Origin of the sequence: Streptomyces sp. NBC_01241 (assembly GCF_041435435.1) — a bacterium.
Taxonomy (GTDB): Bacteria; Actinomycetota; Actinomycetes; order Streptomycetales; family Streptomycetaceae; genus Streptomyces.
On record NZ_CP108494.1, the window covers coordinates 3,443,464 to 3,499,589 of the forward strand.

Annotated in this window: 54 protein-coding genes, 1 tRNA gene and 6 pseudogenes (2 of these 61 only partly in view); 28 read left to right on the plus strand and 33 right to left on the minus strand. The window is 70.2% G+C overall.

Features of this window, described 5'->3' with window-relative positions; translation table 11 throughout:
* From OG306_RS15065 to OG306_RS15080, 4 genes and pseudogenes are all read left to right on the plus strand, one after another.
* Positions 1–891 (plus strand): IS3 family transposase gene (locus OG306_RS15065; RefSeq protein WP_266746690.1); it begins 347 nt to the left of the window's first position. Within the gene, positions 1–891 belong to an annotated coding region that runs on past the window's edge; the region does not span the whole gene.
* 38 nt (positions 892–929) lie between these two features.
* Positions 930–1,124: pseudogene (locus OG306_RS15070) on the plus strand (site-specific integrase); the annotation flags it as partial.
* Positions 1,125–1,326: 202 nt separating this feature from the next.
* On the plus strand, positions 1,327–1,896 hold the full coding sequence (locus OG306_RS15075) for a hypothetical protein (RefSeq protein WP_266746692.1): 570 nt from the start codon (positions 1,327–1,329) through the stop codon (positions 1,894–1,896).
* 436 nt (positions 1,897–2,332) lie between these two features.
* Entirely contained in the window at positions 2,333–2,860 is a 528-nt protein-coding gene (locus OG306_RS15080) for an STM3941 family protein (RefSeq protein WP_266746693.1), read from the plus strand.
* A gap of 39 nt (positions 2,861–2,899) precedes the next feature.
* Here OG306_RS15080 and OG306_RS15085 read toward each other — a convergent pair.
* Positions 2,900–3,028: pseudogene (locus OG306_RS15085) on the minus strand (IS5/IS1182 family transposase); the annotation flags it as partial.
* On the opposite strand from OG306_RS15085, the pseudogene OG306_RS15090 reads away from it, so the two are divergent.
* Positions 3,017–3,211: pseudogene (locus OG306_RS15090) on the plus strand (site-specific integrase); the annotation flags it as partial. The pseudogenes OG306_RS15085 and OG306_RS15090 sit on opposite strands and share 12 nt — an antisense overlap.
* Before the next feature lie 435 nt (positions 3,212–3,646).
* On the opposite strand, the gene OG306_RS15095 reads toward OG306_RS15090, so the two are convergent.
* Positions 3,647–4,000 carry a beta/gamma crystallin domain-containing protein gene (locus OG306_RS15095; protein WP_266746694.1) on the minus strand — a complete coding sequence of 118 codons (354 nt, stop codon included), beginning with the start codon at positions 3,998–4,000 and terminating at the stop codon, positions 3,647–3,649.
* A gap of 270 nt (positions 4,001–4,270) precedes the next feature.
* On the opposite strand from OG306_RS15095, the pseudogene OG306_RS15100 reads away from it, so the two are divergent.
* Positions 4,271–4,369, plus strand: a pseudogene (locus OG306_RS15100) (IS5/IS1182 family transposase); the annotation flags it as partial.
* A pseudogene (locus tag OG306_RS15105) lies at positions 4,330–4,434 on the plus strand (IS5/IS1182 family transposase); the annotation flags it as partial. The pseudogenes OG306_RS15100 and OG306_RS15105, both read left to right, overlap by 40 nt.
* Positions 4,435–4,440: 6 nt before the next feature.
* Here OG306_RS15105 and OG306_RS15110 read toward each other — a convergent pair.
* On the minus strand, positions 4,441–4,599 hold the full coding sequence (locus tag OG306_RS15110) for a hypothetical protein (RefSeq protein WP_266746695.1): 159 nt from the start codon (positions 4,597–4,599) through the stop codon (positions 4,441–4,443).
* 349 nt (positions 4,600–4,948) lie between these two features.
* Between OG306_RS15110 and OG306_RS15115 the strand changes: the two genes are divergently transcribed.
* From OG306_RS15115 to OG306_RS15130, 4 genes are all read left to right on the plus strand, one after another.
* The gene (locus OG306_RS15115; RefSeq protein WP_266906380.1) at positions 4,949–6,592 is read left to right on the plus strand and encodes a penicillin-binding transpeptidase domain-containing protein; all 1,644 of its coding nucleotides are present in this window, start codon (positions 4,949–4,951) and stop codon (positions 6,590–6,592) included.
* Between the two features lie 96 nt (positions 6,593–6,688).
* Positions 6,689–7,186 (plus strand): YbaK/EbsC family protein, encoded by a 498-nt coding sequence (locus OG306_RS15120; RefSeq protein WP_266746697.1) that lies wholly within the window; start codon positions 6,689–6,691, stop codon positions 7,184–7,186.
* The gene (locus OG306_RS15125; RefSeq protein WP_266746698.1) at positions 7,183–8,034 is read left to right on the plus strand and encodes a DMT family transporter; all 852 of its coding nucleotides are present in this window, start codon (positions 7,183–7,185) and stop codon (positions 8,032–8,034) included. The genes OG306_RS15120 and OG306_RS15125 overlap by 4 nt, the downstream gene beginning before the upstream one ends.
* Positions 8,035–8,219: 185 nt before the next feature.
* Complete coding sequence (locus OG306_RS15130; RefSeq protein WP_266746699.1) at positions 8,220–8,570, plus strand: hypothetical protein; 351 nt, start codon at positions 8,220–8,222, stop codon at positions 8,568–8,570.
* Between the two features lie 67 nt (positions 8,571–8,637).
* Here the strand turns inward: OG306_RS15130 and OG306_RS15135 are convergent, their stop codons facing one another.
* The 5 genes from OG306_RS15135 to OG306_RS15155 form a co-directional block, all read right to left on the minus strand.
* Positions 8,638–9,438 (minus strand): SDR family NAD(P)-dependent oxidoreductase, encoded by an 801-nt coding sequence (locus tag OG306_RS15135; protein ID WP_266906378.1) that lies wholly within the window; start codon positions 9,436–9,438, stop codon positions 8,638–8,640.
* On the minus strand, positions 9,435–10,598 hold the full coding sequence (locus OG306_RS15140; protein WP_266752212.1) for a serine hydrolase domain-containing protein: 1,164 nt from the start codon (positions 10,596–10,598) through the stop codon (positions 9,435–9,437). Before OG306_RS15140 ends, OG306_RS15135 begins: the two co-directional genes overlap by 4 nt.
* A 66-nt stretch (positions 10,599–10,664) precedes the next feature.
* Positions 10,665–11,435 (minus strand): energy-coupling factor ABC transporter ATP-binding protein, encoded by a 771-nt coding sequence (locus OG306_RS15145; protein ID WP_371665375.1) that lies wholly within the window; start codon positions 11,433–11,435, stop codon positions 10,665–10,667.
* The gene (gene cbiQ, locus OG306_RS15150; RefSeq protein ID WP_266746702.1) at positions 11,432–12,193 is read right to left on the minus strand and encodes a cobalt ECF transporter T component CbiQ; all 762 of its coding nucleotides are present in this window, start codon (positions 12,191–12,193) and stop codon (positions 11,432–11,434) included. The genes OG306_RS15145 and cbiQ overlap by 4 nt, the downstream gene beginning before the upstream one ends.
* A 1-nt stretch (position 12,194) precedes the next feature.
* Positions 12,195–13,289 carry an energy-coupling factor ABC transporter permease gene (locus OG306_RS15155; protein ID WP_266746703.1) on the minus strand — a complete coding sequence of 365 codons (1,095 nt, stop codon included), beginning with the start codon at positions 13,287–13,289 and terminating at the stop codon, positions 12,195–12,197.
* Between the two features lie 205 nt (positions 13,290–13,494).
* Here OG306_RS15155 and OG306_RS15160 point away from each other — a divergent pair, with 205 nt between their 5' ends.
* Complete coding sequence (locus tag OG306_RS15160; protein ID WP_266746704.1) at positions 13,495–13,860, plus strand: SsgA family sporulation/cell division regulator; 366 nt, start codon at positions 13,495–13,497, stop codon at positions 13,858–13,860.
* A gap of 172 nt (positions 13,861–14,032) precedes the next feature.
* Here the strand turns inward: OG306_RS15160 and OG306_RS15165 are convergent, their stop codons facing one another.
* Together OG306_RS15165 and OG306_RS15170 are read right to left on the minus strand one after the other, a co-directional pair.
* Positions 14,033–16,270, minus strand: a complete 2,238-nt coding sequence (locus OG306_RS15165) for an MMPL family transporter (protein WP_266746705.1) — start codon at positions 16,268–16,270, stop codon at positions 14,033–14,035.
* A 146-nt stretch (positions 16,271–16,416) separates the two neighbouring features.
* On the minus strand, positions 16,417–16,989 hold the full coding sequence (locus OG306_RS15170; RefSeq protein WP_266746706.1) for a TetR/AcrR family transcriptional regulator: 573 nt from the start codon (positions 16,987–16,989) through the stop codon (positions 16,417–16,419).
* Between the two features lie 165 nt (positions 16,990–17,154).
* Here OG306_RS15170 and OG306_RS15175 point away from each other — a divergent pair, with 165 nt between their 5' ends.
* Complete coding sequence (locus OG306_RS15175; protein ID WP_266746707.1) at positions 17,155–20,442, plus strand: S41 family peptidase; 3,288 nt, start codon at positions 17,155–17,157, stop codon at positions 20,440–20,442.
* A gap of 33 nt (positions 20,443–20,475) precedes the next feature.
* Here the strand turns inward: OG306_RS15175 and OG306_RS15180 are convergent, their stop codons facing one another.
* Positions 20,476–21,255 carry a TetR/AcrR family transcriptional regulator gene (locus OG306_RS15180; RefSeq protein WP_266746708.1) on the minus strand — a complete coding sequence of 260 codons (780 nt, stop codon included), beginning with the start codon at positions 21,253–21,255 and terminating at the stop codon, positions 20,476–20,478.
* 132 nt (positions 21,256–21,387) lie between these two features.
* Between OG306_RS15180 and OG306_RS15185 the strand changes: the two genes are divergently transcribed.
* Both OG306_RS15185 and OG306_RS15190 read left to right on the plus strand, forming a co-directional pair.
* On the plus strand, positions 21,388–22,617 hold the full coding sequence (locus tag OG306_RS15185) for a saccharopine dehydrogenase family protein (RefSeq protein WP_266746709.1): 1,230 nt from the start codon (positions 21,388–21,390) through the stop codon (positions 22,615–22,617).
* Between the two features lie 467 nt (positions 22,618–23,084).
* Positions 23,085–24,125, plus strand: a complete 1,041-nt coding sequence (locus OG306_RS15190) for a serine/threonine dehydratase (RefSeq protein WP_266746710.1) — start codon at positions 23,085–23,087, stop codon at positions 24,123–24,125.
* 135 nt (positions 24,126–24,260) lie between these two features.
* Here OG306_RS15190 and OG306_RS15195 read toward each other — a convergent pair whose 3' ends face one another.
* The 4 genes from OG306_RS15195 to OG306_RS15210 all read right to left on the minus strand — a co-directional run bounded on the left by OG306_RS15195 (position 24,261) and on the right by OG306_RS15210 (position 28,020).
* Positions 24,261–24,494, minus strand: coding sequence for a hypothetical protein (locus OG306_RS15195; RefSeq protein ID WP_266746711.1), 234 nt, complete (start codon positions 24,492–24,494; stop codon positions 24,261–24,263).
* Positions 24,495–24,578: 84 nt separating this feature from the next.
* Complete coding sequence (locus tag OG306_RS15200) at positions 24,579–25,472, minus strand: SDR family oxidoreductase (RefSeq protein WP_266746712.1); 894 nt, start codon at positions 25,470–25,472, stop codon at positions 24,579–24,581.
* Entirely contained in the window at positions 25,469–26,500 is a 1,032-nt protein-coding gene (locus tag OG306_RS15205; RefSeq protein WP_266746713.1) for an alpha/beta fold hydrolase, read from the minus strand. Before OG306_RS15205 ends, OG306_RS15200 begins: the two co-directional genes overlap by 4 nt.
* Complete coding sequence (locus OG306_RS15210) at positions 26,497–28,020, minus strand: flavin-containing monooxygenase (RefSeq protein ID WP_371665376.1); 1,524 nt, start codon at positions 28,018–28,020, stop codon at positions 26,497–26,499. The genes OG306_RS15205 and OG306_RS15210 overlap by 4 nt, the downstream gene beginning before the upstream one ends.
* Positions 28,021–28,188: 168 nt before the next feature.
* Here OG306_RS15210 and OG306_RS15215 point away from each other — a divergent pair, with 168 nt between their 5' ends.
* Complete coding sequence (locus tag OG306_RS15215) at positions 28,189–28,857, plus strand: MerR family transcriptional regulator (protein ID WP_266907689.1); 669 nt, start codon at positions 28,189–28,191, stop codon at positions 28,855–28,857.
* A gap of 154 nt (positions 28,858–29,011) precedes the next feature.
* On the opposite strand, the gene OG306_RS15220 is transcribed toward OG306_RS15215, so the two are convergent.
* Entirely contained in the window at positions 29,012–29,827 is an 816-nt protein-coding gene (locus OG306_RS15220) for an exodeoxyribonuclease III (protein ID WP_266746715.1), read from the minus strand.
* Positions 29,828–29,876: 49 nt separating this feature from the next.
* Between OG306_RS15220 and OG306_RS15225 the strand changes: the two genes are divergently transcribed.
* Positions 29,877–30,356, plus strand: coding sequence for a GNAT family N-acetyltransferase (locus OG306_RS15225; RefSeq protein ID WP_266906364.1), 480 nt, complete (start codon positions 29,877–29,879; stop codon positions 30,354–30,356).
* A gap of 68 nt (positions 30,357–30,424) precedes the next feature.
* Here the strand turns inward: OG306_RS15225 and OG306_RS15230 are convergent, their stop codons facing one another.
* On the minus strand, positions 30,425–31,204 hold the full coding sequence (locus tag OG306_RS15230; RefSeq protein ID WP_371666243.1) for an SAM-dependent methyltransferase: 780 nt from the start codon (positions 31,202–31,204) through the stop codon (positions 30,425–30,427).
* Between the two features lie 161 nt (positions 31,205–31,365).
* Between OG306_RS15230 and OG306_RS15235 the strand changes: the two genes are divergently transcribed.
* Positions 31,366–32,172 (plus strand): methyltransferase domain-containing protein, encoded by an 807-nt coding sequence (locus OG306_RS15235; protein ID WP_371666244.1) that lies wholly within the window; start codon positions 31,366–31,368, stop codon positions 32,170–32,172.
* A gap of 28 nt (positions 32,173–32,200) precedes the next feature.
* On the opposite strand, the gene OG306_RS15240 is transcribed toward OG306_RS15235, so the two are convergent.
* From OG306_RS15240 to galU, 11 genes are all read right to left on the minus strand, one after another.
* Positions 32,201–32,461, minus strand: coding sequence for a hypothetical protein (locus tag OG306_RS15240; RefSeq protein ID WP_266906362.1), 261 nt, complete (start codon positions 32,459–32,461; stop codon positions 32,201–32,203).
* 290 nt (positions 32,462–32,751) lie between these two features.
* A complete protein-coding gene (locus OG306_RS15245; RefSeq protein ID WP_266746720.1) occupies positions 32,752–33,807 on the minus strand; it encodes a MarR family transcriptional regulator in 1,056 nt (351 codons plus the stop codon).
* A gap of 815 nt (positions 33,808–34,622) precedes the next feature.
* On the minus strand, positions 34,623–35,450 hold the full coding sequence (locus OG306_RS15250; protein WP_266746721.1) for an inositol monophosphatase family protein: 828 nt from the start codon (positions 35,448–35,450) through the stop codon (positions 34,623–34,625).
* A 7-nt stretch (positions 35,451–35,457) separates the two neighbouring features.
* Positions 35,458–35,691, minus strand: coding sequence for a hypothetical protein (locus OG306_RS15255; RefSeq protein WP_266746722.1), 234 nt, complete (start codon positions 35,689–35,691; stop codon positions 35,458–35,460).
* 174 nt (positions 35,692–35,865) lie between these two features.
* Positions 35,866–35,939 (minus strand) — tRNA-Ala (locus tag OG306_RS15260).
* Positions 35,940–36,036: 97 nt separating this feature from the next.
* Positions 36,037–37,155 carry a divisome protein SepX/GlpR gene (gene sepX / locus OG306_RS15265; protein ID WP_371665377.1) on the minus strand — a complete coding sequence of 373 codons (1,119 nt, stop codon included), beginning with the start codon at positions 37,153–37,155 and terminating at the stop codon, positions 36,037–36,039.
* A gap of 163 nt (positions 37,156–37,318) precedes the next feature.
* On the minus strand, positions 37,319–37,924 hold the full coding sequence (locus OG306_RS15270; RefSeq protein WP_266746724.1) for a GNAT family N-acetyltransferase: 606 nt from the start codon (positions 37,922–37,924) through the stop codon (positions 37,319–37,321).
* A gap of 17 nt (positions 37,925–37,941) precedes the next feature.
* Positions 37,942–38,442 carry a MogA/MoaB family molybdenum cofactor biosynthesis protein gene (locus OG306_RS15275; RefSeq protein ID WP_266752214.1) on the minus strand — a complete coding sequence of 167 codons (501 nt, stop codon included), beginning with the start codon at positions 38,440–38,442 and terminating at the stop codon, positions 37,942–37,944.
* A gap of 104 nt (positions 38,443–38,546) precedes the next feature.
* Positions 38,547–39,047 carry a cyclic pyranopterin monophosphate synthase MoaC gene (moaC, locus tag OG306_RS15280; RefSeq protein WP_371665378.1) on the minus strand — a complete coding sequence of 167 codons (501 nt, stop codon included), beginning with the start codon at positions 39,045–39,047 and terminating at the stop codon, positions 38,547–38,549.
* 125 nt (positions 39,048–39,172) lie between these two features.
* Positions 39,173–40,483, minus strand: a complete 1,311-nt coding sequence (gene glp / locus OG306_RS15285) for a molybdotransferase-like divisome protein Glp (protein WP_327349729.1) — start codon at positions 40,481–40,483, stop codon at positions 39,173–39,175.
* Positions 40,484–40,487: 4 nt separating this feature from the next.
* Positions 40,488–41,390: a UTP--glucose-1-phosphate uridylyltransferase GalU gene (gene galU, locus OG306_RS15290; protein WP_266746727.1), complete on the minus strand. Its 903-nt coding sequence runs from the start codon at positions 41,388–41,390 to the stop codon at positions 40,488–40,490.
* A gap of 104 nt (positions 41,391–41,494) precedes the next feature.
* Here galU and OG306_RS15295 point away from each other — a divergent pair, with 104 nt between their 5' ends.
* On the plus strand, positions 41,495–42,082 hold the full coding sequence (locus tag OG306_RS15295) for a 5-formyltetrahydrofolate cyclo-ligase (protein WP_266746728.1): 588 nt from the start codon (positions 41,495–41,497) through the stop codon (positions 42,080–42,082).
* Here the strand turns inward: OG306_RS15295 and OG306_RS15300 are convergent.
* Entirely contained in the window at positions 42,072–44,822 is a 2,751-nt protein-coding gene (locus OG306_RS15300) for a penicillin acylase family protein (RefSeq protein ID WP_266906360.1), read from the minus strand. The two genes, OG306_RS15295 and OG306_RS15300, sit on opposite strands and share 11 nt — an antisense overlap.
* Positions 44,823–45,110: 288 nt before the next feature.
* On the opposite strand from OG306_RS15300, the gene OG306_RS15305 reads away from it, so the two are divergent.
* From OG306_RS15305 to OG306_RS15325, 5 genes are all read left to right on the plus strand, one after another.
* Positions 45,111–46,649 (plus strand): potassium/proton antiporter, encoded by a 1,539-nt coding sequence (locus tag OG306_RS15305; protein WP_266752215.1) that lies wholly within the window; start codon positions 45,111–45,113, stop codon positions 46,647–46,649.
* 509 nt (positions 46,650–47,158) lie between these two features.
* On the plus strand, positions 47,159–48,445 hold the full coding sequence (locus OG306_RS15310; protein WP_266906358.1) for an MFS transporter: 1,287 nt from the start codon (positions 47,159–47,161) through the stop codon (positions 48,443–48,445).
* A gap of 290 nt (positions 48,446–48,735) precedes the next feature.
* Entirely contained in the window at positions 48,736–49,113 is a 378-nt protein-coding gene (locus OG306_RS15315) for an FmdB family zinc ribbon protein (RefSeq protein WP_266746731.1), read from the plus strand.
* 81 nt (positions 49,114–49,194) lie between these two features.
* On the plus strand, positions 49,195–50,028 hold the full coding sequence (locus tag OG306_RS15320; RefSeq protein WP_266746732.1) for an S-methyl-5'-thioadenosine phosphorylase: 834 nt from the start codon (positions 49,195–49,197) through the stop codon (positions 50,026–50,028).
* A 429-nt stretch (positions 50,029–50,457) separates the two neighbouring features.
* Positions 50,458–50,874, plus strand: coding sequence for a hypothetical protein (locus OG306_RS15325; RefSeq protein WP_266746733.1), 417 nt, complete (start codon positions 50,458–50,460; stop codon positions 50,872–50,874).
* A gap of 94 nt (positions 50,875–50,968) precedes the next feature.
* Here OG306_RS15325 and OG306_RS15330 read toward each other — a convergent pair whose 3' ends face one another.
* The 3 genes and pseudogenes from OG306_RS15330 to OG306_RS15340 all read right to left on the minus strand — a co-directional run bounded on the left by OG306_RS15330 (position 50,969) and on the right by OG306_RS15340 (position 51,637).
* The gene (locus OG306_RS15330) at positions 50,969–51,178 is read right to left on the minus strand and encodes a hypothetical protein (protein ID WP_266906356.1); all 210 of its coding nucleotides are present in this window, start codon (positions 51,176–51,178) and stop codon (positions 50,969–50,971) included.
* Between the two features lie 103 nt (positions 51,179–51,281).
* Positions 51,282–51,476, minus strand: a pseudogene (locus OG306_RS15335) (hypothetical protein); the annotation flags it as partial.
* On the minus strand, positions 51,449–51,637 hold the full coding sequence (locus tag OG306_RS15340; protein ID WP_371665379.1) for a hypothetical protein: 189 nt from the start codon (positions 51,635–51,637) through the stop codon (positions 51,449–51,451). The pseudogene OG306_RS15335 and the gene OG306_RS15340, both read right to left, overlap by 28 nt.
* Positions 51,638–51,747: 110 nt before the next feature.
* Here OG306_RS15340 and OG306_RS15345 point away from each other — a divergent pair, with 110 nt between their 5' ends.
* From OG306_RS15345 to OG306_RS15355, 3 genes are all read left to right on the plus strand, one after another.
* Complete coding sequence (locus tag OG306_RS15345) at positions 51,748–51,969, plus strand: hypothetical protein (protein WP_371665380.1); 222 nt, start codon at positions 51,748–51,750, stop codon at positions 51,967–51,969.
* 77 nt (positions 51,970–52,046) lie between these two features.
* Complete coding sequence (locus OG306_RS15350) at positions 52,047–53,207, plus strand: P1 family peptidase (protein ID WP_266906354.1); 1,161 nt, start codon at positions 52,047–52,049, stop codon at positions 53,205–53,207.
* Between the two features lie 134 nt (positions 53,208–53,341).
* On the plus strand, positions 53,342–54,112 hold the full coding sequence (locus OG306_RS15355; RefSeq protein WP_266746736.1) for a DUF6227 family protein: 771 nt from the start codon (positions 53,342–53,344) through the stop codon (positions 54,110–54,112).
* A 152-nt stretch (positions 54,113–54,264) separates the two neighbouring features.
* On the opposite strand, the gene OG306_RS15360 is transcribed toward OG306_RS15355, so the two are convergent.
* The gene (locus OG306_RS15360) at positions 54,265–55,884 is read right to left on the minus strand and encodes an MFS transporter (RefSeq protein ID WP_266746737.1); all 1,620 of its coding nucleotides are present in this window, start codon (positions 55,882–55,884) and stop codon (positions 54,265–54,267) included.
* 108 nt (positions 55,885–55,992) lie between these two features.
* On the opposite strand from OG306_RS15360, the gene OG306_RS15365 reads away from it, so the two are divergent.
* Positions 55,993–56,126: the 5' portion of a helix-turn-helix transcriptional regulator gene (locus OG306_RS15365; protein WP_266746738.1), read on the plus strand. Its footprint extends 829 nt past the window's final position; the window shows 134 of its 963 coding nt (coding positions 1–134); its start codon is at positions 55,993–55,995; its stop codon lies beyond the right edge, outside the window.

Here is a 56,126-nt window from a genome sequence, read left to right on the forward strand (position 1 = left end):
AGCCGCTTCCAGTTCGTTGACGACCATCGGAACACCTACGAGGTGAAGCGGCTCTGCCAAGTCCTGGACGTGAACCGGTCCAGCTACTACAAGTGGCTCGCCGGAGCCGAGGCCCGGGCCACCCGGCAGCGGGAGGACCGGATCCTGGCCGAGGAGATCCGCGAGGTCCACGGCGAGTCCGGCGGCGCTTACGGATCCCCGCGAGTGACAGCCGAGCTCCGCGAGAAAGGGCGGCAGGTCAATGAGAAGCGGATCGCCCGGATCATGCGGACGTTCTCCATCACCGGCATCCGCCTGCGCAGACGCGTGCGCACCACCGTCCCGGACCCGGCAGCCTCACCGGTCCCGGACCTGTTCCAGCGGGACTTCACCGCTACCGAGCCGGGGCGCAAATACATGGGCGACATCACGTATCTCCCGCTCGCAGGCGGGGAGTTCCTCTATCTCGCGACCGTGCTGGACTGCTTCAGCCGCAAGGTCGTCGGCTGGTCCATCGCCGACCACATGCGCACCGGCCTGGTCGCCGACGCACTGCGGATGGCAGCCTCGACCCGTGGCCGCCTGGACGGCGCCGTGTTCCACTCCGACCACGGAGCGCAATACGGATCCCGGGCCTTCGCCGGCCTCTGCGACCAACTCGGGGTCACACGGTCGATGGGCGCGGTCGGCACCAGCGCCGACAACGCGGCCTGCGAAAGCTTCCACGCCTCCCTGAAACGCGAGACCCTCCAAGGCGCCCACGACTACGGCGACTCCGATACCTGCCGCAGGACCGTCTTCGCCTGGCTGACCCGCTACAACACCCGCCGCCGGCACTCCGCCAACGGCCACCTCAGCCCCAACGAATACGAACACCGACACCACACCGCTAAACTCACGCTCGCCGCGTGATCAATAACCGCGAGCCCACCTTCACGGGGGAAGGCCCCTATGCCTCCGTGCTCCTGGACGCGGGCGAGAACATCCGGGCCCTGAGCCAGTACCTCGGTCATGCCGACCCTGGCTTCACTCTGCGCACGTACACGCACCTGATGCCGAGCAGTGAAGGACGTACCCGGAAGGCCGTGGAAGCCCTCTACAGGGCATCCCTGAACCATGATCACGGCCCACACGCGGCCCAGTAGGCCCCCGACGGCCCCGCCCGGCAAGGAAACTGCTGGTCGGGGCCCATATCTCCGCATCCCGCGAGACTTCATTTTCTGGCCGATCTACACGGGGACTCCGATCCCCGACGGTTCCTGGCGGGACCGGATGTGGCTAGATGATCTATTCCAAGGGGTTCCGGGTCAGTTGGGTTCTGTAGGGTCGTTTGAGATCATCTCGGCCATGGATGATGGACGCCGGGCCTATGAAGTCCGTTACGGCTGGAACGCCCCGACGGTGAAAGGGGCACTACTGTGCCTGCTCCTCCTCGGGCTTGCCTTCGCCCCAGGTTCTCCGGGCTGGGCCGCCGCCGTGCTCGGCATCATGGGGGCCATATCCTTCTTGGCGATCGCCCTGCTGGCTTGCTCACGCCGGGTGGCTCTCCGCGTCGGTCCGGAAGGTGTGACGTTGGGTGGCACACCGTTCGGCATCAAGACTGAGCGAATGGGCTGGCCAGAGGTCGTTTCCATCGACCTGTGGACGGAGCAGTCACATCGCATGGTGAAGACGTCGCATATCGGTGTGCGCCACAAGAAAGGATCTGCACCTCCGCTGGGGCTCTCGAGCTTGCCCGGGCTCCGACAGATCGACGAATACCTGGCTGCGCAGGTTCCCGCCGAGTTCGTGGAGGCATTCCGTGGAACCGTTCTGTCGAGCCGCGGAATGGCTTTGTGGCGTGTGGACCGTACCCGGTTGAAGGCGACGGTCCGGGCGTTCGCCCCCGAGGTTTACCTCTTTGACCGTCTGGACTAGACACCTGGATCTAGAGCGTGTCTCTTTGATGTGCTCATCAGGTGATCGGATGTGCCTGTCCGATAGGCAAGCCCGCAGGCCAGCCAAGCGAGACGCAGCATCGCCGAACCACAGACGCTCCGCGCCTACCCGCCCGTGCCCGGGATGCCTCCGGCGGGGAACTACGGCACCGGGATGGCCAAGACGGTGTACTTGTGTCCGGTAGATCGTGGTTGAGGTGGGATCTGCCGTCGCGCCCGCCGACGTCCAAGGCGAAGCCGAGCAGACCCGCCCCCTGGCGCCCAGGTCGTACGTCCAACTGGGCGCTCCACCTGGACGTCAGGGAATGGGCCCACTGCACTACCGTGTGGGACGACGGCAGACGGGACGGCCACGGCACCAGACGGTCTGCGAAAAGGCTTCCGCTGACGAGGGCTCTGGTCCTATCGTCTCAGCCATGATCAGAAACGGCGGTCCACTGCCCCCGACGGTCTACCCGCTCGCCAAGGGACGTGTGTGGGCCATGCTGGCCGGCTCTCTGGTCTTCGTCGCTCTGGGCATTGTTTTCCTGGTCGCCCACAGCACCGTGATGATGACTGTGGCGGGGGCGCTGGCCGTGCCCTTCTTCGGGCTCTGCTCGGTGAGCATCATCCAGCGTCTGCTCCGCGACCGACCGGAGTTGGTGCTGGACGACGCGGGAGTGGACCACGTGAGGCTGGGCCGGTTCGGCTGGGACGAAATAGCCGCCGTGCGGATACGCGGGCAGCAGGTACGTAACACCTCGCAGCGGTTCATTGAGCTGGTGCTGCACGATCCGGACGCCTATCTGGCTCGAGCCCCCAAGCTCGTCCGCAGCACCGCGTCCATGAACGCACGACTCGGCTTTGGTCCGGCCAACATGGCCACAAGCACCTTGCCGGTGCCGCCTGAGGCGGTCCTGGACGCGATGCGGCGTCACTGCCCCGGACTCGCAGTACAGCACTGAGCGCGCCCGTTGGCCGACCGGCTGGTTCTGTCTCTTTGGTCAGCGTCGGGTCCAGATGAGGACGCCGGCAATGTGGAGTGCGGCCTGGTAGGCGATGGCGAGTTTGTCGGTTCGCGTGGCCCGGCCGCGCCACTGCTTGAGGCGGTTGATGCACCGTTCGACTCCGTGCTCTTGGACGCAGGCGAGAACATCCGGGCCCTGAGCCAGTACCTCGGTCACGCCGATCCGGGTTTCACTCTGCGCACGTACACGCACCTGATGCCGAGCAGTGAAGGACGTGCCAGGAAGGCCGTGGAAGCCCCCTACAGAGCGTCTCGGAACCATGATCACGGCCCAGAGACGGCCCAGTAGGCTCCAAACGGCCCCGCCTGGCAAGGAAATTGCTGGTCGGGGCCCATGTCTCCCCATCTCGCGAGGCTTCATTTATTTCTGGCCGATCTACACGGGAACGCCGATCCCCGACGGTTCCTGGCGGGACCGGATGTGGCTGGACACCTGGATCTAGCTGGGCAAGAGCACCAAGGGGGCGCAGCCGTCGGCTGCGCCCCCTTGGCGGTTGTTGGCCTGCTGCCGGTCCGGAGAAGCGGGCGGCACTCACCCTCGCGCGTCGTCACCAGGAAGGTGGATTCACCAGTCGGCCCGCGGCCTCACCCGGTCATTCCGCTCAGCTCTCCCTGCACCTCTTACTGGAGAGATGAAAGAAAACAGTGTCCGCAGCGTCCGCAAGATCCACTCCCTCTCAGGGCGTGACCTGCCAGTCATTCCCCGCAACCGGATGTCGACTCGTCACAGGATCTGGATGGCGACGACCCTCGGCGGATGGTTCGGGAAGGTGATGTCGTGCCAGCGCTCGATCTTCACCGAATCACCGTTGGCGTCGTAGTAGATCAGGTCGTTGTTGCCCGTGGAGATCCGGTCGACCCACCACCCGCCGAAGTCGGTCTTCCCGCCGTTCGCGTAGCAGTCGACGCTCTCACGGCCGTCGAGGTGCGACCAGAGCTTCAAGAAGTTCTCCCCGCCGACACATTGGACGTGGTCGATGGCGAAGGCGTTACCGCTCGGCATGCTGACGGTGAGCGCGGCAGTTGTGGCGAGTGCCACGGCCACGGAACGTGCGGCCCTCTTGCTTTTCGAGATCACAGATTCCCCTTCACGCGGAGGCCGGCGCATGGGCCGACCCTGGCGGCGATGTTGTGTCATGACGGAACGGTGCTTCGTCGAGCCGACAACCGGATACGACCCGTCAGGCAGCCATGAGGCCCCATCGGGCAGCTCGAACGATGCTGCCTCCACGCTACAAACGGAATGAGGCCATACCGGCCGCAGCCAGGGAAAACACATCAAAAAGGTGATAACCCGGGGTAAGGCCGTGGCGTACGGTCGAGCAGGCAACAGCCCGTACCCCCCGCCGAAGACGGATGCCGGCCGATGGCCCTCCTGGTCACGCCAGGCCAGTGGGGCGACGCACCGCGGACAAGAATTCCCGGGCCGTCACCACCCGCTACGAGAAAAGGGCCTACGTGTTCCACGGCACCGTCACGACCGCAGCGATCCGGTTCCGGCTTCGGCCCTGAGCGAGCTCAATCCTTCGGTACTGACGCCCTGGAGAAGAGCAACATCGCGACAAACAAAGAAACCGGATAAATGCCGGCAGACCATGGCTGCGGCACGATCTTCTGGGCGCCGGCAACCAAACCGGCGAGCAGGAGCCAGCTCACAAGGAGCCACGGATGCTTCATCAGAGTCCTGGCCACGGTGGCCCATCGGCTCCCGGAATTTCCCGCCGCCGGTCCCATGGCCAGACCATAGCCTCCGCCCACGGCACAGGACTACGGCGAGGCAAAGCCCTCCCCATTCATTTCCGACCCATCCACACGGGAACGCCCATTCCCGATGTGTCCTGGCGGGACCAGATGTGGCTGGATACCTGGATTTAGGAGGGTGCACCATGATTCGACCGCTGTATTCATGCCACACGCATCCCGTTCCGATAACAACCATCTCGACTGTCACCGCAGTCCCGTAGGGTGCCCAGCAGCATCCCCTTGAACACGTTCAAGGGGAACTCCTGGGGAGGGGGACTGACGGATGCGCAGTGGAGTGAAGGTCGCGATAGTCGGCGGCGTGTTCGCGGTCGTGGTCGGCGGGGTGGGCTACGGCGCGTACAACGTCCTGGACGGGCTGAACGGCGGTGGGGGTGGCGGCGACGGTACGGACGGCAAGTCCGCCTCCGCCGAGGTGAAGACGGGGCCGGTCACCGCCGCGGAGATCGATGACACGGTGAAGCGGTTCCTCAAGGCCTGGGCGAGCGGGGACGCGGCCGTCGCATCCCAGCTCACCAACAACGCGACCGAGGCCGAACCGGCCCTGAGCGGCTACCGCGAGAGCGCCCATGTCACCGACGCGGTGATCACTCCGGGCCCGGCGGTGGGTACGAAGGTGCCCTACACGGTGAAGGCGACCGTGTCGTTCGAGGGGAAGTCCAAGCCCTGGTCGTACTCCTCCGAACTGACCGTGGTACGCGGCCTGACCACCGGCCGGCCGCTGGTCGACTGGGCGCCCACCGTGATCCACCCGCAGCTGACGGCCGGTGCGTCGCTGAAGACGGGTGAGGCGTCGGCGCCGTCGATCGAGGCCGTCGACCACAACGGCAGGGCGCTCACCAAGGAGAAGTACCCCTCCCTGGGCCCGATCCTGGACGCACTGCGCGACAAGTACGGGGAGAAGGCCGGCGGCACGGCCGGTATCGAGACCTGGATCGAGAGCGAGAACGCGGACGGGCCGGACAAGACCCTGCTGGTCCTCACCAAGGGCAGGCCGGGCAAGCTGCAGACCACCCTGGACGCGAACGCCCAGGCGGCGGCCGAGACGGCCGTGAAGAAGTTCAGCCAGGCGTCGGTGGTCGCTGTCCGGCCGTCCACGGGCGCGATCCGCGCGGTCGCCAACAATCCGGCCACCGGCTTCAACACGGCGATGCAGGGCAAGCAGGCACCCGGGTCGACGATGAAGATCGTGACGGCGGCGATGCTGATCGAGAAGGGCCTCGCCTCGGCGAACCAGAAGATCGAGTGCCCGCCCACCGCGATGTACATGGGCCGTACCTTCAAGAACCTGGACGACTTCTCGATCCCCGACGGCACCCTGACGACCAGCTTCGCCCGCTCCTGCAACACGGCCTTCATCAAACTGATCGACGACACGAAGGACGACGCGGCGCTCGCCAAGGAGGCCCGCGACGTCTTCGGCATCGGCCTGAACTGGCAGACCGGTGTGGTGACCTTCGACGGCAGCGTGCCCGAGACCACCGGTGGCGAGGCGGCCGCCCAGTACATCGGGCAGGGTACGGTCCAGATGAACGCCCTCAACATGGCGTCCATCACCGCCACCGCGAAGAACGGCACCTTCCGCCAGCCGATCCTCGTCGACCGCGACCTCGACGGCCGGCCGATCGCCACCGCCTCCCGGTCGCTTTCCCCGTCCGCGTCCCAGCAGGTCACCAACATGATGCGCCAGACCGCGAGTTGGGGCACCGGAAAGGCCGCGATGGCCTCGGTCGGCGGCGACAAGGGCGCCAAGACGGGCTCGGCGGAGGTCGACGGCCAGGCCACGTCCAACAGCTGGTTCACCGGCTTCAGCAACGACCTGGCCGCCGCGGCGGTCGTCCAGTCCGGCGGCCACGGCGGCGACGCGGCAGGCCCGGTGGTGGCGGCAGTGCTGCAAGCGGGGTCGTGAGGCACCGCCCCGCAGGGCTTCACGTGTGACGGACGGTTCGGGGCACGCGCGGAACCCCGTCGCGCGCCCCGTAGCCCGTTCGCTAGCGTGCGGGGCATGAGCACTCCCGACACCAACGCCGCCGAAGCCCACCCCCGATTCGCCGAAGCCCTGCGGGAGCTGGGCCTCGATGTCGAGGTCCGCCGGTTCCCGGAAGCCACCCGTACCGCGGCAGAGGCCGCTGCCGCGATCGGCTGCGAGCTCAGCGAGATCGTCAAGTCCCTGATCTTCGAGGCCGACGGCGTCCCGGTGCTGGTCCTGATGGACGGCTCCTCGCGCGTCGACGTCGAGCTCGTCCGCGCAGAGCTGGGTGCCGCGAAGGTCAAGCGGGCCGGGGCCGATCTGGTCCGGGAGACGACCGGGTACGCGATCGGGGGCGTACCGCCCTTCGGGCACCGTACGACGACCCGAGTGCTGGCCGACCGCGGACTGCTGGACCACGACGTGGTGTGGGCGGCCGCGGGCACCCCGCACACCGTCTTCCCGCTCGACCCCAAGACCCTGATCGGGCACGCCGGTGGAACCGTGGTGGATGTGCGCGAGCAGTCCGCGTGACACCCCTGGTCGCCTTCGCCGTCCTGATCGCCGCTGTCACGCACGCCACTTGGAACGCGATCGCACACGCGATCAAGGATCAGCTCCTCTCCTTCACTCTGATCTCCGGGGGCGGACTGCTGATCGGCGCCGCTGCGGCCGGCTTCGTCCCGTTCCCGGCCGCCGGGGCCTGGCCGTACCTGCTGGTCTCGGCGGCGCTGCACGTGGCGTACATGCTGCTGCTGATGCGTTCGTTCACCCTGGGCGACTTCGGCCAGATGTACCCGATCGCCCGGGGCACGGCACCGCTGGTGGTGACCGTCCTCGCCGCTGTCTTCGTCGGTGAGCATCCCGACGGCTGGGCCACGGCGGGAGTCGCGGTGGCCTCGGCGGGGCTCGTGGGGCTCGCGCTCTGGGGCATCCGCGGCTCCGGCAGGCGCCCGGACTGGCCGGCGCTGCTGGCCGCCCTCGCGACCGGCCTGGCCATCGCCGGGTACACGACGGTGGACGGGGTCGGGGTGCGTGCCTCCGGCTCCTCGCTCGGATACATCGCCTGGCTGATGATCCTGGAGGGGATCGCCATCCCGGCGTACGCCCTCTACCGGCGCCGGTCCGCGCTCCTTCCCGCACTCAAGCCGTACGCCGTACGCGGGCTGCTGGGCGCGGCCCTGTCGGTGACCGCGTACGGCCTCGTGCTGTGGGCCCAGACCCGGGCCGCGCTGGCCCCGGTCGCGGCGCTCCGGGAATCGTCCATCATCGTCGGCGCGGCGATAGGGACAGTGTTCTTCAAGGAACGGTTCGGCGCGCCGCGCATCGCCGCGGCGGGGCTGATGGCGGTCGGCATCGGGCTGATGCTGCACACGAGTTGAGCGGGGGACGTGCCCGGTTTCCGGGCCTGCGACCGGCACGTCGGGGCGGTGCGGGCAGTGAGGGATCCGGTGGGGCGAAAAGGGGCCACTACGCCCGAGCGTGACCGTTTCGTCATGACTTCGGACTGCTTGGATGCGCAGGTCTCGCTCTCGCGGACGTCCACGCACCGAAAGGGACACTCCCCATGCCCAAGCGCAATCACCCTGTACTGGCTCTCACCGCGGCCGTGCCGACCGCGACCGCCGTCGCCGCGGCCGGCGGAGCGCCGGCCTCCGCCGAGCTCGCTCCGAAACGGAACCTGATCAACAAGATGGACGGGAGCCGCCTGGCGCTGCTCAACAACAGCACCGCCGAAGGCGCCACCGGCATCACCCTGCGGGACCCCGCGTGGAAGTACAGCACCGAGCAGTGGGAGTTCGACTTTTCGGCCTGGCAGGCGGATGGACGTTCAACGACACCCCCACGGCCAACGGCCAGTCCGGGCGGGGTGGGCGATGCGCCCGGGCTCGCCGCCCACCCCTTCGTGGGAACGTGACACCCGAACCCCGATGTGTCAAGTTTTTTGCATCCCTTGTGCCCCGGCGGTGCATACGCGGACTCCGTCACTCCGCCGAAGACGCCTGCCGGAAGGCGGAGTTCACCGCGGTCAGCCCGCCGTCCACCCGTAGTGTCGTGCCGGTGATCCAGGCCGCGTCGCGCGAGGCGAGGAAGGCGACGGCGGACGCGATGTCGTCGGGTTCGCCGACCCGGCCGAGCGGGTAGAGGCGGCTCACCCGGGACAGTTCCGCGTCCCGGCCCGCCCAGGCGTCCGTGCGGACCGTGCCGGGTGCGACCAGGTTGACGCGTACACCGCGCGGTCCCGCATGGCCCGCGAGGGTGCGGGTGAGGCTGCCCAGGCCGGCCTTGGCGGCGCTGTAGGCGTGGTTGCCGAAGTCCTGTTCGCCGTTGACCGAGCCGATGTTGACGATCGCGCCCCGGCCGGAGGCCACCAGGTGCGGGAGGGCGGCGCGGGCGCACCGGTACGGGCCGGTGAGGGTGATGTCGAGGTCGCGCTGCCAGACCTCGTCGGGCTCGTCCTCGAAGAGCGGGGCATCGGACGTGCAGGCGTACGCGTTGTTCACCAGCACGTCGAGGGAGGCGAAGGCGGCGACGGCGTGGGCGACCGCGGCCTCGACCGCCGCCCGGTCGGACACGTCGCAGGGCAGCGACTCGGCGGTCCCGCCCGTCTCGCGTATCGCCGCGGCAGTGCTCTCGGCTCGGTCGCCGTCCAGGTCGGTGACCAGGACGCGGGCGCCCTCCGAGGCCAGCCGGCGGGCCGTGGCCGCCCCGATGCCCCGGCCCGCCCCGGTGATGAGCACGCCGTATCCGTCGAACCGTGAACCAGCAGAGGAAGGAGGAGTCATAGCGCCGACCGTACTGCCCTGACCAGGGCCTGGGCACGGGGATCGGCGGTGACTCCCTTCTGCAGACCGTTCGTCACATAGCCCAGCGCGATACCGGATTCGGGATCGGCGAAGCCGAGCGAACCGCCCCGGCCGGGATGGCCGAAGGAGCCGGGGGCGAGCAGCGGGGCCGCCGGGCCGTGCAGCATGTAGCCGAGGCCGAAACGGGTGTTGACGACCAGGACCCGGTCCGGGCCCGCCGACTCCTCGGTGCGGGCGAGGGTGAGGGTGGCCGGGGCGAACAGGCGGTGGCCGTCGACCGGGCCGATCATCGCGGCGTAGCAGCGGGCCAGCGCGCGGGCGGTGGCGATGCCGTTGGAGGCGGGGAGTTCGGCCGCCCGGTAGTCGGGGGCGTTCTCGTCGGGGAAGGGGTCGATGGCCCCGAAGGCGCGGCGGGTGAGGGACTCCGGATCGCGGTACGCGTCGGTGACGGACCGCTTGGGGCGCATCCGCAGGGTGCCGCCGTTGCCCGCGAGGGCCGGTGGTTCGACGGGGCCGACGCGGCCCACCCGGTGCGCCTCGTCGGCCGGGAGGCCGAACCAGAAGTCCAGGCCGAGCGGGCGGGCGATCTCCTCGGCGATCCAGCGGCCGACGGTGCGGCCGGTGACCCGGCGCACCAGTTCACCGATGAGCCAGCTGTAGGTCTGGGCGTGGTAGCCGTGGTCGGTGCCGGGCTCCCACTGGGGGCGCTGGGCCGCGACCGCCTGCGGACCGGAGATCCCGTCGGCCGCCTCGGAGGGGGTCAGCGGGCAGTCGAGCGCGGGTATGCCGGCCCGGTGGGCGAGGAGGTGGCGGACGAGCACCCGCTCCTTGCCGGCCGCCTTGAACTCCGGCCAGTACGTGCCGACCGGGGCGTCGAGATCGACCTGGCCGCGCTGGTGCAGCAGCAGCGGTACGGCGGCGGCGATGCCCTTGCCGGCCGAGCGGACGATCTGCACGGTGTCGACGGCCCACGGTTCGGCCCCGTCGACGTCTCTCGTACCGGCCCACAGATCGACGACTTTGCGCCCGTCCCGGTAGACCGTGACTGCGGCGCCGCGTTCGCCGCGCTGCTCGAAGTTACGGACGAAGGCATCCCGGACCGGTTCGAATCCGGCCGCCACCGTGCCCCGTACGTCCACACCTGTTCCTGCGTTCCCGCTCATCCCCCCATGGTGCATCCCGTCGCAGGTCGCGGGTGGGGCGGGTCAGCTCGAATCCACGGTCACGGAACGCGGGTCGAAGCCGAAGGGCAGCTCCAGGCGGTGGCCGCGCATCAGTTTCTCGTCACAGAGCAGATCCTGGGTGCGGTCGTCGGCGGCGATGACGCCTTCGCTCAGGACGACCGCGCGCGGGCAGAGCTCCAGGGCGTACGGCAGGTCGTGCGTGACCATGAGCACGGTGACGTCCAGGGACCGCAGGATGTCGGCGAGCTCGCGCCGGGAGGCCGGGTCCAGGTTGGAGGACGGTTCGTCCAGGACGAGGATCTCCGGCCGCATGGCGAGGACGGTGGCGACGGCGACGCGGCGGCGCTGGCCGAAGGAGAGGTGGTGCGGCGGCCGGTCCGCATACTCCTCCATGCCGACCTGCGTGAGCGCTTCGGTGACGCGTTCCTCCAGTGCGGCGCCGCGCAGCCCGGAGGCGGCGGGGCCGAAGGCGACGTCCTCCCGGACGGTGGGCATGAAGAGCTGGTCGTCGGGGTCCTGGAAGACGATGCCGACGCGGCGGCGGATCTCGGCGAGGTTGCGCTTCTCGACGGGGAGGCCGGCAACCCGGACGGTGCCCGCGCCGGCGTCGAGGATGCCGTTGAGGTGGAGGACGAGGGTGGTCTTGCCGGCTCCGTTGGGGCCGAGCAGGGCGACGCGTTCGCCCCGGTCGACCGTCAGGTTCACGCCGAAGAGCGCCTGGTGGCCGTCGGGGTAGGCGTAGGCGAGGCCGCTGACCTCCAGCGACGGCGCGGGGGCGGTGTGCACGCTCATAGGGTCCATCCCAGCAGACAGATCGTGAGGGCGAGGACGGGGAGGGCGGCAGCGTACGCCCACTGGGTCCGGGAGGCCGTCACCTCGTCGATGACGGGCATGGAACCGGCGTAGCCGCGGCTGAGCATCGCGAGGTGGACGCGTTCGCCACGCTCGTACGACCTGATGAAGAGCGCGCCCGCCGATTTGGCCAGGACGCCCCACTGCCGTATCCCGCGGGCCTCGAAGCCGCGGGAGCGGCGGGCGATCGACATCCGGCGCATCTCGTCGGTGATCACGTCGCCGTACCGGATCATGAAGGACGCGATCTGGACGAGCAGCGGCGGCAGCTTGAGCCGTTGGAGGCCGAGCAGCAGTGCGCGCAGTTCGGTGGTGGAGGCGAGGAGTACGGAGGCGGCGACGCCGAGGGTGCCCTTGGCCAGGACGTTCCAGGCGCCCCAGAGGCCGGGGACGCTGACGGAGAGTCCGAGGACGTGGGTCTGCTCGCCGGGCACCACGAACGGCATGAGCAGCGCGAACGCGACGAACGGCACCTCGATGAGCAGCCGCTTGAGCAGGAAGCCCGCGGGGATGCGGGCCAGCGCGGTGACGGCGCCGATCAGTACCGCGTAGAACGCGAACGCCCACACCGCCTCGCGCGGCGTCGAGACGACGACCACGACGAAGCAGAAGGCGGCGGCGAGCTTGCAGTGCGGCGGCAGGTCGTGAACGGGCGAGTGCCCGTGCCGGTAGAGCCTGTGCGCATGTCCCGCGCCCACGTCAGACCATTTCCCGGTCGTGCGCGGAGCCGGCGGGCGTGTCCGGCGTGCGACGGCGGCGGAGCACGTAGAAGACCCCGCTGCCGACCACGATCGTGGCACCGACACCGATCACCCCGGCGAGGCCGCCGGAGACGCGGGCGTCGGAGACGTCCTTGACGCCGTAGTCGGCGAGCGGGGAGTCCTTGGCGGCGTGCTCCTCGGTCTTCTTGTCGATGCCCTGGTCGGCGGCGACCTTCTCCAGGCCGTCGGGGCTCGCGGAGGCGTAGAAGGAGACGAAGCCCGCCAGGACGAGGGCGGTGACCAGGCCGGTGGCCCAGAGTCCCCGGGTGGAGCGGGCGGCGACCGGGGCGACGGGCTGCCGGGCCGGGGCGTCGACGAGCTCGCCGTCGACCCGGAGCTTGAGCGGGGCGGTGAGTCCGCGGGCGCCGTGGACCAGATCGGGGCGTACGGCGACGACGGCGCCGACGGTCAGCGCGGTGATCACGGCCTCGCCGATCCCGATGAGGACGTGGACCCCGACCATGGCGGTGAAGACCTTGCCGATCGAGATGTCCGTGGTGCCGCCGATCCAGTAGATCAGCGTGAAGACGCAGGCCGCGGCCGGTACGGAGACCAGGGCGGCGACGAAGGACGCGACCGTCACGGAGCGGCGGGTCCGCGGGAGGACGCGGGCCAGCCCACGGAAGAGGGCGTACGCGACGACGGTGGTCGTGATGCCCATGTCGAGCACGTTCACGCCGAGCGCGGTGAGGCCGCCGTCGGCGAAGAGGATGCCCTGCATGAGCAGGACGACGGAGATACAGAGCACCCCGGTGTACGGCCCGACCAGGATCGCGGCGAGCGCCCCGCCCAGCAGATGCCCGCTGGTGCCCGCGGCGACCGGGAAGTTCAGCATCTGCACGGCGAAGATGAACGCGGCGACGAGACCGGCGAGCGGCGCGGTGCGCTCTCCCCCACTCTCGGCTGCGCTCGAGCGGGAGGTGCCCCCCAGTTCCCGCCGGGCGCCCCGCAGGCTGACGGCGACGGCGCCCGCGGCGACGACTCCGGCGGCGGCGGAGACGGGGGCGTCGATGAATCCGTCGGGTACATGCATGTGGGCGCTCCGCTTCCTGCGATCCTGCGTGACCGCGAACGGTGTCGTGAACCGCTCAATGATAGGGCCTTGTTGCAAATGCTTCGCAAGAGCGGGAATGTCACAGCTGGCCGCCCCCGGCTCCCCGGCAGGAAACCTCACCGCGCCTTCAGCGGGAAATGTGGGACATTGAATGACAAACACGAACAGACTGGAGGAGTCGGCCATGCCCCCCGTGATTCATGAACAGGCCGAGGCCTGGCTCGTCAATGACACCCCCGACCTCCCGGCGGTACCGGTCGACCTGCTGTACGACGCCGACGTGGACCCGCGCACCGTCCATGTCGCCTTCCCCGGCGGCATCGACTGGGCCTTCAGCCGCGATCTGCTGGAGCGCGGACTGCGCTCCCCCGCCGAACTCGGCGGCATCCGGGTGTGGCCGTGCGGCCGGACCCAGCTGGTCGTGGAGCTCCGCTCGAAGGAGGGAGTGGAGGTGGTGCAGTTCGACAACGCGCCGCTGATCCGTTTTCTGCACCGCACCTACGGCGAGGACGCCCCCGACCGCACGCCCATGACCCATATGGACGCATGACACCCACGCAATGAGGCCCGCGCAATGAGGCCCACGCGATGACGCGTCCGCATGACGGAAGCCCCCGTGCCGCACGGGGGCTTCCGTCATCGCCCGGTCCCCCGTCCCCACAGGTATCCGGCGCATCCGGGGCCGCGCTCCGCTCGGACGCGGGCCCCTCAGGCTCCATGGCTCAGACGCGGGTCAGCTCGCGCTCGCCCTCGGCGTCGTCGCCGAGTCCGCCGGCGCCGCCCCCGGACGTCTCGCCGAGCTGCTTGCGCAGCCCCTCGCCCTCCACGTCCACGTTCGGCAGGAGCCGGTCCAGCCGGCGCGGCAGCCACCAGGCGCGCTTGCCGAGCAGGGCGAGGACCGCGGGCACGATCGCCATGCGGACCACGAACGCGTCGAAGAAGACGGCGATGGCGAGCGAGAAGCCGATCATCTTGACCATCTGCTCGCTGGAGCCGATGAAGCCGGCGAAAACCGCCATCATGATCACGGCCGCGGCCGTGACGACCCTGGCGCCGTGCCGGAAACCGGTGACGATCGCCTGGCCGGGCTTCTCGCCGTGGACGTACGCCTCCCGCATCCGGGTCACGAGGAAGACCTCGTAGTCCATGGCCAGGCCGAAGACCACGCCCACCATGAAGATCGGCATCATGGACATGATCGGGCCGGTCTGTTCCACGCCGAAGAGCGAGCCGAGCCAGCCCCACTGGAAGACCGCGACGACCGCGCCCAGGGCCGCGACGACCGAGAGCAGGAAGCCGAGGGCCGCCTTCAGGGGCACCAGCACCGACCGGAAGACCAGCATCAGCAGCAGGAAGGCGAGGCCGACGACGAGCGCCAGGTACGGCAGCAGCGCGTCGTTCATCTTCTGCGAGAAGTCGATGTTCATCGCCGTGGAGCCGGTGACCAGAACCTCGGCGCCGGTGCCGGACTTGATGTCCTTGCCCGTGTCACGGATCGCGTGGACCACGTTCTCGGTCTCGGTGGAGCTCGGCCGGTCCTTCGGGACGACGGTGATCATCGCGGTGTCGCCGGCCTTGTTGAACTGGGCCGGGGAGACGGCGACGACGCCCGGGATGCCGGAGATCTCGTCGGCGACCTGCTTGGCCGCGGTCTTGCCGTCGGAGCTGTTCACGGTGTCGACGACGACCATCAGCGGCCCGTTGAAGCCGGGGCCGAAGCCGTCGGAGAGCAGGTCGTAGGCGCGCCGCTGGGTGGTGCTGGTGGGCTGGGAGCCGTCGTCCGGCAGACCCATCTCCAGGGAGGCGGCCGGTACGGCGACGACACCGAGGCCGATGACACCGGCCAGCAGCACCCAGACCGGCTTGCGCAGCACGAACCGCGCCCAGCGGGTGCCCATGTTCGGCTTGTCCTCGGCCTGGCCAGGGGCCCCGGCGGCCTTGCGCGCCTTGCGTCCCAGGACCCGCTTGCCCGCGAAGCCCATCATGGCCGGGACCAGGGTGAGCGCGATGAGGACGGCGATCGCGACCGTGCCGGCCGCGGCGAAGCCCATCTTCGTCAGCATCGGGATGTTCACGACGGCGAGGCCGACCAGCGCGATCACGACGGTGAGGCCGGCGAAGACGACCGCGGAACCGGCCGTACCGACGGCCCGTCCGGCCGCCTCCTCGCGCTCCCGGCCCTCGGCCAGCTCGGCGCGGTAGCGGGAGACGATGAACAGCGCGTAGTCGATGCCGACCGCGAGGCCGATCATCATCGCGAGGATGGAGGTGGTGGAGCCCAGGTCGAGCACGTTCGCCAGGGCCGTGATCGTCGAGACGCCGATGCCGACCCCGATCAGGGCGGTGAGCAGCGGCAGCCCGGCGGCGATCAGCGAGCCGAAGGTGATGACCAGCACCACCGCGGCGATGGCGACACCGATGATCTCGGTGGCTCCGGTCTCCGGCATCACCTGGAGCGCGTCACCGCCGATCTCCACGGTCATCCCGCTCTTCTGCGCCGTGTGGCCCGCGTCCTCCAGAGCGGTGCGGGTCGCGTCGGTCAGCTCCATCGAGTTGACCTTGTAGGACACGGAGACGTACGCCGTGGAGCCGTTCTTGCTGACGGCGCCCGCGGTGTACGGGTCGGTGACGGAGGCGATCTGGTCCGAGCCGGACTTCAGCTCGCCGGCGAGCCTGTTCACCTCGGCCTTGTTCGCCGGGTCCGTCATCTTCTGGCCGTCGGGGGCCTTGAAGACGACCCGTGCGGTCGCGCCGTCGGCGCCGGCGTCGGGGAAGCGCTGTTCCAGCAGGTCGAAGGCCCTCTGCGCCTCCGTACCCGGGATCGAGAAAGAACTGGAGGTGGCGGTGGACGCGGAGGCCGCGCCGAGTCCGGCGAGTGCCAGCAGTGCCACCCAGATCAGGGCGACATAGCGGCGGCGCCGGAAGGCGAGCCGTCCGAGCTTGTAGAGAAATGTGGCCACGGAGTCGTACTCCCGGTCAGGTCGTGTGCGTGGAAAAGGGCGTGAGGAACCAGCCCGACGACGAGAGCGGCGTGTCAGGTGGAGCTTGGGGAGAGGGCCGTACGAAGGGGACGGGTCGCGCTGAACGGACCTGCCGCGCGAAGGGGTCAGACTCCGAGAGCGGGGAGAACCACGGAGTCGACGTAGTCGGTGAGGAATGCCTGGTCGACGGCGCGGTCCTCGACCAGCTGCCGGGCGGCGAAGGCGCCGATCAGCATGTGCGATACGTATTTCAGCGCCGGATTGTCCGGACGCAGTTCACCCCGGGCCACAGCTCGGCGCAGCAGCGTGTCGAGGCCGGTCATCTCCGGCTCGATCAGCAGCTCGCGCAGGGCCTGGAGCAGATCGGGATTGTCGTGGACGGCATGGCTCAGGCCCCGCATCAGCGCGGAGTCCTTCTCCATCTGACAGTCGTCACTGCGGCTCAGCACGGCGTGGAAGTCACCACGCAGCGATCCGGTGTCGATCTCCGCGAGGGAGACCGGCTTGTTGTGCCGCAGGGCCGTGACGACCAGCTCGGGCTTGCTCCCCCACTGGCGGTAGAGGGTGGCCTTGCTGGAACGGGTACGGGCGGCGACGGCGTCCATGGTCAGGGCGTCGTAGCCGACTTCGCGGAGCAGGTCGAGCACGGCGGCGTACAGCTCGCTCTCACGCTCGGGCGTGAGCCGGGTGCGCGCCATGGGTCGATCTCCCGTTCCCGTTTCTCGTTCTCGCACATCAGCCAATGGAACGAAACTGTTTCGTACACATCGACGGTACCCCGCCCGTCCAGCGAAACGAAATCGTTTCGCTTGTGTTCCGCACCACAAGTTGCCGGGGCCCCCGCGCGCGGAAAGCATTGAAGAGTGAGTGACGACGTCGCGTATCTCCGATTCCCGCACCTCCACGACGATCTGCTCTGCTTCGCCGCCGAGGACGACCTCTGGGTCGCTCCCCTCGCGCCGGAGGGGCAGCGGCCGGGCCGCGCGTGGCGGCTGACCGTCGACCGGACCAGAGTCAGCCACCCGCGGTTCTCCCCAGACGGGAGCCGTATCGCCTACACGACCTGGCGCAGCCTCGACCCCGAGATCCATCTCGCACCGGTCGAGGGGGGCCCGGCGAGGCGGCTCACCTACTGGGGGTCCACGGACGCCCGCGTCTGCGGCTGGACGCCCGATCCCGGAGACGCCGCCCAGATCCTCGCCGTGTCCTCGCACAACCAGCCGTTCTCGCACATCTCCTGGGCCTACGCCCTCCCCACGGACGGCAGCCCCGGCGGCAAGCTGCCCTGGGGACCGGTCTCCGACATCGCGGTCGCCGACATCGACGGCGAGCGCCGCACCCTGCTGCTCACCGGCAAGCCGCCGCACGAACCGGCCTCCTGGAAGCGGTACCGGGGCGGTGCGATGGGACGGCTGTGGCTGCACGGCAAGCGGCTGCTCCCGGACATCGGCGGGCACCTCGACTCGCCCATGTTCGTCGGCGACCGGATCGCGTTCCTCTCCGACCACGAAGGCGTCGGCAATCTGTACTCCTGCCGGCCCGACGGCACCGATCTGCGCCGCCACACGGACCACGACGCCTTCTACGCCCGGCACGCCTCCAGCGACGGCCGCCGGGTCGTCTACCAGTGCGCGGGCGACGTGTGGCTGGTGGACGACCTGGCGCCGGACGCGGTGCCGCGGAAACTGGAGGTACGGCTCGGCGGGCCGCGCGTCGGACGGCGTACGCACCAGGTGCCGGCCGCCAGCAACATCGACGCGCTGTCCGTGGACGAGACGGGCCGGGCCAGCGCCGTCTCCGTACGCGGCAGCCTGTACTGGCTCACCCACCGCGACGGCCCCGCCCGGACGATCGCCGACACCCCGGGCGTCCGGGTCCGGCTGCCCGAGATGCTCGGCAGCGGCGGCCAGGTCGCCTACGTCACGGACGCCGACGGCGAGGACGCGATCGAGATCGCCTACCTGCCGCGCGCCAGCGGCGACCGCGCCCCGCGCCGACTGGCCTCCGGACTGATCGGCCGGGTCCACGAACTGGTCTCCGACCCGGACGGCGAACGCCTGGCGATCGCGACGAACGACGGGCGGCTGCTGCTCCTGGACACGGACGAGGAGACGCCCACGGAGGAGCCCGTGGAACTGATCCGCTCCATCAACGGCCCGGTCCGCGACATGGCGTTCTCGCCGGACGGCGCCTGGCTGGCCTGGTCGCACCCCGGGATCGGCCGTTCACTGCGCCAGATCAAACTGGCCCGCATCCTCGGGACGGGGTCGCCGGTGATCGTCGATGTCACCAACGGCCGCTTCGAGGACGAGAACCCCGTCTTCACGGGCGACGGACGCTACCTCGCCTTCCTCTCCTGGCGCGGTTTCGACCCGGTGTACGACGTCCACACCGGGGACCTATCCTTCCCGCTGGGCTGCCGCCCTTACCTGGTGCCGCTCTCCTCGGCAACGCCCTCCCCGTTCGCCCTGTCGCCGGAGGGGCGCCCGGCGGCGGGCGGTCTCGACCCGGCCGACGACGTACCCGACGTGGGTGCGGGAGAGGGGCCGTCGACGGTCACGGTCGAGTTCGAGGGGCTGGAGAACCGGGTGACGCCGTTCCCGGTCTCGGCATCGAAGTACTCGGCCCTTCATCCGGTGAGCGGCGGCGGGCTCGTCTGGCTGCGCTGGCCGATCTCCGGCGCGCTCGGTGAAACGTTCGCGAACCCGGCGGACATGTCGGGCCGCCCCACCCTCGAACACTTCAACATCTCCAAGGCCAGGAAGACCGAACTCGTCGGCCACCTCGACTGGTTCGCGGTCAGCGGCGACGCGACACGGCTGGTCGTCATGGACGAGGGCGAGCTGCGCGCCGTCCCCGCCACCGAGATCGGCGACAGCGACTCGACGGTCTACCTCGACCTGCGCCGCATCCTGCACGAGGTCGACCCGGCAGCGGAGTGGCGCCAGGCGTACGCGGAGGGCGGCCGCATCATCCGCTCGTACTTCTGGGAACCGGACATGTGCGGCATCGACTGGGACGCCGTGCTCGACCAGTACCGCCCGCTGGTCGAACGGGTCGCCTCCCCCGACGAGTTCGCCGATCTGATGCGCGAGGTCCTGGGCGAACTGGGCACCTCGCACGCGTACGTCGCACCGGCCCGCCGCAACGAGGGCCCGCCGCACTACCAGCGGGCGATCGGGCTGCTCGGCGCGAACCTGACGTGCCGGGACGACGACTGGACGATCCGGCGCATCCTGCCCGGTGACTCCTCCGACTCCAAGGCCCGTTCCCCGCTGGCCGGTACGGGCATCCGGGAGGGCGCGGTCCTCACCCATATCGACGGCCGCCCCGTCGACCCGGTGGCAGGCCCGTACCCCCTCCTCTCCGCGGCGGGAGGCACCACCGTGGAACTCACCTTCCGCCCACCCGGAGGGGAGGGCCCCTCCCGCCGCGTCGCGATCATCCCCCTGGTCGACGAACGCCCCCTGCGCTACCAGGACTGGGTGGCCAAACGCCGCGAAGTCGTACGGGAGTTGAGCCACGGCAAGTGCGGGTACCTGCACATCCCCGACATGGGCGGCTCCGGCTGGGCACAGTTCAACCGGGACCTGCGCATGGAGGTCTCCCGCCCGGCGCTGATCGTCGACGTACGCGGCAACGCGGGCGGCCACATCAGCGAGCTGGTGGTCGAGAAGCTCACCCGCACGATCCTCGGCTGGGACCTGACCCGCAACGCCCAGCCGGTCAGTTACGCCTCCAACGCGCCCCGGGGCCCGGTGGTCGCCCTGGCCGACGAGGCGACGTCCTCCGACGGCGACATGATCACCGCCGTGTTCCGGCTGCTGAAGCTGGGCCCGGTGGTGGGCCAGCGGACGTGGGGCGGCGTGGTCGGCATGACCGGCCGGCACCGGCTGGGCGACGGCACGGTGATCACGGTGCCGATGAACGCGGCCTGGTTCGACACGTACGGCTGGTCGGTCGAGAACTACGGCGTCGAACCGGACCTGGAGGCCCTGCGCACCCCGCTCGACTGGGCCGAGGGCCGGTACGCGGTGCTCGACGACGCGGTGCGGGTGGCCCTGGACCTGCTGGCCGCGCACCCGGCGGCGACCCCGCCGACGTACGGCTCCGTCCCGGACCGGCGGCGTCCGCCCCTGCCGCCGCGGTAGAAGGACCTGGGGCGGCAGGCCGCACACCGCTGCTCAGCGCGTCGGACCGGCTCCGGATCTGCCGGGGCCGGGACCAGGGCCGAGGCCCACGCGGGTCCGTCCCGGAACGACCCCGGACGTCTCCCACTGCGCCGCGGCACCGTCCAGCAGCATCTCCAGGGCCGTGGGGTAGGCACTGGCGACCATGCGGGTCGCAAGGAGGGGCGCCGCCTCGGCAATCCGGGGGTGTGTGGTGCGCGGCAGGCGGGCGTACGTCGAGCGCCACATGTCCTCGTCCGCTCTGAGGCTTTCGCGCGGCAGGGCCAGCGAGGCGGCGTCGAGCGCGGCGAAGGCCAGGGTCTGGTCGATGAAGGCCTGGTAGATCCGTACCGCGTCCGGCAGCGGGAACCCCGCCGTGCGAAGTACGTCGAGGATGGCCTCGTCGGCCGCCACCTCGTTGGCTCTGCCGGTGACCCGGTTCGCGGTCAGCAGCGCCGCCTGCGGATGCGCCAGGTACACGGCGTGGATGCGCAGACCGAGGCCGCGCAGATCCGACCGCCAGTCCCCCGTGGGCCGCCAGCCTTGCAGGGCCTGCCCGATGAGGGCGTCGCCGATGGCGAGGGTCAGATCGTCCATTCCGCGGAAGTACCGGTAGAGGGTGCTGGGGTCGGCGTCCAGGGCCAGTCCGAGACGGCGGGCGGTGAGTCCCGCGCTGCCGTGCTCACGCAGCATCCGCAGGGCGGTCTCGACGATCAGTCCCTCGGACAGCACGATGCCGCTCCGGGTGGGACGACGGCGTCGCCGCTTCTCCTCGGGCACCACCGTTTTCGCCATCGCCGCCTCCTCGCCCCTTATGCCAACACCATTGACCTTATCCGAGTACCCGGCGTTGGATCTCCTGGCAGGGGCGCCGCACCTCAGGTCCGTGCGGGCACGCCCCGTCTCCGCAGAGAGGAAGTCCGTGTCATGCGTGTTCTGCTTGTGGGAGCCGGCGGTGTGGGCACCGCGATCACCCGGATCGCGGCCCGGCGCTCGTTCTTCGACGAGATGGTCGTGGCCGACTACGATCTGAGCAGAGCCGAGGCGGCGGTCGCCGCCCTCACGGGCACCGAGGGCGCCGGGGGCCGCTTCCGCGCCGCGCGCGTCGACGCCTCCGACCAGACGGCGGTGTCGGCGCTGCTGACGCGGTACGGATGCGACGTCCTGCTCAATGCCACCGACCCGCGGTTCGTGATGCCCCTCTTCCAGGCGGCGCGCGCGGCCGGCGCAACCTACCTCGACATGGCGATGTCCCTGTCGCGCCCGCACCCCGAGCGACCGCACGAGGAGTGCGGGGTCATGCTCGGCGACGAGCAGTTCGCGCAGGCCGACGACTGGGAGAAGGCGGGCGCGCTGGCCCTCGTCGGTATGGGTGTGGAGCCGGGGCTGTCCGACGTCTTCGCGCGGTACGCGGCCGACGAACTCTTCGACGAGATCGAGGAGATCGGCATCCGCGACGGTGCGAACCTCACCGTCGACGGCTATGACTTCGCCCCCTCCTTCAACATCTGGACCACCATCGAGGAGTGTCTCAATCCGCCGGTCGTCTACGAGGCGGACCGCGGCTGGTTCACCACCGCGCCCTTCAGCGAGCCGGAGGTGTTCGACTTCCCCGAGGGCATCGGCCCGGTCGAGTGCGTGAACGTGGAGCACGAGGAGGTGCTGCTCGTCCCCCGTTGGGTCGGCGCACAGCGCGTGACCTTCAAGTACGGCCTGGGCGAAGAATTCATCCAGACCCTCAAAACGCTGCACCTCCTGGGCCTGGACAGCACCGAACCGGTGACCGTGCCGGGCGCTGCGGGTCCGGTGAGTGTGTCGCCCCGCGATGTCGTGGCCGCCTGCCTGCCGGACCCGGCGACGCTGGGCGATCGTATGCACGGCAAGACCTGCGCGGGCACCTGGGTGCGCGGCACCAAGGACGGCGCACCGCGCGAGGTCTACCTCTACCACGTGGTCGACAACCAGTGGTCAATGGCCGAGTACGGCTCCCAGGCGGTGGTGTGGCAGACGGCCATCAACCCGGTCGTCGCGCTCGAACTCCTGGCCACGGGCGCGTGGACCGGCTCGGGAGTCCTCGGCCCGGAGGCCTTCCCCGCCCGCCCCTTCCTGGATCTGCTCAACGCGTATGGCTCTCCGTGGGGCATGCGGGAGCAGTGACCGTCTCGGCTCATCAGGGATCCGACGTCCCTCCTGGGTGGGGGCGAGCGCCGAATTGGTGGACGCGCCCGTGTCCTTCGAACGGCCCCTGCACCTGTTCGGCCACCTCAGCGGGCACAGCCAGGTTCTGTTCCGTGGTGAGCAGGTCACCGATACTGGTCTGCCGACCACTTCGAAGGTTCTGTTCAAGGATGTCGGCGCGCTTCCAAGGGCTGAGCGCCGCGGGCCCGTTCCCCGACGGGCCCGTCACCGGAGTCCGGCCTTCATCCGGTGAGCGAAGTGAAGCCGGACACCGTCGTGATCGCGACAAGCACCAGCCCCTCCTCCATGCCCGCTCTCCTCGCGGCTCCCCGTTCACCTGGCTTACACCCAAACACGCTCCTGCATAAGCTGGTTGATGCAGCGATCACGGACAGAGGAGACATGGGCACCGCCCAGCCGTGACCTCTCTCGGCAGGAGCAACGACGTGCACCAACTCACGTACGACGACATCAAGGCCGCTACCGACCGGATCGCCGGGCACATCCGCCCGGTCGCCGTCGCCCCCGTCGCGCCCGTCGCCCCGGGAACGATCCGCGCGGCGCACCGCGGTCCGCTCGACGACCGACCCGAGAAGCCCTACGAGGTCTGGTTCGCGCTGGAGTTCATGCAGTACACCGGCTCCTTCAAGGCGCGCGGCGCGCAGAACTTCATCCAGGCCCACCGCGAGGCAGGCACTCTGCCGAGCGCGGGGGTGACCATCGCCTCCGGCGGCAATGCCGGGCTGGCCTGCGCCTGGGCGGCCCGGCAACAGGGCGTGCGCGCCACGGTGTTCGTGCCGACCGTCGCCCCGGCGGTGAAGGTGGCCAAGCTCCGCGGCTTCGGGGCGGACGTGCGGCTGGTCGGCGCGGAGTACGCCGAAGCCCTGGAAGCGTGCGAGGAGTTCGCCGCCTCGTCCGGCGCGCTCGCCGCGCACGCCTACGACCACCCGCTGATCGCCGCAGGGGCCGGCACCCTGCTGGAGGAGATCCACGCACAGATCCCCGGTCTGGACACCGTGGTGGTCTCGGTCGGCGGCGGCGGCCTGCTCGCCGGCGTCGCCGCCGCTGCCCGGCACCACGGAATCCGCACGGTCGCCGTCGAACCGGAGAACTGCCGGGCACTGAACGCCGCCATCGAGGCCGGTCGCCCGGTCGACGTCTCCGTCGACTCGATCGCCGTCGACGCCCTCGGCGCCCGACGCGCCACCGCCCTGGCCCTGCACGCCGCCCGCCAGGACGACGTCCGCTCCGTCCTGGTACCGGACGGCGAAATCGTCCGCGCCCGCCGGACGTTGTGGGACCACCACCGCGTCGCCGTCGAGCACGCTGCCGCCACCGCACTGGCCGCGCTCACCGCTCCGGACCTTCCGAACGGGCCGACGGCGCCGGGCTACGGCTACCGGCCGCGCGACGGCGAGCGGGTCGCCGTGGTGCTGTGCGGGGCGAACACCGACCCGAGCGACCTGGTGCGTCCGGCCGAGAACTGATGTCCGGTGGCCGGCCGGGGCTTGCCGCGCCGGGCCGGCGGCCCGCCGAAGGCCCCGGCCGACGCCACGCGAAAGGGGCGCACCCGGTCACCCGGGCACGCCCCTCACAGGCAACGCGCAGTGTCGCGAATCGCGTCAGCGGTCGAAGCGCTCGCGGGTGTCGTCCGTCGCGCCCTGGGCCCTGTCACGGCCCTGCTGCGACGTCTTCGAGCCCGGCTTCGAGGCCCGCTGGGACGTGCCCTGCGCCCGCTCCCGGCCTTCGCCGCGGGCCTCGCGGCCCGTGCCCGTGCCCTTGCCTTCGTTCGCCTTCTTCTTCGCCTGGTCGGCGAGCTCCTGCGCCTTGTCCTTGAACTGGTCTGCGATACCCATGCTGTTTACTCCTAGTGGGTGCGTGGGGACGGCCCGTAAGGGCCTCGACCAGAGTTACACGCCTCGACACGCCGCGCATTTCGATCAATTACGCTGCGTACGCACCGCCCGCGCGTCCCGGTCCGCCGCGCCTCCCGCGCCCACGAGCCCCTTGCTCACGCCCTCCAGCCGCGGCCCGAACCGTCGCATCTCCCGCTGCCCGACGACGCCGATCAGCGCGGGGAGGTAGCCCCGTACGGACTGCATCCCGCGCAGCCACCACTGCGCGTACACGTGCGCGGAGCGCCGTTCGATACCGGCCACGATCCGGTCGACCGCCGGTCCCAGCGGATACGTACGGTTCGACGGCCAGGGCAGCCGCTGCCGCAGTTCCCGCATGACGTCGTCCTGGTCGGCGCCGCGCACCATGTCCGTGTCGGTCCAGGACAGATAGCCGACCCCGACCTTCACCCCGCGGTAGCCGACCTCGGCCCGCAGGCTGTGCGCGAACGCCTCGACCCCCGACTTGGACGCGCAGTACGCGGTCATCATCGGCGCGGGCGTTATCGCGGCGAGCGAGGCGATCTGGAGGAAGTAGCCGCGGCTCTCCATGAGGACCGGCAGGAACGCCCGGCCCGTCACCGCGCCGCCGATCAGATTGACCTCGATGACCCGCCGCCACGCCTCCGGGTCCGAGTCGACGAACGGGCCGCCCGACGCGACCCCGGCGTTGGCGACGACGACGTCGACCTTCCCGAACCGCTCCTTGACCTCCTCGGCGACGCGGGCCATCGCCTCATGGTCGGTGACGTCCGCGAACCAGTGGCCGCTCTCCGAATGCAGCCGCTCGGAGACCTTCTTCAGCTCGTCCGGCTCCAGGCCGACCAGCGCGAGCTTCGCGCCGCGCGCCGAGAGCTTGCGGGCCAGCAGTTCACCCACGCCACGCGCCGCGCCCGTGACGACGACGACCTGTCCTTCGAGACTCCGCCGATCGCTCATGCGACATCCTCCTTCTCGGTCGTACCGTCCACACCATCCGCAACGCCCGAACTGCCCACACCGTTCACACGATTCGCACCGGTCGTGCCAGCCGCGCTGTTCGCGCCGTTCGCGCCGCCCGCGCCGCCCGCCGGGACGTACGCGGTGACGAGCTCCCGGATCTTCGCGGTGACCGCCTCGGGCGCCTCCACCGGCGTCATGTGCCCCATGCCCGCCAGTTCGGTGAGGCCCAGGCAGTCGGGGAGCGCCGCCGCGATCGCGCGGGCGTGCACGGGCGGCGTCAGCCGGTCCTCCGTACCCGCGATCACCGCCGTGGGCACCCGCAACTCCCGTACCCCGGCGTCGAGATCGAGGTCCGCGAGGACGTGCCCCCAGGCGACCCTGGCCACCCGCGGACACGCGTGCACGATCCGGGCGCAGGTCTCGACCCGTTCCGGAGCCGAGCCCGCTCCCATCGTGCCGTACTTGAGTATCCGCCTGGAGACCGGCGTGACCGGTCCCAGCGGGGCGCGTGCCCCGAGAATCGCGCGGGTCGTCCGGGTCCGGACGGCCCCGGCCCGCAACGGCACCACCCGCGACTCGTCGATCAGCCGCGAACTGCCGGTGCTGCACAGCAGTACGGCCGCCGCGTGTGCGCGCAGTCCGGCGCGCCGCGCGGCGGCCATCATCGTCATGCCGCCCATGGAGTGCCCGGCGAGCACGGCCTTCTCGCCCGGTGCGAGGGTGGCGGCCAGGACCGCTTCGAGGTCGTCGGCGAGGGCTTCGGTGCTGTAGCCCTCGCGGCCGACGGCGGGTGAACGGCCGTGGCCCCGCTGGTCGTAGGCGACGACCCGGTGGTCCGCCGCCAGATCCCGGATCTGCGCGGCCCAGAAGTGGGTGTTGCAGGTCCAGCCGTGCGCGAGGATCACCGCGGGGGCACCGTCCGGTCCGTGCACCTCGACGTATATCCGGGCGCCGTCGGCGGAGAGCGCGGTCAGTTCGCGTGCGGGGACCGGCGGGGCGTCGTCCCGTCGTAGCAGCCGGCTCATCCCACGGCCTCCTCGGCGACGGGCCGGCCGGCGGCGGCGGCCCGCTTCGGTATCCGCACGATCTCGTACTCCGCGAGGTCGACCGATCGCGTCGCCCTACGGAATTCGGCGGTGGTGCCCGGCCACACCGTGGTGTTGCGGCCGTTGGCGTCCAGGTACCAGCTGGTGCAGCCGCCGGTGTTCCACACGGTGCGCTTCATCCGGTCCTGGACGCGACGGTTCCACGCGCCGACCGCCGAGGGCCGCGCGTCGAGTGCGACCCGGCCACCCAGCACGTTCAACTGGCGCAGGTAGTCGGCCATGTAGTTCAGCTGGGACTCGATCATCAGGATCATCGAGGAGTTCCCGAGCCCCGTGTTGGGGCCGATGATCGTCATCCAGTTGGGGAAGCCGGCCGCGCTCGCACCGCGCAGCGCCTGCATACCGCCCTTCCAGGATTCGGCGAGCGTGCTGCCTTCCGCGCCCACCACCCGGTCGGCGATCGGCATGTCGGTCACGTGGAAGCCGGTGCCGAAGATGATCGCGTCGACCTCGGTCTCCGTACCGTCACAGGCGACGACCGTGGAGCCGCGCACCTCGGCAAGACCGGAGGCGACCACGTCCACGTTGGGCTGGGCGAGCGCCGGGTAGTAGGCGCTGGAGAGCAGGATGCGCTTGCAGCCGATGCGGTACGAGGGGGTCAGCTTGGCCCGCAGCGCCGGGTCCTTGATGGACCGGGCCATGTTGGACTTGGCTATCTTCTCGACCAGGCCCAGTTCGTTCGGGTGTTTGGTGAAGGCGCTGACCTGCAACTCCCGTATGCCCCACAGCAGTCCGCGGCGTGCGGCGCCGGTGACGGGGAGCGTGCGGTGCAGCCAGCGCTCGGCGCCGCTGATCCTGCGGTCCATGCGGGGCATGACCCAGGGCGGGGTGCGCTGGAAGAGCGTCAGCCTGGCGGCCTTCGGCTGGATCGAGGGCACGATCTGGATGGCGGAGGCGCCGGTGCCGATGATCGCGACGCGCTTGCCGGTCAGGTCGTAGTCGTGGTCCCAGCGGGCCGAGTGGAAGACCTTGCCGGGGAAGCCGTCGAGCCCGGGGATCTCCGGCGTCTTCGGGTCGGAGAGCGGTCCGGTCGCGGAGACGACGACATCGGCCGTGAACGTGGCCCCGTTGCCGGTACCGATGACCCAGTGGAGCTCGTCGCGGTCCCAACTCATCTTCATGACTTCATGGTTGATTCTGATGTGCGGGCGCAGCCCGAAGGTGTCCGCGACATGATCCAGATAGGCGCGGATGTGTTCCTGCCCGGAGAAGGTGCGCGGCCACTCGGGGTTGGGCGCGAACGAGAACGAGTAGAGGTGGGACGGTACGTCGCAGGCGCAGCCCGGGTAGCTGTTGTCGCGCCAGGTGCCGCCGACGGAGCCGGCCCGTTCCAGGACGACGAAGTCCGTGATGCCTTCGCGGCGCAGCCGGACCGCGGCCCCGAGGCCCCCGAATCCGGATCCGATCACCGCCACTCGTACGTGCTCGTGCTGGGCCATGCTGCCGCCTCCCGCGGTACGTCACACGACTCTGCCAGCAATCACTGGCATTGTTGGGAGGGTAGAGCAGCTCTCTACTGATGGGTAGGGGTCCGGCAAGGGAAAGTTACCGGCGGTACAACATAGGGTGCGGGTGTGGCTGAGGGACGCGAGCACCGCGAATACCGGATGGAGGAGCTGGCCAAGGAGGCCGGCATCCCCGTACGGACCGTGCGCTTCTACCGGGAGCGCGGCCTGATCTCGCCGCCCCGCCGCGAGGGGCGCATCGCCTGGTACGACGATCACCACCTGGCCCGGCTGCGCACCATCGCGGGTCTGCTGGAGCGGGGCCACACCCTGACCGGCATCGCCGATCTCGCCCGCACCTTCGAGAGCGGGCGCGATGTCGCCGAGGTGCTGGGCCTGGGCGAACCGAGCGAGGAGACGCCGGTCCGCCTCACCCCCGAACAGCTCGCGGACTACTTCGAGGGCGAGGTCACCCCGGAGAACCTGGCCGCCGCCCTCGACCTGGGCTATCTGGCCACCGACGGCGACGAGATCGTCCACATCAGCCGCCGTCTGCTGGAGGTCTCGGCGCAGCTGGTACGGGAAGGGGTGCCGCTCGCCACGGTGCTGTCGGCCGGCCGCCGGGTCCGCGAACACGCGGACGCGCTCGCCGAACTCTTCGTGAGTGTCCTCGAAGCCCACAGCGACGAGGATGCCCGCGGCGACGCGCCCGAACCGCCCCAACTCCGCCCATTGGTCCGCGCGGTGGTGGACGCCGAGCTCTCCATGGCACTGGACCGGCGCATGCGCCGCGAGGACACCGCACGCCTGCCGCGCAAGCCGGCCTCCTGACGCAGAGAGCCCGGAACGGCGTGCGCCCGACGGCCAACAGGCCGACGACCGAAGCGGCGTTGACCAGCAGACCGAAGGTCTACAGGCCGAAGACCGACAGACCGAAGTCCCACAGACCGAAGACCTGCAGGCCGAGGACCGACAGGCCGAAGACCTACAGGTTGAAGACCACCGTCACCGGCGCGTGGTCGCTCCACCGCTCATCGTGCGTCGCGGCCCGCTCGACCCAGCCCTTCACCGCACGCTCCGCCAAGCGAGGCGAACTGACGATAAGGTCAATCCGCCAGCCCGTGTCGTTGTCAAAAGCCCGCCCACGGTAGGACCACCAGGAGTACGGCCCCTCCTCCTCCGGGTGCAGCGCTCGTACGACATCGACGTACGCGGCCTCGTCGAAGACGCGGGTCAGCCACTCCCGCTCCTCGGGGAGGAAGCCGGAGTTCTTCTTGTTGCCCTTCCAGTTCTTCAGGTCGGCCTCCTGGTGGGCGATGTTCCAGTCGCCGCAGACCACGACCTCGCGACCATCGGCCGCGGCCCGCTCCTTGAGGCCCTTCAGGTACGGGAGGAACGCGGCCATGAACCGTTCCTTCTCCTCCTGCTTCTCCGTGCCGACCTCGCCGGAGGGCAGATACAGGCTGGCGACCGTGACGCCGGGCAGGTCGACCTCGACATAGCGGCCGCTGGCGTCGAACTCCTCGCTCCCGGCGTCCCCGAAACCACCGAACCCGATCTGCACGCGCTCGGGCGCACGCCGGGTGTAGAGGGAGACACCCGCCCGCCCCTTGGCGGCGGCCGGCGCGTGCACGGTGTGCCAGCCCTCGGGGTCACGCACCTCGTCGGGCAGCTGCTGCGGCTCGGCCCGCACCTCCTGCAGGCAGATCACATCGGCTTCGGTCCGGGCCAGCCACTCGACGAAGCCCTTCTTGGCGGCGGCGCGGAGCCCATTAACATTGACGGTCGTCACAGTGAGCATCCCGGCACGATACCGAGACACCGGCCCGCATACCTGTACCATATTCCGCATGAATATCCACGCGCGCCCCTTCGACCACCCAGACGCCGTCAAACTCAACGACCAGGTGCAGCTCGAATACGCCGCGCGGTACGACGACGAGGGCGATGTCACACCGCTCGACGCCTTGATGTTCGAGCCGCCGAACGGTCTGTATCTCCTCGCCTACGATGCGCAGGGCCGCCCCGTCGCCACCGGAGGCTGGCGTTCCCAGGAGCGGAACGAGGAGGGCTACTGCGACGGCGACGCCGAGATCAAGCGGATGTTCGTGATACCCGAGGGCCGTGGCAACGGGCTGGCGCGCCGCATCCTGGCCGCCCTGGAGGCCGACGCCCGGGCGGCGGGCCGCAGCCGGATGGTGCTGGAGACCGGGGACAAGCAGCCCGAGGCCATCGCGCTGTACACGTCCAGCGGGTACTCCCCGTGCGAGAAGTTCGGCCACTACCGCACGTACGAGAGCAGCCTCTGCTTCGCGAAGCCGCTGCGGTAGCGGCCCCGCCGCTCCCGGGGGCCTAGACCATCAGGCCGCAGCCCCCGCCCCCCCCCCCCCCCCCCCGGTCAGCGCACCCGCGCGACGCCCACGTAGAAGCCACTGCGCTCCTGCGCCGGCGCAGGCTCCTCCTGGTACCACTCCGGGGCGTACACCAGCCCGGGCTCGACGAGATCCAGGCCGTCGAAGAAGGGCTCGACCTCGCTCCGGGTCCGCATCCGCAGCGGGATGGCTCCCTTCTTGTACGCGGTCTCGGTCTCCTGCCGCAGTTCGGGATGCTGGTCGGCCGTGCCATGCGAGAGGACCAGGAAGCTGCCCGCGGGCAGGGCGTCGACCAGCGTGCGGGTGATGCCGTACGGGTCCTGGTCGTCGGGCAGGAAGTGCATGAGCGCGATCAGGGACAGCGCGACGGGCCTGCTGAAGTCCAGCAGCTCACGGGCTCGTTCGAGGATCGCCCGCGGCTCCCGCACATCCGCGTGGAGGTAATCGGTGGCGCCTTCCGGGCTGCTGACGAGCAGCGCTTCCGCGTGACGCAGGACGATCGGGTCGTTGTCCGCGTAGACGATCCGGGCGGTCGGCGTGATGGCCTGGACGACCCGGTGCAGACTGGGCTCCGTGGGGATACCGGTGCCGATGTCGAGGAACTGGTCGATCCCGCCGCGCGCCAGCCAGGCCGAGGCCCGGTGCATGAACGCCCGGTTCCGCGCCGCGTTGCCCCGCGCCTGCGCGGGCAGCGTCTCCCCCACCCGCTGGTCCACCGGATAGTTGTCCTTGCCGCCCAGGAGCCAGTCGTAGACGCGCGCGGGGTGGGGCTTGCTGGTGTCGATCTGGGGCTGGGACTGGGACATTCCGGCCGTCACAGGACGCTCCTCCGTACGGGGAATTCATGAGCAGGCGAGCGCCCTGCCCGGGTGTCTCGTATTATCGGCCCGCACTGACGTCGAGTACCACCAAGGATTGTGTGAATCACTCCGCTCTCCGGGCCAAGGCCCTTTCGCTCGCGGCCGACATGGCCGCCGCCGATCACAGCCCGGATATCCAGCTGTCCCAGACTCGCCACCGGGCCGCGCTGGTGGCGAGCTGGCACATCGCGCCCTGCTCAACCGTCCTCGAACTGGGCTGCGGACAGGGCGACATGACTGCCGTCCTCGCAGAGGCGGTCGGACCCAAGGGGCGCGTGGTGGCCGTCGACGTGGCCGAGCCCTCCTACGGGGCGCCGGTCACGCTCGGGGAATCGGCAGCTCGGCTCGCGGCGGGCCCCCTCGGGCCGCGCATCGAATTCCACTTCGGCACGAACGTTCTCGACCCATCGGTCGACTTCCCCGAAGGCACCTTTGACCACGTGGTGCTCGCACACTGCTCCTGGTACTTCGCCTCGCTCCGGCAACTGCGGGACACACTGGCCCGGGTACGGCCGTGGGCGCGGCACCTATGGTTCACCGAGTGGGACCTGACGCCCACCTCTGGCGACCAGCTGGCGCACCTCCTCGCCGTGCTGGTCCAGGGGCAGATCGAGGCCGCAGGATCGCATGGCGAGGGCAACGTCCGCACGCCCTTCTCCCGTGAGGAGCTGCTGCGGCTCCTGCCCGAGGCCGGATGGACAACCGACGGCAGCGGGTCAGTCAATACCGAAGACCTCCAGGACGGCGACTGGGAAATCGCTGCCTGCCTCGACCTGGCCGGAACGGAGGAACGCTTGGCCGCGCTGCCCGAGCCGGTGCGACAGATCGTCCTGAGCCAGGCCGACGTTCTCCGGGCCATCGCCAAGCCGCGCGGCAACCGAGCGCTCGCTGCGTATTCAGTCACCGCACGCTGACACGCCCCAGCGGCCGGCCGGTCAGAGTTCAGTGAGATCGGCCTGCCTTCGGTGAGATCGGGACAGCCAGCACGGCGTTCCAGGTGAGGTTCCCCCGGCCTGCGGGAGATACGTCGCGGCGGGCCCCCTCGGGCCGCGCATCGAGCAGCGCCTGCCGCGGCGCCCGCTGCTCCACGGCAAGCTCCCGCAGCGTCGTGAGAAGGAGCTCGCCCAGGGCGAGCGGCGTCGCATCGACGCGTTCCGCCAACCGATCGGCCACACCGGAGAGTTCGGGAGCCTTGACCGTCAAGGCTACGAAACCATCCCCTCGGCGGGCCGCCTGGAGGCGGGCGGCAAAGGACGCACCGGGGATCGCGGGCAAGCGCCAGTTCGCCCTGCGCATACGCGATCAGCGTCCGGGGCCTGGCCAGGGCGGACACCGTCGGCCAAATCGGCTGCCTGCACAGGGCCGGCCGCACCCTGCCTTCCGTCCGACGGCGATGCTCCGGATCGGCAGAGCGGGGGCCGCGGCGCGGAGCGGCCGTCGAAGGAGGTGGAATTCAAGGACCCGGACACCGGAAAGACCTGGCGCAGGAGGCGTCAACGCAGCTTCAACTGCTCGCGAAGACGGTTCACATGAGCCTGGATGTCGCGTTCGATGCCGGGGGCTGCCTCGGGGGCAGGGTGGGCGGCAGGGCCCGGAGCGGGTTGGCGGCAGGGGCCGCACAGCCCGTCGCGGAACGCCTTGGACTTACCGGGTGCGCCGCATTCGGTGCACTCGACCATCAGACGGCGTACGGGAGAGCCCGGCGCAGCCGGTGCCGGGGTGGCGGGCAGGCGGGGCGGGATCTTGTCGAGGAGGCGACGCCTGACGAAACCGACGGGCGAGTCGACAGCCGCGGGAAGTCCGGCGGTGAGGGCGTGCGTGAGGTAGTCGGCGTCGACACCGCGTGCGAACCACTCGGCGGCCGTCTGCTCCAGCGCTGTGCAGTCTGCGGCGGAGAGGGCCAAGCGGGGTTCGGTACGGCCGAGTTGAGCCAGGGCGAGGAAGGCGAGCGAGGGATGCCCCGAGGCGCCCTTGGCGCACTTCGGCTCCGCAGTGCGCTGCTGCGGCACCGCCGGGACGGGTGGCGGTACCGCTACGGGTGCGGCCGCTTCGGCCGGGACATCTGCCCGGGGTGCGGCGGGACCGGCAGGAACCCACTGCGGCGGGGGCGCGATGGCCACTGTGGTCTCCTGCGGTACGGGGCAGCTCTCCTCGGCGGCGAGGAAGGTGGTCCACCACTCGTTGTCGCGGGCGGTGCGGGACCAGAAGGTGCGGGTGACCCAGCGGACCTGGCCGCCTTCGCCGGTCAGGCACCGTACGTGACGCAGATGACCGGCCACACCCAGGGCCCGCAGGGCACTGCCGACGGCCATCTGCCCGTACAGGGGCTGGCTCCGGGCCAGCGACTTGATGTCCATCGCCGCACCGTCGGGCAGTTTGTCGACGTAGCCCGCGATGTGCCGCTCGCGCTCGGGCAGAAACGCGAAGTCGTCCTCGCGGAGCGGGCATTGGTCCGGTACGGATCGCTTCCCGTAGCCGGGCTTCGCCTTCGGGTACGGGCGAGAGGATGCGGGCGCGCACAGGGCAGAGCTAAGGTTCTGGGTAACCAAGGGATCGCCTTTATTCGATCTTGAGGTGAGACCCCGGCTCGGTGCTGTGAACACCGCGTCGGGGTCGTTACGTTGGGGGCACCGTAAGCAGTCGCGACTCCGTGCCGCAAGTCGGTCACGATTAGTCATACTTGCTGGCCGTGACGGGTCAGGGCGGGTGGGTAGGTTTCCCCAATCCCCTTCATTTTCCTGCCGGTTGTAAGACACGGCTCGAATCCCGAAGCCCGGACCCCGACGCCCGGAGCCCGAAGCTCAAGACTCGGGCCCGGCTCCGTCCCCATACCCACGAAAGAGTGAACGGGCCCCTTCCGAGGCTCGAACCCCGAATCCCGGCTCTCGAAGCTCGGGCTGCGGGGAGTCCGCGAGCGCACATGATCATGAACCGTCCAATACGGTGCTCGCAGCCCGCCGGTCCGTGACAGTGACACACGCGCGGGGTTTGACGGCGCTCTAGCCGCACTCCCAATGAGCGCCGGAGAGATCCCACCAGGGCCCGACAGTACCCGTCCGGCCCGCCCAGTTGGCTATTTGTCCAGCCGCTACTGACTCTGTGCCCATGCGCCTTCCCAGTCCTCGCTTCAGCCGTCTGGTCACCCTTGTCGCGATCGACGACACCCAGCGGGTTGCACTGCTTCCCCGGCCTGGCTCCACTTCATAGCCATGTCCGGAGGTCTGGAAGGACGGCGTCCCTCCGAGCAGCACGACGTCCAGCTCCGGCCGGTGGCGCGGGCACTGCGCCGCCTTGACCAGGGGCGAGTAGACGCCGACCAGGTCGAGCTCGTCCACGCCTGCATACGCCAGAACGCCGATCCGGGTCATCTCTCCACCCCCTCCCCCTCGGTGAGGAGGTCCACCAGCGCGTCATGGATCGCGGCGGCCGATACGAGGTATCCGCCGCCGAACAGGTCCGGCGGGACGTGTGCCGGCACCAGCTCCAGATGGCTTCGTACCGCGCCCGCCTCCTGGGCGATCAAGGAGGAGGCGGCGACGTCCCAGGGATGGAGCGTCTCCGTATGCGCGTCCAGGCGGCCGGCCGCCACCCAGCAGATGTCAAGCGCGGGAGAAGCGCCACGACGAATGTCCTGACAGTGCGTCAAAAGTAGCTCGATCCGCCGCAGGAGTGGACTCAGATCACCTTTGCGGTGCGGAAACCCGGTGCTGATCACCGCCCGGTGCAAGCCGTCGGGAACACTCGTCCGGATCGGGTGCCCGTTGAGCCGGGCCCCCTGGCCACGTATGGCGGTGAACGTCTCACCGAGGAAGGGAGCGTGTACGACCCCGACCTCGACTGTGCCGTCCACGATGAAGGCCACCGATATCGACACGTAGGGATGCCCGTGCGCGTAGTTCGCGGTGCCGTCGATGGGGTCGACGACCCACATGGCCGCCGAGAGATCTGCGGCCTCCCAGCCGTCGGCCACGGCCGTCTCCTCGGAGAGGATGCCGTACCGGGGGAAGGCCGCTCGCAGGCCCCGGGCGATCTCGGCGTCCGCCAGCAGATCGGCGTCGGTGACCGGCTCGACGCCGTCCTTGTACGAGGGGGTGGAACGCCCGGTCGGCTGGTGTTCCATGATGAGCCGGCCGGCGGACCTGACAGTGGCCACGGCGACATCGAGGATCGCGGCGAGGTTGTGCTCCGTCATGTGAGGCCTACTCCGCAAGTCGCGCCAGCGTACGGTCCCGCACGTCGCGGTCCAGCATGTCTGCGTTGATGTAGATGCGGCGGGTGGAGCCGATGAGTTCGTGCATGCGCCTCTTCATGGAGGCATAGGCGTCGCCGTAACGCCCGAAGTCATTGTCCAGATGGGCCAGCACATCGTCCTGAAGATCGCCATGTCGCGAGGTCGCAGGAGTCTGCCTCCACGCCTGCGGTCCCCGCGGCATGCCCGCATCTCCACCCCCGATCCACTCCGACCGGGAAGCCATGCTTCCCAGCAGTCCGATGGACTGACTTGCGTACCAATCGCGGCTGAAACGACGAGATCCCGTTCAGACGGTGACCGTCTGACCGGGATCTCGTGAACCCTTCGCGAGCGAACTCGCGAACGGCTTGTGCGGTGGACCTGTGGGGATTTGAACCCCAGACCCCCTCGATGCGAACGAGGTGCGCTACCAGACTGCGCCACAGGCCCTTGCAACGAGTGAAACTCTAGCACCCCCACCGGGATGCTCGGAAATCCGTTCCGCGCTGGTCAGCCGAGTCGGTGTCGCAGCGGGAACGCGGCGGGCTCACTCGTTGGCGGCACGAGGGCGTTCCCCGTCCTCGTACTGGTCGAAGAGCGGGGTCCGGCCGCGGTCGCGGGTGCGGCGGGACTGGTTGGTGCGCTGGCGCGGTGCCGGGTCGACGGGAGGTGCCGTGGCGTGCGAGGTGCCCGTCCGGGTGGGTTCCGCGGCGCTGGAGCGGGCCGCGCTCCAGGTCTCCGGGTTGCCGACCTCGACACCGGCCGTGGCGCGCGGGGCGACCGGGGCGGTGACGTACGTCGGCAGCGGGACCGGGACGGGCTCCCAGCTGTCGCCCTGGACCCGGCCGCGTTCGCGCTGCTGGTCGACCCATTCCGCGTGGTCCGTCTGCTCGACCAGGGCGCGGCGGCCGGCCTCCTGCGGGGAGACCGCGGGCGCGGGCTCGGGCTCGGGGTGGCGCGCTTCGGGCTCCTCGTCGGCCTCTGCGGGGGCCGACGCGGCCGGCTGGTGCCTGCGGGGACGGTTCTCGCGCAGACGCTGCGCCGCGACCTCGGCCCGCCGCCGGTCCATGGTGAAGGCGAACCGGCGCCGCTCCTGGGCGCGCAGATGCACGATGTACGTGCTCAGCAGCACCGCCGGAACCGCGGGCGCCCACAGGAAGCCGAGTCCGCCGACCGCCGCGACGACCGCGCCGAGGGTGAAAGCGAGGAAGAGGACGACGGTGGTACGCCGACGGCGCGCGAGGACCTGCAGGCGCTGGGCGCGCCGGACCCGCTCGGCGTCCGCCCCGCCGGGGCGCGGGCGCGCGCGCCGTGCGGATGCGGGGCGTTCCCGGTCCGTGCGCTCGGGCGGGTGTGCCGGGTCGTGCAACCGGGCTTCGGTATGCGCCGGAGGCGCGGCGAAGGCCCGGACGTCCACGGAATCCATACGGTCCGTGTCGACGTCCGGGTCGGCGTCGGGCCCCGCCTCCTCGGCGGTGCGCTCCCGCAACTCCCTGGCGTACCGGCGCTCCATTGCCGCCCGTCCGGACAGCAGCCGGATGGCGGTGCTGAAGCGTTCCGTCGGACGGGCTTCGTTGAGCTCGTCCTGCCTGCGGAGCCACATCGGCACCAAGTAGGCGGCCCAGGCCCCGACGATGACTGCGTAGATGAGGCCGCTGCTGCTCACGTCTCACACCGTAGAGGGGTTTGCACGGAGGCATCCGCCAATTGGCCCGGTGTGTCGCACGATCCGGCTGATCTCAAGGACTTTTTTTGTGATTGTTCAGATCGGCGGCGCATGTTTGCGCGTTTATTTGTGGTCACACGCCGATCGATATCGAACACTTATTTCATTTCTGTGGCGTTCCGGGTCGTGCCTGGTGCCAGCGCCGGAGCAGTCCCTCGGGTACTTCCTCCGCGGTGAGCGCGTAGATCATGTGGTCCCGCCAGGCGCCGTCGATGTGGAGATAGCGCGGACGCAGGCCTTCCTCACGGAATCCCAGTTTCTCGACGACCCTTCTGCTGGGCCGGTTCTCCGGACGAATGCACACCTCGATGCGGTGCAGTCCGACCCTTTGGAAGCAGTGGTCGACCGCGAGGGCGACGGCTGTCGGCATCACACCGCGGCCCGCCACGTCCTGGTCGACCCAGTAGCCGACATGGCCCGAGCACATCGAGCCCCAGGTGATGCCGGCGACCGTCAGCTGGCCGACCAGCCGGCCCTCGTACTCGATGGCGAAGGGCAGCATCCGGCCCGCGTTGGCCTCCAGACGCAGATGACGGACCATCTGACGGTAGGTGGGGCGCTGGGCCACCGGGCCGCCCGGTGCGGGCGGCGGCACGGTCGCCTCCCAGGGACGCAGCCAGTCACGGTTGCGCCGGTTGACCTCGCGCCACACGCGCTGGTCGCGCAGTTTCACCGGGCGAAGGGTGACCGCTCCGTCCGTAAGGACCACCGGCCAGGTCGGGACGTTCAGCTCGGGCTCCCGGGTCGGGGGTGATCGCCGCCGCGAAGCTGGTCGACGGCGTGCACCAGGAGACGTTCGAGGACGGCGAGGCCGTCGCGCACCCCACCGGTGGAGCCCGGCAGGTTCACGATGAGTGTGCGGCCGGCGACGCCCGCGAGGCCCCGGGAGAGCGCGGCGGTGGGCACCTTGTCGCGGCCTTCGGCGCGGATCGCCTCGGGGATGCCGGGGATCTCGTGGTCGAGGACGCGACGGGTGGCGTCGGGGGTGCGGTCGGTGGGCGAGATGCCCGTACCTCCGGTGGTGACGATGACGTCGTACCCGGCGGCCACGCCGGCGCGCAGCGCCTGTTCGACCGGGTCGCCGTCGGGCACGACCCGCGGTCCGTCGACGGCGAAGCCGAGCCGCGTGAGCGCCTCGGAGATCAGGGGGCCGCCCTTGTCCGCGTAGACCCCGGCAGAGGCGCGGTTCGATGCGGTCACGACGAGGGCGGCGTACGGGGCGGTCAGCGCGCCACCGAGCGGAGGCCCGGCCGGCCGGCCGGCGCCGGACTGCCCGGTTCCGGACGTGGCGTTCTCGTCCGGCCCGCCGGGGGCTGCCGCGTCGGGCGCCGTCACGCGTCCGCTCCGTCCGGCGCGGTGCGCCGGTACTCGCCGGACTTGCCGCCCGACTTCGACTCGACCCGCACGTCCGTGATGACCGCCGCCCTGTCGACCGCCTTGACCATGTCGATCACGGTGAGCGCGGCGACCGAGACGACCGTCAGGGCCTCCATCTCGACGCCGGTGCGGTCCGTGGTCTTCACCGTGGCGAGGATCTCCACCGCGTCGTCGGCGACGCTCAGCTCGACCTTGACGCCGGAGACGGCGAGCGGGTGGCAGAGCGGAATCAGCTCGGGGGTGCGTTTGGCGCCCATGATCCCGGCGATCCGGGCGGTGGCGAGGGCGTCGCCCTTGGGCACTCCTTCGCCGCGGAGCAGCTCGATGACGCGCGGCGAGACGAGGACCCGGCCACTGGCGCTGGCGGCGCGCGCGGTGACGTCCTTCTCCGAGACGTCGACCATGCGGGCCGCGCCCGCCTCGTCGATGTGCGTCAGCCTGTTCTGCGTACTCAACTCACTCCGCCTCGCGGTAGGGCGCCGGTTGTCCGACCGGCCCGCACCACTGGTGCGGGCCGAGGGGCCCGGGGGTGTCCCCGGGACGGCACAGCGGCAGATACCGTACCGCCACCGCCCGGGGATCAGCGGAGCAGGATCACCTCGGTGTCCGTGCCGGGTTCGGCGGAGGTGACGTCCTCGGGCAGCACGATCAGCGCGTCCGCCTGTGCGAGGGCCGCGATCAGATGCGATCCGGAGCCGCCGACGGGGGTGACGGTGCCGGCCTCCGCGTCGTACGTACCGCGCAGGAACTGGCGTCGGCCGGCCGGTGAGGAGAGCGCCTTGTCGGTGTTCAGCGTGGCCCGGGCGGTGGGACGGTTCACGTCCTGAAGACCCATCAGGGCGCGGATCGCGGGCCGTACGAACAGCTCGAAGGAGACGTACGACGAGACGGGGTTGCCCGGGAGCGCCAGCAGCGGGGTGTGGTCGGGGCCGATCGAGCCGAAGCCCTGCGGCTTGCCGGGCTGCATGGCCAGCTTGCGGAAGTCGATGCCGCTGCCGGGCTCGTCCTCGTCGCCCATCGACGACAGGGCTTCCTTGACGACGTCGTACGCGCCGACGCTGACGCCACCGGTGGTGACGACGATGTCGGCGCGGATCAGCTGGTCCTCGATCGTGGCGCGGAGCGTGTCGGCGTCGTCGGTGACGGCGCCGACCCGGTAGGCGATCGCTCCGGCGTCCCGGGCGGCGGCCGTGAGCGCGAAGCTGTTGGAGTCGTAGATCCGGCCGCCGGTCAGCTCCTCGCCGGGCTGCACCAGCTCGCTGCCGGTCGAGATGACGACGACGCGCGGCCGGGGCCGCACCTTCACCGTGGAACGGCCGATCGCGGCGAGCAGACCGATCTGGGGCGGGCCGATCACCGACCCGGCGCTCAGGGCCAGATCGCCCGGCCTGACGTCGCTGCCGCGGTCCCTGACATGGGCGCGGGCCTCGACGGAGCGGTGGACGCGGACCTCGCCGCCCGCACCCTCCGGGGCGTCTCGGTGGGCGCGCATCGTGTCGGCCGGGCCGCCGCCCGTACCCCCGTCGGTCCACTCGACCGGGACCACGGCCTCGGCGCCCTCCGGCAGCGGGGCGCCGGTCATGATGCGGGCGGCCTCACCGGGGCCGACGCGCCGGTCGCCGGGCAGCCCGTCGCTGCCGGCCGCGATGTCACCGATGACGGTGAGCACCGCGGGGAACTCCTCGTCGGCGCCCTCGACATCGGCGACGCGGACCGCGTACCCGTCCATCGAGCTGTTGTCGAAGGGGGGCAGGGCGATCTCCACGACGACATCCTCGACGAGGACGCAGCCCTGCGCATCGTGCAGTTGCAGCTCGATGGGTTCGAGCGGTCGCACCGCGCCGAGAATGTCTTCCAGGTGCTCGTCCACCGACCAGATCGTGCTGCTCAAGGTGCTACAACTCCTCGGTGACGTAACTGCGGAGCCAGGTCCTGAAGTCCGGGCCCAGGTCTTCACGTTCGCACGCGAGTCTGACAATGGCACGGAGGTAGTCGCTCCGGTCACCGGTGTCATAGCGGCGCCCCTTGAAGACGACGCCATGCACGGGGCCGCCGATCTTCTCGTCCTCGGCGAGGAGTTGCAGGGCGTCGGTCAGCTGGATCTCGCCGCCGCGCCCCGGCTCGGTCCTGCGCAGTATGCCGAAGACGGCGGGGTCGAGGACGTAGCGGCCGATGATGGCGAGGTTGCTGGGTGCGTCCGCCCTGTCGGGCTTCTCGACGAGGCCGGTGACGCGCACCACATCGCCCTCGGCGGTGGGCTCCACGGCCGCGCAGCCGTACATGTGGATCTGCTCCGGCGCGACCTCCATCAGCGCGACGACGCTGCCGCCCTCGCGCTCCTGGATCTCGACCATGCGGGCCAGCAGCGGGTCGCGCGGGTCGATCAGGTCGTCGCCGAGGAGGACCGCGAACGGCTGGTCGCCGACGTGCGGCGCGGCGCACAGCACGGCGTGACCGAGACCGCGCGGATCGCCCTGCCGGACGTAGTGGATGGTGGCCAGGTCGCTCGACTCCTGGACCTTCTGGAGCCGTTCGGCGTCTCCCTTGCGGGTGAGCGCGGACTCCAGTTCGTAGTTGCGGTCGAAGTGGTCCTCAAGAGGACGCTTGTTGCGGCCGGTGATCATCAGGACGTCGGAGAGGCCGGCGGCCACCGCTTCTTCGACGACGTACTGGATTGCGGGCTTGTCGACGACCGGCAGCATCTCCTTGGGAGTGGCTTTGGTGGCCGGCAGAAAGCGGGTACCGAGTCCTGCCGCCGGGATGACAGCCTTGCTGATCCTGGTGTGCGACTGAGTCATGCGCAGAACCATAACCGGTACGTATGGGCGGAAGATGAGGTTCCGGTTAACTTTGTACGCCTATATGAACTTAAGAGAAATTCAGGTGTCCATTGAATACCGACATGTCGCGAAAGGCGCTTCTCCGGCGTGAACTGCTGGCCGCGCGGCGCCTTCTGACCAGCGAAGACGTGGACAACGCCGCGGTGGTTCTGTCCCGGGGCGCATTGCGTCTTCCGGAGCTCTCCGGGGCCCGCACCGTCGCCGCGTACGTCTCGGTGGGGAGCGAGCCGGGCACCCGTCCCCTGCTGGACGCACTGCGTGCGCGGGGCGTGCGGGTGCTGCTGCCGGTGCTCCTGGCGGACAACGATCTGGACTGGGCGCCGTACGAGGGAGCCGGCCGTCTGGTCCCGGCCGGTCGCGGACTGCTGGAACCGGACGGCGAACGGCTCGGCCCCGATGCCGTTCTGGACGCCGAGGTGGTCCTGCTGCCGGGTCTCGCGGTGGACGCGCGCGGGATGCGGCTGGGCCGCGGCGGCGGCAGTTACGACCGGGTGCTGGCCCGGCTCGCCGCGGCGGGGGCACATCCGTTGCTGGTCGTCCTGCTGTACGACGACGAGGTGGTCGCGCGGGTCCCCGAGGAACCGCACGACCACCCCGTGAACGCGGTGGTGACTCCGGCCATGACCCGCCGGACGGGTCCTACGGTTTGAGGGTCAGGGTGTCGGTCGTCGACGCGGCGACGGCGTTGGTCCCGAAAGCCCAGCCGAGCAGTTCGCCGTTGACCCACTTGTCGGTCTGATCGGTGTAATGCGCGCTGAACGCGTGCCCGGAGGCGCCGGTGAGGTTGATCCAGCGGGACTTGTCCCAGTCCCCCACGTTGACCACCATCCGCATGGACGGCACCCAGACGACGTCGTAGCCGCCCGCCGCGTTCCAGCCGGTGGCGTTCACCGCGGCCTCGCCGCCGCCGAGGTTCCACGGGCCGCGGTTGAGGGCCCGCTGGAGCAGACCGGGGCCCTCGGTGCCGAGGGTCTGGTTCTTCAGGGTCAGCCGGTGCAGACGGCCCCAGTTCCAGGTGGTGATGTCCTTGCCGAGCTTGGCGGTCAGCTCCCAGCGGGCGTCTTCCATGGCTCGGGCGAAGAGCTGGTCGCGGTTCTCGGTCACCTCGGCGCGGCCGCGCTCCGGCGACTTCCACCAGTCGCTCTTCGTGTCCTTCATCAGCCGCTCGACGACCTGGTACCAGCGGTCGCCGCCGTCCGGCTGTGCCGTGTCCGCGTCGCGCCGGCCGCACTCGCGCACCAGCTTGCCCTGCTCGTCGACCGGGCCCGAGTTGTCGGCCCGCGGCACGTACAGGCACTCGCCCTCGACCCGCAGCTCCTTGGGCAGCTTGTCGCCGAAGGCCAGCTTCAGGATGTTGCGCCAGACCGCGTTGAAGTACGCGGCGGCGGCCGAGTCGGGCTCCTGGGTGTAGTCCCAGCCCTCCAGCAGCTTCTGCGCCTCGCGGACACTCTTGTCCGAGATGTTGATCTTCATCAGCTCGGGCACCAGCAGCGCGGCGATCTCGCTGGTGTTGTCCATCTGCATCTTCTGCATGTCTTCGGTCGAGATCTTCCCGCCGCCCTTGATCTTCGACTCGATGAGGTCGTTGATCCGCTGGCTGCGGGAGCCGTAACCCCAGTCCTTGGTGAGCATGGGGGCGTACGTGGTCTCGTCGATGACGGCCTGGTTGGCGGTGACGATGTAGCCGCGCTTCGGGTCGTACTCGTAGGGCAGCTCGTCGAACGGGACCGGGTCCTTCTTCCAGCCGTACTCCGAGGACCAGCCGGGGCTGGGCATCGTGCCGTCGCCCTGGAGGCGGACCGGGATCTTTCCGGGCGCCTGGTAGCCGATGTGGCCCTTGGTGTCGGCGTAGATGAGGTTCTGCGAGGGAACCTCGAAGTGCGCGGCCGCCTTGCGGAAGGACGGGAAGTCCTTGGCCCGGTTGAGCTCGAAGACGGCGTCCATGGAGTGGCCGGCGTCCAGCGCCGTCCACTTCAGGGCGACCGCGTAACCCTCGGCCCGGTCGGGGGCCGCGTTGGCTACGGGGGCCTTCTGGCCGACCTTCTCCAGTTCGCTGCTGCGGTCGGAGACCAGCGGACCGTTGTTGGTCTCGCGGACGGTGATGTGCCGGCTCTTGCCGCCCGCGACCTTGATGGTCTCCTCGCGGACGGTGAAGGGCTCGACCTTGCCGTCGTACAGGTAGCCGTCGCCGGAGACCTTCTCCAGGAAGATGTCGGTGACGTCCGCGCCAAGGTTGGTGAAGCCCCAGGCGATGTCCTGGTTGTGGCCGATTATCACGCCCGGCATGCCGGAGAAGGTGTAGCCGGCGGTGTCGTACTGGCACTTCGCCGAGATCTGGCGGCAGTGCAGCCCCATCTGGTACCAGAGCGAGGGCAACTGCGGCGCCAGGTGCGGGTCGTTGGCGAGCAGCGGATTGCCGGTCGTCGTGTACTTGCCGGAGACCACCCAGGAGTTGGACCCGATGCCGGTCCCGTTCGGGCCGAGGAGCGCCGGGATCTGGTCGAGGGTGTCGGAGAGCGAGGAGAGCTGGGTGTTCAGGCCCTCGGTGGCGCCCGCCGCGGTGTTCGAGCCGAGGCTCGTCGACGGTGTCGCGTCCGGGTCGAACTTCCCGGTGACCGGGGAGATCGCGCCCCCGTCGACGATCGGCTTGTGCTTGTCGTACGGGTAGGCCGGGTACAGGTCCTCGATCTGCTTCGCGTCGAGCCTGCTGGTCATCAGCGAGCGGTCGATCTCGTCCTGCATGTTGCCGCGCAGGTCCCAGGCCATGGCCTTGAGCCAGGCGACGGAGTCGACCGGGGTCCACTCGGCCGGTTTGTAGTCGTTGGTGAAGCCGAGGGCGGCGTACTCGACGGAGATGTCCTTGCCGTCGCGCCCCTTCAGGTAGGCGTTGACGCCGTCCGCGTACGCCTGGAGGTTCTTCTTGGTGTCCGGGGACAGGACCTTGTCGTACTCCTCCTGCGCGACCTTGTGCCAGCCGAGCGTGCGCAGGAAGGAGTCCGTCTCGACCTGGCCGGAACCGAACATCTCGGAGAGCCGGCCCGCCGTCATGTGGCGGCGGACGTCCATCTCCCAGAAGCGGTCCTGCGCCTGCACGAAGCCCTGGGCGCGGAAGAGATCGGTGTCGGAGTCCGCGTACACCTGCGGGATTCCGTAGGAGTCGCGCTTGACGTCGACGTTGCCGTCGAGGCCGTCGAGCTTCAGCGACCCGGTCGTCTGCGGGTACGAGGCCCGCACGGTCGATACGGACCAGAACGCGCCGTACCCGATACCCGCGACAAGCGCCAGCACCAGAACGATCACGATCAGGCGGGCACGTCGCCCCTTCTTCCTGCCGGTCTTCCCACCGGCGGAACCGGTGGTGCCGGAAGAGGCAGTTGTGTTGGCGGGCATCGCTGTCCTTCGAGGGGCAGGTGGTCCTGGGAGTGCAGGAGCAACCATAGGCGCAGCACCGGGGTGGCTCTGACGCGGCATAGGAATGGTTCGAATTCCATAGCGCTCGCACGAACGCTCGAACGCGTCAAGAAAGCGTTAAAGATTAGGTAAGGTAACGAAGTGTCGGCGGGGAACAGCCGATGCCGAAGGTCGATTCGGCAGGCGTACGCAGGGAAGGAACGGCCACTGACTGTCCACGCGCTCAACGAACTCCTGCTCGTCTGCTCACTCGTCCTGCTCGTCGCGGTGGCGGCGGTCCGCATCTCGTCCCGCAGCGGGCTCCCCAGCCTGCTCCTGTACCTGGGCATCGGGATCGCCATAGGGCAGGACGGCATCTTCGACGTCACGTTCAACAACGCCGAACTGACCCAGGTGATCGGCTACGCCGCACTGGTCGTGATCCTCGCCGAGGGCGGCCTGGGCACGAAGTGGAAAGAGATCAAGCCCGCGCTGCCGGCCGCGGCGATGCTCTCGATCGTCGGCGTCGCGGTGAGTGTCGGCGTCACCGCGGCCGGAGCCCATTACCTGGTCGGCCTGGACTGGCGGCAGTCACTGATCATCGGCGCGGTCGTCTCGTCGACGGACGCCGCCGCGGTCTTCTCCGTCCTGCGCAAGGTGCCGCTGCCCGCCCGCATCACGGGTGTACTGGAGGCCGAGTCCGGCTTCAACGACGCCCCTGTGGTGATCCTGGTGGTGGCCTTCTCGGCCAAGGGATCGGTGGACAGCTGGTACGTACTGGTCGGCGAGATAGCCCTGGAACTCGCGATCGGCGCGGCCGTCGGTCTCGCCGTCGGCTGGCTCGGCTCGTTCGGACTGCGCCATGTCGCGTTGCCCGCGTCCGGCCTGTACCCGATCGCCGTGATGGCGATCGCGGTGTCCGCGTACGCGGCGGGCGCCATGGCCCATGGCAGTGGCTTCCTCGCCGTCTACCTGGCCGCGGTGATCCTCGGCAACGCCAAGCTGCCGCACTGGCCCGCCACCCGCGGATTCGCCGACGGGCTCGGCTGGCTGGCCCAGATCGGCATGTTCGTGCTGCTCGGACTTCTGGTCACGCCGCACGATCTGTACGCCGACTTCTGGCCCGCGGTCATCGTGGGACTGGTCCTGACCGTGGTCGCACGGCCGCTGGAGGTCTTCATCTCGCTGGCGCCGTTCCGGCTGCCGTGGCAGGAGAAGGCGCTCATGTCCTGGGCGGGGCTGCGCGGCGCCGTACCCATCATCCTGGCGACCATTCCGATGGTGTCCGGGATCGAGGGCTCCACCCGGGTCTTCAACATCGTCTTCGTGCTCGTCGTCGTCTACACCGTCATCCAGGGACCGACCCTGCCCTGGCTGGCGAAGGCCCTGAAGATCGCCGAGGATCCGGCCGAGGCCTCCGACCTGGGCATCGAATCGGCGCCGCTGGAGCGGTTGCGCGGCCATCTGCTGTCGGTGGCGATCCCCGGGAAGTCAAAGATGCACGGCGTGGAGGTCGGGGAGCTGCGGTTGCCCGCCGGAGCCGCGGTCACGCTGGTCGTACGGGACGGGAAGAGCTTCGTACCGGCGCCGTCGACCGCACTGCGGCACGGCGACGAACTGCTGGTGGTCACCACCGACCCGGTGCGCGACGCCGCGGAGGAGCGGCTGCGCGCGGTCGGCGAGGGCGGCAAGCTCGCGGGCTGGCTGGGGACGACCGGCACGGGCGGCGAAAGCCTCGCCGGAAATCATGTGGCACAGGATGTGGCGCACGCGCTGAAGACCGTGACGAAGCGCGGGAAGACCGACGGACCGAAAGCGCACCGGTGAGATTCCTGCGTCACCTGAGACTCCTGCGTCCTGTGATGCTCCTACGTCACCGGGGGTGAAGGTGGCCGCGGGTCAAGGGCCCATGTGCTGCCGATCCGAGGCGGGGCGATCCGAGGCGGGGCGATCCGAGGCGGGGGCGGAGGCCCACTGCACAATCAGAGGTGTGCGGGGGCGTCCGCCTGTATCATCAAGGAGGCCTGTTCGGCCCTTACTACGGACGGGGCCGGTCGGCCCGACGGCCAACCCGAACACCCCCACGCGAACGCTCCACACAAACACCCCACTCGAACGACCAACTCGAACGACCAACTCGAACGACCAACTCTGCCTGATGCAGAGCTGGCGCGACCGTATGGCGGTCGTGGCGTCCTCCGCCTCTGCTGAGCGCCCGGCATCTACCGCAGTTCCGCGCGAAGAGGACAGCTCTCGGCAGCACCCGTACGTGCCCGCACCACCCGTGCCGGCCGGCTCCGGGAGCTCTGCCACCAGGCGGCAGAAAGGCATGGACCGTGGCATCCACGGTCTCCGACCGCCCCGGTTACGGGCAGTTGCTGCGCACCCCCGGTGCGTGGACGTTTCTCCTTCCGGGCTTCGCCGCACGGCAGCCCTTCGCGATGCTGACGATCGGCATCGTGCTCCTGGTTCAGCACACCACCGGCTCGTACGGCAGCGCGGGCTCCGTCGCCGCCATGACCGGTGTCTCCATGGCCCTGTTCGCGCCGCAGACCGGTAAGCTCGCCGACCGTTTCGGCCAACGCGCCGTGCTGCTGCCCGGTGTCCTGGTGCACGCGGCGTCCGTGTCGGCACTGACGGCGCTCGCGCTGGCGGACGCGCCCCTGTGGGCGCTGTTCGCGGCTGCCGTGCCGACCGGTGCGTCGGTTCCGCAGGTCGGGCCGATGGTCCGGGCCCGCTGGGCGGCCCTGCTGGGCGCGGCACCGGGCCGCGAGGCTTCACCGTTGCTGTCCACCGCGGCCGCGTTCGAATCGGTGACGGACGAGTTCACCTTCGTCATCGGCCCGGTGCTCGCCACCGCGCTGTGCACGGGGGTGCACCCGGCGGCAGGCCTGATCACGGAGGCCGGGCTGACCCTGGTCGGCGGACTGCTCTTCGCTGCGCAGCGCCGCACCCAGCCCGCGGTGCGCAACACCACGCCCGGCACCTCCCGGCGGCACGCGTCCGCACTGTCCGTACCGGGTGTCCGGGTGCTCGCGGTGGCCTTCCTGGGGATCGGCGCGGTCTTCGGCGGCATGCAGGTCTCGCTGACCGCCTTCGCCGAGGAGATCGGCCGACCGGGGGCGAACGGCCTGCTGTACGGGGTCTTCGCGGCCGGCAACATGCTGGCCGGGATCGCCTGTGGTGCCATCGCCTGGAAGATCGGGCCGCGGCGGCGGCTGATCGTCGGGTACGCGGCGTTGACCCTGACCGCGTCCGGACTGTGGGCGGTGCACTCCGTGCCGCTGCTGGCCGGGCTCGGACTGCTGGTCGGGCTGTCCATCGCCCCGGCCCTGATCAGCGGCTACACGCTGGTGGAGGCGCTGGTTCCGGACTCCGCCCGGACCGAGGCGTTCACCTGGCTGACGGGCTCGATCGCTCTCGGCCAGGCGGCCGCGGTGACGGTCGCCGGACGGCTCGCGGACGCCCACGGCGCGAGCACCGGTTTCGTCGTGCCACTGGTCGGGACCGTACTCGCACTGGTCGTACTCGTCGCGCTGCGTTCAAGGCTGGCACCGGCCCGCGCGACCGTCACGGCCGCGCGAGGTGCGGTTCGCCGCGATGCTGTCACGGCCGGAGAATGACGATTCCTGTGCTCGAATCACTCGAATCCCATGGGACCCGCGGTAGCCGCTGGAACGACTGGAACCGCGGAGTCGGCGCAATGCGCCGGTGTGACTCATGCGGACTCCTGCGGGCTCGGGCGCCGCATGATGTGGCAGCCTTCTCACCCGGGCCGACGGCCCTCACGACGGCCGAACCCTGACCGCTGCCCACCGGGCAGGTGACAGACGTTACTGCAAACAGCGGCCCGCAGCAGTTACCATGGACGACTGTTAGCACTCATCGAGTGAGAGTGCCAGGAGGAAGACAAGTGCCGACCTATCAGTACCAGTGCACCGAATGCGGCGAGGGCCTCGAGGCGGTGCAGAAGTTCACCGATGATGCCCTGACCGTGTGCCCGAGTTGCGAAGGACGCCTGAAGAAGGTGTTCTCGGCGGTCGGCATTGTCTTCAAGGGTTCCGGTTTCTACCGGAACGACAGCCGTGGCTCCTCGTCGAGCAGCGCGCCGGCGTCGTCCTCGGCGAAGGCGACCGGTTCCGATTCGTCGTCGACGGGGTCGGACGCGAAGTCGTCCGCCTCCTCCTCGGCTGCCGCGTCTTCGTCGTCGTCCTCTTCTTCGACTTCGACGTCTTCTTCTTCATCCTCTTCGTCCTCTTCGTCCTCGACGAGTGGTACGTCGGCCGCCTGACCCGCACCGCGCTTCCCCGGGGACCCCGCCGATCCGTTCGGCGGGGTCCCCGGCGTATTTCCGCGCCGCTACTGTGATCGCATGGCGAATGCAGAGATCGGTGTCATCGGCGGCTCGGGCCTGTACTCCTTCCTGGAGGACGTCACGGAGCTGCGTGTGGACACCCCGTACGGACAGCCGAGCGACTCCCTCTTCCTGGGCGAGGTCGGCGGCCGCCGGGTCGCCTTCCTTCCCCGCCACGGACGCGGGCACCATCTGCCGCCGCACCGCATCAACTACCGGGCCAACATGTGGGCGCTGCGTTCCGTCGGCGTACGACAGGTACTCGGCCCGTGCGCGGTGGGCGGACTGCGTCCGGAGTACGGACCGGGCACGCTGCTCGTACCCGACCAGATGGTGGACCGCACCAAGGCTCGTACGCAGACGTTCTACGACGGAGAGATCCGGGCCGATGGCGCGGAGCCGAATGTCCTGCATCTGGGCTTCGCCGACCCGTACTGCCCCGAGGGACGCAGGGCGGCGCTGACGGCGGCTCGCGCGAAGCGCTGGGAGCCGGTGGACGGCGGGACGCTGGTGGTCGTCGAGGGGCCGCGCTTCTCGACCCGGGCGGAGTCGCGCTGGCATGCGGCGATGGGCTGGTCGGTGGTCGGGATGACGGGGCACCCGGAGGCAATCCTCGCCCGTGAACTGGGCCTCTGCTACACGACGATGACGCTGGTGACGGACCTGGACGCCGGGGCGGAGGCCGGGGAGGGCGTCTCGCACGGCGATGTACTGAAGGTGTTCGCGGCCAATGTGGACCGGCTGCGCGCCGTGCTCTTCGGCGTGGTGGCCGCGCTGCCCGCCGAGGCGGACCGCGACTGCCCGTGCTCGCGTGCGCTGGACGGGCTGGAGACGGGGATCGAGCTTCCTTAGCCGGGGCAGCCGGGACAGTCGGGGCGGCCAGGGCGGTCGGGACGGCCAGGGGCCGGGGGCCGGGGGCGACCAGGAGGTGGCCGGGTGACGGAGTTATCCACAACACCGGGGCTGTCCACAGGCTTCGGCGGGAAACTCGCGGACGGTGGATCGTGAGGGCTGTTCGTCCGAAACTCCTCACGCCAGGTGGTGCTGACCATGTTCCCGTCGTCACAGACACCCCACTCCTCCCCGCCGTTCCGGCAGTCCCCGCCGTCCCCGCCGTTCCCGCCGTTCCCGTCACGCTCCGGGCGGTCCGCTCCGACGATGGCTCCAGGGCCTCCGGCATCTGCTCCCCCGCCGTGTGGCGTGCCCGCGTTCGAACCGTTGCGGGTGCGCGGAGGCGGTGGGCACCGATTGCGGCGGGCACTGTGGCGGCAACGCCACACCATGGCCGCCGGACTGGCCCTGACTGCTGCGGCGCTGGCCGCGACGGGGCTGGGCGGGAGCGGCGGGGGCGGCGATTCCGGGCATGGTTCGGGTGCAGAGGCAGGGGGTGCGGCCCGGGCGGCGGCGGAGCGGGCGCGGGGGACGGCTCCGTTGGTGTCCGCACCGGTCCGGATCGCGGATGCGGGGACGGTGCGGCTGTTACGGCCGGGCGACCGCGTCGATGTCATCGCCGCCGAGAGAACCGGATCCGACGCCCGGGTGCTGGCGAAGGGCGCGCGAGTGGTGGACGTACCGCAGGCCCCGGCCGAAGGTTCCGCGGAGGACGGTGCGTTGATCGTGCTGTCCGTACCGCGGGGCACGGCCGCATCGCTGGCCGGTGCCGGCATCTCCGCCAGGCTCGCGGTGACCCTGTGCTGATGCGTACTGAGGGACAGTCAGCATCAGGACCCTGCGGGGCTCGGTGCGCGGGAGGACCGACAGCAGCGTCGTCGGACCACCACGGAGCGGGGGCTCAGATGTGGTGGGGCGGCTTCTCGTCGAGGAAGCGTGCCAAATCGGCGGCGCTGCCGCCGGCCGGGGCCCGCTCGCCCCACCCTCGGTCCGTATCGTCCGCGGACTGCTGGTCCAGCGGATCGTCGAAGATCAGAGCCGGTTCGGGTTTCGACTGTTCCGGCTGGGACGGCTTCGAATCGCGCGAGCCGGGGGCGGGGGCGGTGCTCATGCATCCAGGGTACGGCGACGGCCCGCGGCGCGGCGGCCGTCAGCCGGACGTCTGTGATCAGAGGAACGTCGACAGTCAGAGGAACGTCGACGGTCAGCGGTCCTTCGGGGGCGGGCAGCCACAGCCCGAGGACGACGAGGAACGGCGGACAGAGGAAACCGGCGCCCCACCAGGCCGTGCCGGTGTCGCCCTCCATCCACGCGTCGACGATGACGGTCGGGCCCCGGAGCTGTCCGATGACGACGGTCATGGCCAGGACCAGCCAGGCCGTCAGTTTCGAGGAGCGTTCGCTCTCCTGGCCGGCCTTGAACATGCGCCGGGCATGGAGCGCGGTGACCCAGACGGTGCAACCGTCCAGCCGCCCGCGTCGAAGGCGCGCGGCACCCCGGCGACGAGGACGAGCACACCGGTGATCTGCACGAACGTGACCACGCGGTGCAGCGGATCGTCGGTGTTCATCTGGAGATACGGACACTTCCTGATCTTCGGCTCCGCGGCCGCGATCGGCTCGGGCCTCGAGCTCGCGGTGGAGGAGGCCGTGGGTCCCAACGACGGTGGCCGCCGCCGCGGTGACCGTGCCCTCCGTGCTCTTCCTGCTGACGGTGTGGGCGCTGCACGCCCGCCACTTCAAGCGCGATCTCGCGGAGCAACTGCCCCTCCCCGTGGCCGCGCTGGCGATCCTGGCCGGTACGTTCGCCAGGGAGTGGGCCGTGTTCGCGGCCGGCCTGATGGCTGCGGCGACCGTGGCCGTGGGGGTACTGCCGTCCCGGCGGCCCGCGGTGGCGGGGTGAGCACACAGATATGGTGCGGCGCCCCCGCGGACGGCGAGTGGTGAGCTGCCCGTGGTGAAACCTGTGAGGAGCACGTGATGACGCAAGAACCGCACGAGCCGACCGGCCTCTCCGCCGTGCAGCACACGCCGCCGCCGTCCGCCGGGCCGCTCGACGCGCTCACCGATGTGGCCGGGCTGCGCGTCGGCCATGCGCAGGTGCCGGGCGCGGGCGCGCTGAGCGGCACCACCGTCGTCCTCGCCCCCGAGGGCGGCGCGATCGCGGCCGTCGACGTACGCGGTGGCGGCCCCGGCACCCGGGAGACGGACGCGCTCGATCCGCGCAATCTGGTGCAGCGCATCGATGCGGTCGTCCTGACGGGCGGCAGCGCGTACGGCCTGGACGCTGCGTCCGGCGTGATGGCCTGGCTGGAGGAACAGGGTCGCGGGGTGCGGGTCGGGCCCGACCCCGCGCAGGTGGTGCCGGTCGTTCCGGCCGCGTGCGTCTTCGACCTGGGGCGGGGCGGCGACTGGCGGGCCCGCCCGGACGCGTCGACCGGTCGCGCGGCGGTGGTGGACGCGGCGGGTACGGAAACCGGGGCGCCGGTCTCCGAGGGGAATGTCGGCGCCGGTACGGGGGCGGTCGCCGGGCAGCTCAAGGGCGGGGTCGGCACGGCAAGCGTGCGGCTGGCGTCCGGGATCACGGTGGGCGCGCTCGTCGTGGTGAACGCGGCGGGTTCGGTGATCGATCCGCGGACCGGGGTGCTGTACGGGGAGTACGGCGCCGCCGAACCTCCGGTACCCCCCGCGCCCGAGGTCCACCGTGCGGCGCGACAGCGCCTGGCCGAGGCCCGGGAGGCGGACGCACGGCCCCCGCTCAACACCACGCTCGCGGTCGTCGCCACGGACGCCGACCTCACCCGGGCCCAGGCGCAGAAGCTCGCGGGTACGGCGCACGACGGACTGGCGCGCGCCGTCCGCCCCGTGCATCTGCTGACCGATGGGGACACCGTTTTCTCGCTGGCCACCGGCGTCCGGTCACTGGATCCGCAGAACCCGATCGCGCTCAACGACCTCCTGGCGGCCGGCGCGGACGCGCTGACCCGTGCCATCGTGAAGGCCGTCCGCGCAGCTCAAAGCGTCAACGGCCACCCCGGCGAGGGCAGCTACCCCGCGTACAGTGATCTCTACGGCGCGAGCCGGTCCCCGTCACGGCCGTCGCCGCAAAGCCGCCCGGACCTCGACTCACCTGCCGGGTAAGAAAGTTCGGATGAACCGCCAGGAACCATCTGCGTGCGTCATACGTTTTCCTGAACCCCGGTCACGATGTCGGACCCAGGGACTACGTTAAGCACGCACCAAGTAACACGCGGCGACGGCCTGGAGACAGCACCTTGAGCGATCCGTACGAGACAACCGAGCAGCACCTCGAGCGACTCCTGCGACGGGCACTCAACTCTTTCGACCTGCCCGACAGCACGGTCGAGAGACTCGGTACCGCACTCGCCCACAGCAGTTCCCTGCACTCCTCGCACCACAGTTCCGTACTCCACCGCGAGACCTACCGGCACACATATCTGCTGTCCGACGGCACTCCCCTCACGCTGTGGGAGCTGGTGCACGGCGGTCCGCGGAGCCCGATGGCCCCGCGCTCCCGGACGGAGCCCGACCTCCGGCACCACGAGCTGTACGACGACGAGACCGATGCCCATATCGCCGCCGCGCGGCTGACCGGCGGCTTCGGTGACGTCCCGGTGTTCGGGGAGGACGGGCCTCAGGGCGACCTGGAGATACTCACGGTCCTGATGGCGGCTCCCCCGGTCCCGCTGCCCCGGATGTACGCCCCTGACAACTCCGCCGACCATGCCCGCCGCGTCCTGCGCCGCGCGGAGAACAGCGACTGCCCCGGCGAGGCGACCGCCCGGCTGCTGCGCGCCGCATTCGCCCACCACATCACCCAGGTCTTCGGCCGGCAGTGCCAGGTGGACGGGCGGGACGCCGGATTCACGCTGTACGAGCACGCCTTCCTGCTCCTCGACGGCAGCGAGACGAGCCTGTGGGAGGTCGAGCACACGGCCACGCCGGACGGCCGCCACATGTGCGAGGTGTACGGCGACGAGGACTCCGCGCGCGGGGCCATGGAGAGCCGCACACGCATCTGCTGACCCGAGGGGACCCGAGGGGACCCGAGGGGACCCGAGGGGACCCGAGGGGACCCGGGCGAGAAGCGGCGAGGAGCAAACGGCGACGGTTCCCGCACCCCCTCGGGGGATGCGGGCACCGTCGCCCTTCTCCACGCCGGAGCAACGCCGGAGCATCAGGGAGTGAAGGCGGGCTCCTTGCCGAGCTCGGGCTTGTCCACGGCGTGCGCGGATCCGGCCAGCGTGTCCGGGGTCGCGTCGTCCGCATGCCCGTGGTCCACGGCTTCGTCCGTGGCGTCCGCGCCCTCGCCGCCGCCCTCCGCGTGCCGCCGCGGCCGGGCGGGCAGCGCGAACATCACCAGGAAGATCACCGCGAGCACTCCGGCCACCCACCACAGCGAGTGCTGGAACCCCTCTGCGAAGGCCGGGCCCATCTGCTGCGGCGTCAGCCGGTCCCCGATCGAACTGAAGAAGACGACCGAGACCAGTCCGAGCCCGAGCGCGTTGCCCATCTGCTGCACGGTGTTGATCAGCCCGGAGGCCGAACCGGAGTGTTCCTTGGGCACCTCGGACAGCACCATGTCCGTCAGCGGGGCCACGATCAGGCCCATGCCGGCGCCCATGACCACGAGCGGCAGCGCCATCTGCCAGGACGTGATGTCCATGCCGTACCGGTCGGACTCCCAGATGTAGAGGAGCAGGCCGATGATCATCAGCAGCGCGCCGGTCTGGAGGACCTTGCGGCCGAAGCGGGGCACCAGCTTCTGTACGGAGATCCCGGCGGCGAACGAGACGGCGATCGAGAACGGGATACCGGTCGTGCCGGCCCGCAGCGCGCTCCAGCCGAGCCCCTTCTGCATGTACAGCGTCCAGACCAGGAAGAAGATGCCGAGTCCGACACCGAAGGCCAGCTGCACGGCGATGCCCGCCGCGAAGCTCTTGACCCGGAACAGCGACAGTTCCACGAGCGGCGAACCGTCCTTGCGCGCCTTCTGCCGCTCGAACACCACCAGGACCAGGAAAACCAGCAGGCTGCCGATCATCGACGCATAGCCCCACAGCGGCCAGCCCAGCTCGCGGCCACGGGTCAGCGGGTAGATCAGCATCAGGAGCCCCAGCGTCACCAGGGCGACGCCGATCAGGTCGAGCCGGAGCGCCTTCGGCGCCCTGGATTCGGTGATGAACTTCCGGCCCAGGACGAGGCCGACGAGGCCGACCGGCAGGTTGATCAGGAAGATCGGTCGCCATTGAAGACCGGCGATGTTCCACTCGGTGAGCAGCGCGCCCAGCAGCGGTCCCAGCACGGCGCCGAGGCCGACGATCGCACCGAAGAGGCCGAAGACCTTGCCGCGCTCGTGCGCCGGGAAGGTGGCGTGCACGATCGACAGCACCTGCGGAACCATCAGCGCGGCGGTACCGCCCTGAAGGATGCGGGAAGCGACCAGCATCTCCGGATTCATCGCGAATCCGCAGAGTGCGGAGGCCAGCGTGAAACCGCCTATGCCGATGAGGAACAGCCGCTTGCGGCCGTAGATGTCGCCCAGCCGGCCGCCGGTGATCAGCCCGGCCGCGAAGGCCAGGGCGTACCCGGCGGTGATCCACTGGATCGAGCTGAACGAGGCCCCGGTGTCCTTCTGGATGCTCGGGACGGCGATGTTGACGATCGTGACGTCGACCAGGTCCATGAAGGCCGCGGTCATCACGATGGCGAGCGCGAACCAGCGTCGCCGGTCCGACGGGTCCGAGGACACCGTGGGCCCGGATGCCGTGGACGGCGGAGATGCGGAAGAAGTCATGAGAAGAAGCTAAACACCCATTAGGACAGGTCATGACCCAATGGACGGGCAACCTGGTGAGACGACCGACACCCGGACACACCGGCACCCGGACACGAGGATGGGCCCATGACGGACACCCCGGCACGACTGCTGAACCTGCTGTCGCTCCTCCAGACGCCTCGCGAGTGGCCGGGCAGCGAGCTCGCCGAGCGGCTCGACGTCAGCCCGCGCACCATCCGTCGCGACATCGACCGGCTCCG

Bases quoted from the DNA above. Each gene is read 5' to 3' on its own strand.
- OG306_RS15075 (WP_266746692.1), top strand. From the start codon at position 1,327: ATGGATGATGGACGCCGGGCCTATGAAGTCCGTTACGGCTGGAACGCC.
- OG306_RS15080 (WP_266746693.1), top strand. From the start codon at position 2,333: ATGATCAGAAACGGCGGTCCACTGCCCCCGACGGTCTACCCGCTCGCC.
- OG306_RS15110 (WP_266746695.1), bottom strand. From the start codon at position 4,599: ATGAAGCATCCGTGGCTCCTTGTGAGCTGGCTCCTGCTCGCCGGTTTG.
- OG306_RS15115 (WP_266906380.1), top strand. From the start codon at position 4,949: ATGCGCAGTGGAGTGAAGGTCGCGATAGTCGGCGGCGTGTTCGCGGTC.
- OG306_RS15120 (WP_266746697.1), top strand. From the start codon at position 6,689: ATGAGCACTCCCGACACCAACGCCGCCGAAGCCCACCCCCGATTCGCC.
- OG306_RS15130 (WP_266746699.1), top strand. From the start codon at position 8,220: ATGCCCAAGCGCAATCACCCTGTACTGGCTCTCACCGCGGCCGTGCCG.
- OG306_RS15135 (WP_266906378.1), bottom strand. From the start codon at position 9,438: ATGACTCCTCCTTCCTCTGCTGGTTCACGGTTCGACGGATACGGCGTG.
- OG306_RS15145 (WP_371665375.1), bottom strand. From the start codon at position 11,435: ATGAGCGTGCACACCGCCCCCGCGCCGTCGCTGGAGGTCAGCGGCCTC.
- OG306_RS15155 (WP_266746703.1), bottom strand. From the start codon at position 13,289: ATGCATGTACCCGACGGATTCATCGACGCCCCCGTCTCCGCCGCCGCC.
- OG306_RS15160 (WP_266746704.1), top strand. From the start codon at position 13,495: ATGCCCCCCGTGATTCATGAACAGGCCGAGGCCTGGCTCGTCAATGAC.
- OG306_RS15170 (WP_266746706.1), bottom strand. From the start codon at position 16,989: ATGGCGCGCACCCGGCTCACGCCCGAGCGTGAGAGCGAGCTGTACGCC.
- OG306_RS15180 (WP_266746708.1), bottom strand. From the start codon at position 21,255: ATGGCGAAAACGGTGGTGCCCGAGGAGAAGCGGCGACGCCGTCGTCCC.
- OG306_RS15185 (WP_266746709.1), top strand. From the start codon at position 21,388: ATGCGTGTTCTGCTTGTGGGAGCCGGCGGTGTGGGCACCGCGATCACC.
- OG306_RS15195 (WP_266746711.1), bottom strand. From the start codon at position 24,494: ATGGGTATCGCAGACCAGTTCAAGGACAAGGCGCAGGAGCTCGCCGAC.
- OG306_RS15200 (WP_266746712.1), bottom strand. From the start codon at position 25,472: ATGAGCGATCGGCGGAGTCTCGAAGGACAGGTCGTCGTCGTCACGGGC.
- OG306_RS15205 (WP_266746713.1), bottom strand. From the start codon at position 26,500: ATGAGCCGGCTGCTACGACGGGACGACGCCCCGCCGGTCCCCGCACGC.
- OG306_RS15210 (WP_371665376.1), bottom strand. From the start codon at position 28,020: ATGGCCCAGCACGAGCACGTACGAGTGGCGGTGATCGGATCCGGATTC.
- OG306_RS15215 (WP_266907689.1), top strand. From the start codon at position 28,189: ATGGAGGAGCTGGCCAAGGAGGCCGGCATCCCCGTACGGACCGTGCGC.
- OG306_RS15220 (WP_266746715.1), bottom strand. From the start codon at position 29,827: ATGCTCACTGTGACGACCGTCAATGTTAATGGGCTCCGCGCCGCCGCC.
- OG306_RS15225 (WP_266906364.1), top strand. From the start codon at position 29,877: ATGAATATCCACGCGCGCCCCTTCGACCACCCAGACGCCGTCAAACTC.
- OG306_RS15230 (WP_371666243.1), bottom strand. From the start codon at position 31,204: ATGTCCCAGTCCCAGCCCCAGATCGACACCAGCAAGCCCCACCCCGCG.
- OG306_RS15235 (WP_371666244.1), top strand. From the start codon at position 31,366: ATGGCCGCCGCCGATCACAGCCCGGATATCCAGCTGTCCCAGACTCGC.
- OG306_RS15250 (WP_266746721.1), bottom strand. From the start codon at position 35,450: ATGACGGAGCACAACCTCGCCGCGATCCTCGATGTCGCCGTGGCCACT.
- OG306_RS15255 (WP_266746722.1), bottom strand. From the start codon at position 35,691: ATGCCGCGGGGACCGCAGGCGTGGAGGCAGACTCCTGCGACCTCGCGA.
- galU (WP_266746727.1), bottom strand. From the start codon at position 41,390: ATGACTCAGTCGCACACCAGGATCAGCAAGGCTGTCATCCCGGCGGCA.
- OG306_RS15295 (WP_266746728.1), top strand. From the start codon at position 41,495: ATGTCGCGAAAGGCGCTTCTCCGGCGTGAACTGCTGGCCGCGCGGCGC.
- OG306_RS15300 (WP_266906360.1), bottom strand. From the start codon at position 44,822: ATGCCCGCCAACACAACTGCCTCTTCCGGCACCACCGGTTCCGCCGGT.
- OG306_RS15320 (WP_266746732.1), top strand. From the start codon at position 49,195: ATGGCGAATGCAGAGATCGGTGTCATCGGCGGCTCGGGCCTGTACTCC.
- OG306_RS15325 (WP_266746733.1), top strand. From the start codon at position 50,458: ATGGCCGCCGGACTGGCCCTGACTGCTGCGGCGCTGGCCGCGACGGGG.
- OG306_RS15330 (WP_266906356.1), bottom strand. From the start codon at position 51,178: ATGAGCACCGCCCCCGCCCCCGGCTCGCGCGATTCGAAGCCGTCCCAG.
- OG306_RS15340 (WP_371665379.1), bottom strand. From the start codon at position 51,637: ATGAACACCGACGATCCGCTGCACCGCGTGGTCACGTTCGTGCAGATC.
- OG306_RS15350 (WP_266906354.1), top strand. From the start codon at position 52,047: ATGACGCAAGAACCGCACGAGCCGACCGGCCTCTCCGCCGTGCAGCAC.
- OG306_RS15360 (WP_266746737.1), bottom strand. From the start codon at position 55,884: ATGACTTCTTCCGCATCTCCGCCGTCCACGGCATCCGGGCCCACGGTG.